The following is a 57,671-nucleotide window of genomic DNA, read 5'->3' on the forward strand; positions in this document are numbered from 1 at the left end:
CGCAGAAAATCGCTCAGGAGAGCGGGCTGGCCTACTACGATGCCTTCGCGTTGGCGATGAACGACGTGCTGGACGAGGCCTGCCGTACGCTGGCCATCCCGAAACGTATTACCACTCTGGTGCGCGATATCTGGCAGCTTCAGCTGCGGATGTCCCGCCGTCAGGGTAAACGCGCGTGGAAGCTAATGGAGCATCCAAAATTCCGCGCCGCCTACGATCTGCTGGAGCTGCGCGCCGGCGCCGAAAACAGCAGCGAGCTGCAGCGTCTGACCAAATGGTGGGGCGAGTTCCAGGTCGCCGCGCCGCCGGATCAGAAAGATATGCTGGATGATTTAGGCGACGATCCGGCCCCGCGCCGCCGCCACCGTCGTCCGCGCAAACGCGCGCCGCGCCGCGAAGGTAGCGCATGACGCTCGTCTATATCGCGATTGGCAGCAATCTGGCCTCTCCGCTGGAGCAGGTCAACGCTGCCGTTAACGCGCTGGCGGACATACCCGAAAGCCGGGTAATAAGGGTTTCCTCTTTCTACCGCACGCCGCCCCTGGGGCCGCAGGATCAACCTGACTACCTCAACGCCGCCGTCGCGCTGGAAACCGCGCTGGCCGCAGAAGAGCTGCTCAACCACACCCAGCGTATTGAACTGCATCAGGGCCGCACGCGTAAAGCCGAACGCTGGGGACCGCGCACGCTGGACCTCGACATCATGCTGTTCGGCGATGAAGTGATTAATAGCCCGCGCCTGACCGTACCGCACTACGATATGAAAAACCGCGGTTTTATGCTGTGGCCGCTGTTTGAAATCGCCCCCGACCTGCGTTTCCCCGACGGTCCGGCATTACCGGCTGTTCTGGCAAATCTCGGCGCGGAAAAACCCGCTCTCTGGTAATAACCCTTCGTTTTTAACAATTACGGCGATCGTGGTAATCGGTTGCCTAAAACCATTGCCCCCCTGAATGCTGCTGTTAGAATGCCGGTTAATATGACTTTCATCATCAGGAAACGTTATGAAACCGACCACTATCGCCCTGCTGCAGAAATGTAAACAGGAGAAGAAACGCTTCGCCACTATCACCGCCTACGACTACAGCTTTGCAAAGCTGTTCGCCGATGAGGGTATTAACGTGATGCTGGTCGGCGATTCGCTGGGCATGACGGTGCAGGGCCACGATTCCACCCTGCCGGTGACCGTTGAAGACATCGCCTATCACACGCGTGCGGTACGCCGCGGCGCGCCGAACTGTTTGCTGCTCGCTGACCTGCCGTTTATGGCTTACGCCACGCCGGAACAAACCTTTGAGAACGCCGCCATCGTCATGCGCGCGGGAGCCAACATGGTCAAAATCGAGGGCGGTGCCTGGCTGGCGGATACCGTGAAAATGCTTGCCGAGCGTGCGGTACCGGTGTGCGGGCACCTCGGTCTGACCCCGCAGTCGGTGAACGTCTTCGGCGGGTATAAAATTCAGGGCCGCGGCGATGCCGGGCAAGTTCTGCTGGATGATGCGCTGGCGCTGGAAGCGGCGGGCGCGCAGCTGCTGGTGCTGGAGTGCGTACCGGTTGAGCTGGCGAAACGCGTCACCGAGGCGTTAACCATCCCGGTGATTGGTATCGGCGCGGGCAACGTTACTGACGGACAAATCCTCGTCATGCATGACGCTTTCGGTATTACCGGCGGCCATATTCCAAAATTCGCCAAAAATTTCCTGAGCACAGCGGGCGACATGCGCGCCGCGGTACGGCAATATGTTGCCGAAGTGGAGTCCGGCGTCTATCCGGGCGAAGAACACAGTTTCCATTAAGGAGTGTTGTTGTGCTGATTATTGAAACCCTGCCGCTGCTGCGCCAGCATATCCGCCGTTTACGCCAGGAGGGCAAGCGCATTGCGCTGGTTCCCACCATGGGCAACCTGCACGATGGCCATATGAAGCTGGTTGATACCGCCAAAGCCAGCGCAGATGTGGTGGTGGCCAGTATCTTCGTCAACCCAATGCAGTTTGACCGCGCTGAGGATCTGGCGCGCTATCCGCGCACCCTGCAGGACGATTGCGAAAAGCTGAACAAACGGAAGGTCGATTTGGTCTTCGCGCCTGCCGCGGCGGAAATCTACCCGCAGGGTACCGAAAGCCAGACCTACGTCGATGTCCCGGGGCTGTCGACGATGCTTGAGGGCGCCAGCCGTCCAGGCCACTTCCGCGGCGTTTCCACTATCGTTAGCAAACTGTTCAACCTGATCCAACCGGACGTCGCCTGCTTCGGCGAAAAAGACTTCCAGCAGCTGGCGCTGATCCGCAAAATGGTCGCGGATATGGGCTACGACATCGAGATTATCGGCGTACCGATTATGCGCGCGAAAGATGGGCTGGCGCTGAGTTCGCGCAACGGCTATCTCAGCGCAGAGCAGCGCAAAATCGCTCCAGGGCTATATAAGGTGATGAATCGCGCGGCGGAGAAACTGGCGGCCGGCGAGCGCAACCTTGATGAGTTGATCGCGATTGCCGGGCAGGAGCTGAACGAACAAGGCTTCCGCGCCGATGATATCCAGATCCGCGACGCCGATACGCTGCTCGATTTGACCGAAAGCAGCCAGCGCGCGGTGATCCTGATGGCGGCGTGGCTCGGCGAAGCGCGTTTGATCGACAACCAGATAGTGGCGCTCACTCGGTAGACACGGGTTAAAAATCGGGCAATACTGCCAGGAATTTCCTCAAGGCGGACGTCACGCCCGCTTTGTTATCGTTAAGCTTTAAAGGTAGACGTTATGATTCGTAATATGCTGCAGGGCAAACTCCACCGCGTTAAAGTCACGCAGGCCGACCTGCACTATGAAGGCTCCTGCGCTATTGATCAGGATTTCCTGGATGCGTCCGGCATCCTGGAAAACGAGGCTATTCATATCTGGAACGTGACCAACGGTAATCGTTTCTCCACCTACGCTATCGCCGCGGAGCGCGGTTCGCGAATTATCTCCGTTAACGGCGCGGCGGCGCATTGTGCCAGCGTCGGTGATATTCTGATTATCGCCAGCTTCGTTATGATGCCTGACGAAGAAGCCCGCGCCTGGCAGCCGAAAGTGGCCTATTTTGAAGGCGAGAATGAAATGAAGCGCCAGGCAAAAGCCATTCCGGTACAGGTTGCCTGATCTACCCCTGCGGCTGGTTGCTTATCAGCCGCGACATGGTTTCCAGCGAATCCGTTCTTAATATATACAGCCTCTTCAATAAGAACGGATTATCCCCCGGTTTTACCTTTCCTCTTACCGTCGTCACTGCCAGATGAAAACCAGCGTCATTCGCCGCCTGAACCGCCGTGGCGTTATAGCCGCCAAACGGGTAAGAGAGATACTGTACGTGCGGATTAAACTGCGCCAGCGCCCGCCGCGAATGCTCAAAATCAAACAGAATATTGTGATAGCTGCGGCTGAGTAGAATTGGATGACGTTCGGCATCAACCCGATGCAGAAAATGGGTATGCGACTGCACGTCAAAAACGTCCTGAATCTGTTTTAGCTCGGAAACACTCATAAACTGCAGCGATTTTGGCGCCCATTTCTGCGGATGGCGCTTAATGCGCGACGAGATAATAAAAGCCGTAGCGTGAAAGCCATACTGCTTGAGAATCGGGTAGGCATAGCGGTTGACCGACTTCAGCCCGTCGTCAAAGGTGATCACCACCGAGCGCGCCGGAAGGTTCACTTTATTACGCAGATAGCCCTCAAGCTGATACATACTCAGCGTGGTATAGCCCTGGTCGCGTAGCCAGGTCATCTGATTGCTGAAGGCGCGAACGGAAGTCGTTGTTGAGGTATGGCGAAAGCGGGTATTTTCTTCATCACGAAGAATATGGTGATAGGTAAGGATGGGGATGCCGTTATCTTCCTGGGCATCAAGGCTGCTCACCCACGCCAGCCGGTTGCCGATGCGAATCTGAAACCAGGTTTGATTCAACCGATCTTTGAGCTTGCTGATAATCGGGTAACGCAAATTACTCGCCAGGGTGCCAAATGGCGCGCTGCCAACGGCGGGGGCATCATATACTGGCGTATCTTTCCAGGTCATGAGGTTTTGGTTGCTCAGGGATTTATGCAGATCGCCCAGGCTGTCCTCAACTCGCTGCTTACCCTGTACCGGCTCCAGGTGGCCTTTATCTATAAAGCCGGTCGCAAAGCCAAAATTAAACTCATAGTAATCCGCCGCCGTCGGTACTACCGCCAGTATTTGTCCTGCCCGTACGTTGCCGACGCTCACTACCTGATTGCCCACCTGCGCCCAGATATCGGCATCTTCGGTCGTCTGCATATAACGTGCCGGGACACCCTGCTGGCTTAACAGACTGGCGGAGGCGCCGAGCGTCGTGAACAGGAGGAGTAAAGCAAGAATTCGGGCAAACATGCGCATCGAACCGGTAGACAAGAACTGCCGTCATTGTAACAAAAGCATCATCAATACCAATGCTTAATTCCCGTACGGCTCATGCAGTAGTCGAAAAGGCGGATTTTTTTGCTGTTGATGCCAGAGGCTGCTCACCGCCGGGCCTCCAGCGCTGACAATGGCGTGTCGGAAAGCTTCGCTGCTCAGGTTCTGGCGCAGCAAATACATACTTTCCAGTAATGAATAGTCGATCCCGGAAATCACTTCACAGTGGGTGTGCTTATGGCTCATCAGCGCCGCCACGCGATAAGGCGCCGCGCCGGTTTTATCGGTCAGAAAAATAACCCCTTCTCCGCCATCCGTCTCGTGCAGCGCGTCGCACATCATGCGGCTCAGCATATTGCTGCTGAGATTACGCCAGTAGTTAACCGCCCGACACTGCGTCAGCGGCCCAAACTTTTTCTCCAGACGATCCAGCATCTCCTGCGCCAGTTCGTCATGACAGGTAATCACCCAACCTAACATCGCCTACCTCCTTAGCAGGCAAACAATTTAGCAAGGGAAGCGATAAATATCGGTGATGGCAATCAAAATTGTTTGCTGGCGCTTCGCTTAACTGCGCAGCGAAGCGCCATGAACGGCTAAATTAGCTGCGCAGCCCGCGCCCGCGCTGGATCAGATACCAACACAAAATATAAAATGCGACGATAAACACCACCAGCACGCCGAAGGTGGTGGCCAGCGGAACATCGTTAATCCCGAGGAAGCCGTAGCGGAAGCCGCTGATCATATAGACAATCGGGTTCAGATGCGACAGGCCTTGCCAGAACGGCGGCAGCAGGGTCAGCGAATAAAAAACCCCGCCGAGGTAGGTCAGCGGCGTCAGCACGAAGGTCGGAATGAGGCTGATATCATCAAAGGTTTTGGCAAACACCGCGTTCAGCAGACCGGCCAGTGAAAATAACACGGCGGTCAGCACCAGGGTCAGGGCGACAAATACCCACGAGTGAACCTGGAACGGTACGAAAAACAGCGAAATCGCCGTCACCAGAATCCCGACGCACAGACCGCGGGCAACGCCGCCGCCCACATAGCCGGCGATCACCACATGGGTGGGGACCGGCGCGACCAGCAGTTCTTCAATATTGCGCTGAAATTTCGCGCTGAAGAATGATGAAGCGACGTTGGCGTAAGCGTTGGTGATCACCGCCATCATAATCAGCCCCGGCACGATAAACTGCATATAGGTAAAACCGTGCATTTCACCGATGCGCGAGCCAATCAGGTTACCGAAAATGACAAAGTAAAGGGTCATCGTTATGACCGGCGGCACCAGCGTCTGGATCCAGATACGCATAAAGCGATGGATCTCTTTGGTCCAGATGCTTTTCAGCGCGACCCAATAAAGCTGCATCATGCCGATTCTCCTTTCCGATCGTGTACCAGCGTGACAAACAGCTCTTCCAGACGGTTAGCTTTGTTACGCATACTTAATACCTGTATTCCCTGCGCGCTCAATTGCGTAAATACGCTGTTAATCCCCTGCTCGCGCAGCACCTCAACCTCCAGCGTCGACGTATCAACCAGACGATACTGATAGCCTTCCAGTACCGGTAACGGGCTTTTGGGAGCCAGATCGAGAATAAAGGTTTCTGATTTCAGCTTGGAAAGCAACGCCTTCATCGACGTGTTTTCCACCAGCTCGCCGTTCTGAATAATACCGATATTGCGACACAGCATTTCGGCTTCTTCCAGATAGTGGGTCGTCAGGATGATCGTGGTGCCTTTATCATTCAGATCTTTCAGGAATCCCCACATCGAACGACGCAGCTCAATATCCACTCCCGCCGTTGGCTCATCGAGAATCAGCAGCTTCGGTTCATGCATCAACGCACGGGCAATCATCAGGCGGCGCTTCATGCCGCCGGAGAGCATCCGCGCGCGTTCGTTGCGCTTTTCCCAAAGATCGAGCTGTTTGAGGTACTTTTCGCTACGGGCGATGGCTTCTTTGCGCTCAACGCCGTAGTAGCCCGCCTGGTGAATGACAATCTGCTGTACGGTTTCAAAGGGGTTAAAGTTGAACTCCTGCGGCACCAGGCCGAGCTGGCGTTTGGCGTTAACCACATCCTTTTGCAGGTCATAGCCAAACACGTTGACCTCACCGGAGGTTTTGTTCACCAGCGAACTGATAATGCCGATAGTGGTGGATTTTCCCGCGCCGTTCGGCCCCAGGAGCGCGTAAAAATCGCCCGCTTCTACCTGAAGATCGATTCCGCGCAGCGCCTGAACCCCGCCGGGGTAGGTTTTTTTGAGCTGTTTTAGTTCCAGAGCAATGGTCATTAAATGTCTCTTCTCGTGTCGTGACACGCGATGGGTTGTTTTAAAAAATGTGAGGTTAACCTATATTAGCGCAACGCACTTACTTGGTTACAGGCCCGTAAACATCCATGAACGATATAGATACACTCATCAGCAACAATGCACTATGGTCAAAAATGCTGGTGGAGGAAGACCCCGGTTTCTTTGAGAAACTGGCACAGGCGCAAAAGCCGCGCTTTCTGTGGATTGGATGTTCCGATAGCCGCGTTCCCGCTGAACGTTTGACCGGCCTGGAACCTGGCGAGCTGTTTGTACACCGTAACGTCGCCAACCTGGTGATTCATACCGATCTGAACTGTCTTTCCGTGGTGCAATACGCGGTCGACGTACTGGAAGTCGAACACATCATTATCTGTGGCCACTACGGCTGCGGCGGCGTGCAGGCGGCGATTGAAAATACCGAGCTAGGCCTTATCGACAACTGGCTGCTGCATATTCGCGATATCTGGTTTAAGCACAGCTCGCTGCTGGGAGAAATGCCCGAAGAGCGCCGCCTTGATACGCTGTGTGAATTGAATGTGATGGAGCAGGTTTACAACCTTGGCCATTCAACGATTATGCAGTCGGCGTGGAAGCGTGGACAGAAAGTGACGATTCACGGCTGGGCCTACGGTATTCACGACGGCATGTTACGCGATCTGGACGTGACCGCCGTCAGCCGCGAAACGCTGGAACAGCGCTATCGCCATGGAATTTCCAACCTTAAAAGCAAGCACGTCAATCACAAGTAATTCACGCGCCCCTCTTAATATCCCGGATAAGCCGGGATAGAAACTCCGCGTTACTCGTCCAGCAGCGTCACTTTGCCGATATATGGCAGGTGGCGATAGCGCTGAGCATAGTCGATGCCGTATCCCACCACGAACTCGTCCGGGATCGCAAAACCAACAAACTCAACCGGCACCTTCACTTCGCGGCGGCTTGGCTTATCGAGCAGTGTACAAATCGCCAGCGATTTCGGTTCACGCAGGCTGAGGATTTCGCGTACTTTTGACAGCGTGTTGCCAGAGTCGATGATGTCTTCCACGATCAGCACATCTTTACCGCGGATATCCTCATCCAGGTCTTTGAGGATTTTGACGTCACGGGTGGTAGACATGCCGCTACCGTAGCTGGAGGCGGTCATAAAATCGACTTCATGCGGTACCTGAACTTCACGGCACAGGTCGGCCATAAACATAAACGAGCCACGCAACAGCCCCACCAGCACCATTTCGCTGCCGCTATCTTTGTAGTGCTCGTTGATTTGGCGACCGAGCTCAGCAATACGGGCTTTGATCTCGGTTTCCGGGATCATCACTTCTACAGTATGTTTCATAAAACTAACCATTTGATTCTTAATGTAAATCATCAACTCCGCTGCGATTGCACCGACGTTGACCGGCAAGCCACGCAGTATACCAGCAAAAAGAAATATACGATGCAGTGATTAATAAAGCCCATTTTGTGATTCCGATCACACTTGTTAAATCCTATAATTAATTGCAGTTAAAAAATTAACAAACAAACGAGTGTCCTTCTATGGCAGAAACAAAATCTCAACAATCACGGTTACTCGTGACGCTGACAGCTCTTTTTGCAGCGTTCTGTGGCCTATATCTTTTAGCAGGCGGGGCCTGGCTGGTCGCTCTTGGCGGCTCATGGTACTACCCTGTCGCAGGTCTGGTGATGCTGGCCGTCACCGTCATGCTGTTTCGCGGTAAGCGTTCTGCGCTTTGGCTATACGCCGCACTGCTGCTCGCCACCATGATCTGGGGCGTATGGGAAGTTGGCTTCGACTTCTGGGCGCTGACTCCGCGTAGCGACATCCTGGTCTTCTTCGGCATCTGGCTTATTCTACCGTTTGTCTGGCGCCGCCTGCCGATTCCCTCCTCTGGCGCCGTTGCCGGGCTGGTTGTCGCCCTGCTGATTAGCGGCGGCATCCTGACCTGGGCTGGCTTCAACGACCCGCAGGAAGTTAACGGTACGCTGAGCGCTGATGCAACGCCAGCAGCGCCAATTTCCGAGATGGCCGATGGCGACTGGTCGGCGTATGGCCGCAACCAGGAAGGCCAGCGCTACTCGCCGCTGAAGCAGATTAACGCCGATAACGTGAAGAACCTGAAAGAGGCATGGGTATTCCGTACGGGCGATCTCAAGCAACCTAACGATCCGGGTGAAATCACCAATGAAGTCACGCCGATTAAAGTTGGCGACACGCTCTATCTGTGTACTGCCCACCAGCGCTTGTTCGCGCTTGATGCGGCCACCGGTAAAGAAAAGTGGCATTTTGATCCGCAGCTCAACGCGGACCCGTCTTTCCAGCATGTGACCTGCCGCGGCGTTTCATATCATGAAGCCAAAGCGGATAACGCGCCGGCGGAAGTGGTTGCCGACTGCCCGCGCCGCATTATTCTTCCGGTCAACGATGGCCGCCTGTTCGCCATCAATGCCGAAACCGGTAAGCTGTGTGAGTCCTTCGCCAATAAAGGCATTCTCAACCTGCAAACCAATATGCCTGTCACCACGCCGGGCATGTATGAACCCACTTCACCGCCGATTATTACCGATAAGACAATCGTCATCGCCGGCGCCGTGACCGATAACTTCTCCACCCGCGAGCCGTCAGGCGTTATTCGCGGCTTTGATGTGAACACCGGTAAACTGCTGTGGGCCTTTGATCCGGGCGCGAAAGATCCCAACGCAATTCCTGATGATGAACATCATTTCACTCTGAATTCACCAAACTCCTGGGCACCAGCGGCCTATGACGCGAAGCTGGATCTGGTCTACCTGCCTATGGGCGTGACCACGCCGGATATCTGGGGCGGCAACCGTACGCCTGAACAAGAGCGCTATGCCAGCTCCATCGTGGCGCTAAACGCCACGACCGGTAAACTGGCGTGGAGCTACCAGACCGTTCATCACGATCTGTGGGATATGGATATGCCGTCTCAGCCGACGCTGGCGGACATTGACGTGAACGGCAAAACCGTGCCGGTGATTTACGCTCCGGCAAAAACCGGTAATATTTTTGTCCTCGATCGCCGTAACGGCGAGCTGGTCGTCCCGGCGCCGGAAAAACCGGTTCCGCAAGGGGCGGCGAAAGGTGACTACGTCGCGAAAACCCAGCCGTTCTCCGACCTGAGCTTCCGACCGAAGAAAGACCTGACCGGCGCGGATATGTGGGGCGCCACCATGTTCGACCAGCTGGTGTGCCGCGTTATCTTCCATCAGCTGCGCTATGAAGGGATTTTCACCCCACCGTCAGAACAAGGTACGCTGGTCTTCCCGGGTAACCTGGGGATGTTCGAATGGGGCGGTATCTCCGTCGATCCGAACCGCCAGGTGGCGATTGCTAACCCAATGGCGCTGCCGTTTGTATCAAAACTGATCCCTCGCGGACCGGGTAATCCGATGGAGCAGCCAAAAGACGCCAAAGGTTCCGGTACCGAAGCCGGTATTCAGCCGCAGTACGGCGTCCCTTACGGCGTCACGCTCAACCCGTTCCTGTCACCGTTTGGTCTGCCCTGCAAACAGCCAGCATGGGGCTATATCTCCGCGCTGGATCTGAAAACCAACGAAGTGGTGTGGAAAAAACGTATCGGTACGCCGCAGGATAGCCTGCCGTTCCCGATGCCGGTTAAGCTCCCGTTCACCATGGGTATGCCGATGCTGGGCGGCCCAATTTCGACGGCCGGCAATGTGCTGTTTATCGGCGCGACCGCGGATAACTACCTGCGCGCTTACAATATGAGCAACGGCGAGAAGTTATGGCAGGCACGTCTGCCGGCAGGCGGTCAGGCGACGCCGATGACCTATGAAGTGAATGGCAAGCAGTACGTTGTCATCTCTGCGGGCGGTCACGGTTCATTTGGCACGAAGATGGGCGACTATATCGTCGCTTATGCTTTACCGGACGACGCGAAGTAAACAAAGAAGGCCCGGTTTCCGGGCCTTTTCTCTATGGCACATCTCTCTCTTTTCGAGCGAAGCGAGCCCGCTTAGACGGCCTACACCGTAAATCCAAGCATCATCCCCGTATCTTCATGCTCCAGCAGATGGCAGTGCGCCATATAGGCATGCTCTTTCGGCGCATCGTGGTCAAATTTCACCAGCACTTCACTCACATCGCCTTCCACCCTGACGGTATCTTTCCAGCCGCTCCGGTGGGGTGCCGGCGCTTTACCGTTTTCGGACAAAATACGGAACTGAGTACCGTGAATATGGAAAGGATGCAGCATCATGTCGCCTTTGCCGGAAATCACCCACCGCTCATATTGCCCTTTCGCCGCCGCAAACAGGGGAACATTCATATCAAAGGCTTTACCGTTGATCCGGTTTGCATTATGGAAATCAAAACTTTGATGACCGTGCTTCATCTGCGCCATGCCGCCATGATTCATGTTTCCGTGATTCATATTCCCCATATCGCCATGATTCATCATCATGCCATGGTCCATACCGGACATCGCCTGGTCGCCATATTTTTGCATCAGCGCCTGCATGCCCATCATATCGAGCATCGGATCCATAGAGAGCTGCAGAGTACGTTGAGTAAGCCCCTGAAGAGAGGGCAGCGCTGGCATAGCGGCCAGAACATCCGGCAGCTTACCCGAAGCCTGGATAGTCAGTGGCTGCACGCGTAACACCGGCTGCGGCCGATCAAACGGAGCAACCGCCATCCCCATCTGGTTAACCGGGAGTGTAATTACATCAAAGGGTTTTCCGTCAGTGGTATCCACCAGCACTTCGAAACGCTCCCCCATCAACACCGGCAGCTCGTTGACTTTCACCGGCTCAGCCAGCAGACCACCATCGCTTGCCACCACGTACATGGGCCGCTTATCGCTGGTGGCGAAATTCAAAGAACGCGCATTACAACCGTTAAGCAGACGCAACCTTAGCCAGCCGCGAGGCGCGGCATGTTCCGGGTAGAGTGCCCCGTTAGTCAGCAGCGTATCGCCAAACCAGCCAACGGCTGCGCTCATAATATCGAGCTGATAATCAATCTCTCCCGCTGAGGTGAACTTTTTATCCTGCACAATCACCGGAACATCATCAATTCCCCACTGCTTTGGCAAGAGCAGCTTTTCGCTTTCCGCATCAGAAATCAATACCAGCCCCGCCAGCCCCATCGCGACCTGCCTGCCAGTTTTGCCATGTTGATGAGGATGGAACCAACAGGTCGCCGCCCGCTGCGTTGGGGTAAAGCTCACCGTGCGGGAGCCTCCGGCGGCAATCACGCCCTGGGGACCGCCGTCAACGGCGCCAGGAACCTCGAGACCGTGCCAGTGTACGGTGGTCTCCTCCGCCAGCCGGTTATGAATATCGATGGTTGCCTGCTCACCCTGCTTAAGCTGTAGGGCCGGGCCCAGCAGATTACCGTTATAGCCCCAGGTGGTCGCAAGATGAGAGCCGAACTGCGTTTTTCCGGCCTGGATGATTAACGAGATGCGATTGCGCGCGTCGGCGGTAAGTAGCTCCGGTACAGGCAAAGATGGACGACTGGCGGCGAAAACCGAGCGGCTCCATAGCGGCAATGCGCTGGCTACGCTGACCGCAGCGGTTAGTTTAAGAAACTCACGACGTTGCATTTTCACATCCTTTTTATTCTGCTGGTGAATAATTGAGCTTAAACCCTCCCCTAACAGGAAGGTCAAGCAGAAGAGTAAGAATAAAGCTCGGCGCAGTGTAACGAAGTATGCTAACGTTGTTTGTCCGTGATTCAATGGTAGAAAAAATGAAGACGCTTTTCAGAACAATAGTGCTTGGCAGCCTGCTCACTCTCTCCGCCAATAGCTATGCATTAAGCGAGTCCGAAGCGGAGGATATGGCTGATTTAACGGCAGTATTCGTCTTCCTGAAGAACGACTGCGGTTATCAAAATCTGCCTAACACGCAGATTCGCCGCGCCCTGGTCTTTTTTGCTCAGCAGAACCAGTGGGATTTAAGCAATTACGACAGCTTCAATATGAAAGCGCTGGGTGAAGATAGCTACCGGGACCTCAGCGGAATCAAAATCCCCACCACCAAAAAATGTAAAGCGCTGGCGCGTGACTCACTAAGCCTGCTTGCTTACGTGAAATAATCCCCCTGATTTCAACAAATCGGTAGCCGTGAGAATACGGCTATGATGCGCCGTAATAATAGTGGTTCAATTAACTGCGCGCTTTAATTTATATCTCAATTCATAGAATTCAATGATAATTCAAACTTAATTCATTAAGCACTTGATTCATTAATAAAACAAATATAAAAAATAGATTTCCAAAAACAAAACTCTAATATTGCAATCTTCTTTTTTGCACACTATTATCGCCCGATAACACTCCTTTTTTATCAATGGAATGAAACCTTGAACATATCCTTATTTACACGCATAGCGCCTGTGGCTGTCATTTTATTAGTCGGCTGTAATTCAATACAGTCCAGGCAATCCGCCAGATTAATGAAACCATTATCTGATACGACATTAAGCCAACAACAAACGGAACAGCAGAGAGTCGCCGATGAGCAAGCGCGTCTGGACTCCTGCCGCAAGGCTCTTGAATCTCTGAAAGAAGTGAATCCAAAGCAGGCAGACAAACTCGGTAATGAGTTCACCGCCCTCCTGAGTGCTGCAACCCAATATAATTCTGTTCGCAGTAAAGTGGCTGAACCGACAAAACAGGGGATCGATTCGATGTACCAGTTCAAATCAATCAAGCTATGCGCTGATATTGAAAAGGCACTGATAGATAGTCTTGTTAAACGTGGTGAAAATGTTCAGCTATGAACGGAAAAATAGCTAAAAACTTCAATTCGGTATCGCTGGCAGCAGTGTTTGTGCTGGCGCTATCGCCGAACGCCTATGCGGAAAAAGATGCGCTGATAAGCGTCACAGCGAGTTCAAGCAGTGACGCTTCAGGCCCTGCATTTTTAAATTACGCTAAAGAGCAGCAGGCGCAAGAAAGTCGCGAGCCAGTAAAGCCCGTTGAGGAAAAAAACAATAATACAAAAACCACCAATAAAAAAAGCGTTCAGAATACTAATGATATTTCCCGTCAGGCTGCAATAATTTCTCAAAAAGATAAACTTATCCGCCAGCTTCGACAGCAGCTGGAAGCTAAACCCGCAACGATTAATGCCGCAGCAGATAGCCAAAAAGAGCTGACGGATAAAATTCAGCTGCTTGAGAAAAAATTAGCAACTGCTGTAGCCGAAAAACAACGATTAATAGAAAAAGAGCTAACGACCGCAGCTGAAATAAAACAGGAGGTGGGCCAACGTAATGCCTCCGAAGATAAAATTCTGCAGCAAGAAAAAAAGCTGGTATTAGTAGAATCCGCAAAACAAAAAGTTGAGCTGCAGCTGACTGAGGCAACCGCTGAAAAGCAGACGCTGATAAAGAAACTCGCCGCAGCGGAAGCGGAAAAGCAAGATACGGCCTCTAAGCTCACGGCTGCGGCATCAGACAAACAAGCGCTCATGAGCAAGCTCGCTGCTGCTGAGTTATCTCAACAGCAAATGCTCGCAAAATTCACTGCGGCTGACGCCGTCAGGCAGACGCTACAAACGAAGCTAGAAGCGTCTGAAACAGATCATAAAGCCGTGATAGCGAAGCTCGCCGCCTATGAAACGGAACAAAAGGATTTAACGGCAAAACTGGCGGCTGCGGGGGTAGAAAAACAGGCGCTCACCGCTAAACTCGATTCCTTTATCATCAGCAAGCAGCAGTCATCCCTTCAGGGGGATGCCGCCGATAAAGACAAAGCCCTACTGCAGGCCAGCGCAGATGAAATTACCCGGCTAAAGACCATGCTTGCTGATGCCGAAGCTAAAAAACCAGCGGCTATCGACCTTGCCAAAGAGTCCCTGCAGCAGGCTTACGCTATCGGCGTATCGATGGGTGATGAAGTGCTACAGCTCTTATCCACCCGGGATTCCCAGGGTGTAAAAATGAGCAAAGATACCGTACTGCAGGGTATCCAGGATTCTTTTTCCGGAAATATCGCCCTTGATGAGAAAGCGCGCAATAAAGCTTTGTTCGATGTGTCTAAAGAAGTCTTTCAGAACCTGAAGAAGATCGAACAGCAAACGCTTAGCGAAGGAAAGAAATATCAGCAAAAGTTCGCGAAGCAAAAAGGGGTGGTATTGAAAGATGGCGTTTACAGCCGCATAGATTATGCCGGTAAGGGCAAGATTCTCGATAGCGATATCGTTACCGTCACCATCAAAGAAACGCTTATCGACGGAACAGTCATTAACGATATGGAAGCGGAGGGTAAAGTGTGGTCTCAATCCCTGAAATCTTATCCTCCCCTGTTCCTTGGCCCTATAAAACGGCTGGGAAATCACGGGGCTATTACGGTCGTGATCCCTCCCGAACTGGCCTACGGCAGCAAGGGCAAGCCGCCTAAAATCCCGCCGGGAGCGACCATGGTATATTCGCTCAGAATCGTTGACGCCACAGCAGCAGAACCGCAGGCTAAAAAACCCTGATCCTTGCGCCTTTCGCCGGGGGAGGCGTTCCCAATTTTCTTACCACGCCTCATTTGCTGAAATATCCGCCGTGCATCATCTTCTATAGTTGGCTATGATGTTGCGCTCATTTTAATGGGTGTAACAGATGTTAACAAAGGAGGATCTGCCCGTGGCCGATAGCAATCTGTGGCATGAAACGCTGCACGACCATTTTGGTCAGTATTTCAGCGTTGATAACGTTCTGTATCATGAGAAAACCGATCACCAGGATTTAATCATTTTCGAAAATGCGGCGTTTGGTCGCGTGATGGCGCTGGACGGGGTGGTACAAACCACCGAGCGTGATGAGTTTATCTACCATGAAATGATGACCCATGTTCCGCTAATGGCCCACGGTCAGGCGAAACATGTGTTAATTATCGGCGGCGGCGATGGTGCCATGCTGCGCGAAGTCTCTCGCCACGGTAATGTCGAAAGCATCACCATGGTAGAAATTGACGCTGGCGTGGTTTCGTTCTGTCGTCAATATCTGCCTAATCATAACGCTGGCGCGTACGACGACCCGCGTTTTACGTTGGTCATTGACGATGGCGTCAATTTTGTTAACCAAACGGCGCAAACGTTTGACGTCATTATCTCCGATTGCACCGATCCTATCGGTCCCGGCGAGAGCCTGTTCACTTCCGCATTTTATGAAGGCTGTAAACGCTGCCTCAATCCTGGTGGGATTTTCGTCGCTCAGAACGGCGTCAGCTTCCTGCAGCAGGATGAGGCCGTCGATAGCCATCGTAAACTCAGTCACTACTTTAGCGATGTGAGCTTCTATCAGGCGGCGATTCCAACCTATTTTGGCGGCATCATGACCTTCGCATGGGCCACGGACAACGAAGCCCTTCGCCACCTTTCCAGCGAAATCATCCAGGCCCGCTTTCATAAATCGAACCTGAAGTGCCGTTATTACAATCCGGCAATTCACGCGGCGGCATTTGCTTTACCGCAATATTTACTGGATGCGCTATCCACTGTTAAGTAAGGGGGTGATCTAAATTGAAAAAATTGAAGCTGCACGGCTTTAACAATCTGACCAAAAGCCTGAGTTTTTGCATCTATGATATCTGCTACGCGAAAACGGCAGAGGAGCGCGATGGCTACATCGCCTATATTGACGAGCTCTATAACGCCAACCGCCTGACAGAAATTTTGTCCGAGACCTGTTCAATTATCGGCGCTAATATTCTCAACATTGCGCGTCAGGATTATGAGCCACAAGGGGCCAGCGTGACGATCCTGGTCAGCGAAGAGCCTATCGATCCGCAGCTTATCGATCAGACAGAACACCCGGGCCCGCTACCGGAAACCGTTGTGGCGCATCTCGATAAAAGCCATATCTGCGTTCATACCTATCCTGAAAGCCATCCTGAAGGCGGGCTGTGCACCTTCCGCGCCGATATTGAAGTCTCAACCTGCGGGGTCATTTCACCGCTGAAAGCCCTGAATTATCTGATTCACCAGCTAGAATCCGATATTGTCACCATTGATTATCGCGTTCGCGGTTTTACCCGTGATGTGAACGGCATGAAGCACTTCATCGATCATGAAATTAACTCCATTCAGAACTTCATGTCCGAGGATATTAAGTCTTTGTATGACATGGTGGACGTGAACGTTTACCAGGAGAATATTTTCCATACCAAGATGCTGCTTAAGGAATTCGACCTCAAGCACTACATGTTTCACACCAGGCCGGAAGATTTAACCGAAGAAGAGCGCAGGGTCATCACCGACCGGCTGTGGAAAGAGATGCGTGAAATTTACTACGCAAGAAATATACCGGCGGTGTAACGCCCGGCGGAGCACGGAGGCTCCGCCAGACTTAGCGCTGCTGCATAAACTCACGATAGGCGGCAACGACCTGTAAAAAATCTTCAATACCGCACAGCGAGAGGCTTTCTTCGTCGTAGTAGCTCATTCCTTCTTCTATCTCATCGCCAGAAAAATCCAGCTGATTGGCGCGGATCATCACTTCTTCCCCATCCAGCCATAATGTGTATTCATGACCGGCACGCTGCCAGGAACGTTCGCTACCTTTGACGGTGCGCGCGGCCTGCTCAACTTCATCAAGCAGGGTAAGGTTATCTTTAACCTCTTCGTTGAACCAGTGGCCGATAGCCTCATGATCCATCGACATTCGCACCTTGACCACTCCGGTAATATCGCGCAGAAATTCGTAATCCATAGTCTTTTCCTCTGCAAGGGCAGTGCGTCACCGCTGCACTGTACCCATAGCGTCATTATCGCAGCAGTAAGGGAGAAAAAAAGCGTCGCGGACGGAGGGATTGGAAATAAAAATGCCCGGTGATGCAATGTTCACCGGGCATTGAAGGGATTATGTACAACGCTGACTTATTGCGTTATACCGCGGTCTGGAAAATCACCCCATCAGCCTTCTCAGTATACTGACCCAGCTGGTCGAAGTTCAGATAGCGGTAGGTATCCGCCGCAGTTTTATCCACCTGAGCAACGTAGGTCTGGTACTCTTCCGGCGTCGGCAGCTTACCAATAAGCGCGGCGACTGCCGCCAGCTCCGCAGAGGCCAGGAAGACGTTAGCGCCGGTACCTAAACGGTTCGGGAAGTTACGGGTTGAGGTAGAAACCACCGTCGCACCGTCAGCAACACGAGCCTGGTTACCCATGCACAGGGAGCAGCCAGGGATTTCAATACGCGCGCCGCTCTTACCAAACACGCTGTAGTAACCCTCTTCAGTCAGCTGCGCGGCATCCATGCGGGTTGGCGGCGCCACCCACAGACGGGTCGGCAGCTGGCCTTTGTGGTTGTCCAGCAGCTTACCAGCCGCGCGGAAGTGGCCGATGTTGGTCATGCAGGAACCGATAAACACTTCATCGATCTTCTCACCCTGCACGTCGGACAGCAGACGCGCATCGTCCGGATCGTTCGGCGCGCAGAGGATTGGCTCTTTGATATCGGCCAGATCGATATCGATCACCGCCGCATATTCTGCATCCGCATCGCCTTCCAGCAGCTGCGGATCCGCCAACCATTTTTCCATGCCCTGAACGCGACGTTCCAGCGTACGGCGGTCGCCGTAACCTTCCGCGATCATCCACTTCAGCAGGACGATGTTGGAGGTCAGATACTCAACGATCGGCTCTTTGTTCAGCTTGATCGTGCAGCCTGCAGCCGAGCGCTCTGCGGAGGCATCGGTCAATTCAAACGCCTGCTCAACTTTCAGATCCGGCAGACCTTCGATCTCCAGAATGCGGCCAGAGAAGATGTTTTTCTTACCTTTCTTCTCAACGGTCAGCAGGCCCTGTTTGATCGCATACAGCGGGATGGCGTGCACCAGATCGCGCAGGGTGATGCCTGGCTGCATTTTGCCTTTAAAGCGCACCAGCACCGACTCCGGCATATCCAGCGGCATGACGCCGGTCGCGGCGGCAAACGCCACCAGGCCAGAACCAGCCGGGAAAGAGATGCCAATAGGGAAACGGGTATGCGAATCACCACCGGTACCGACGGTATCCGGCAGCAGCATACGGTTCAGCCAGGAGTGGATAACACCATCGCCAGGACGCAGCGATACGCCGCCGCGGTTCATAATAAAGTCCGGCAGCGTGTGGTGCGTGGTGACGTCCACCGGCTTAGGATAAGCGGCGGTATGGCAGAAGGACTGCATCACCAGGTCGGAAGAGAAGCCCAGGCACGCCAGGTCTTTCAGCTCGTCACGGGTCATCGGACCGGTGGTGTCCTGAGAGCCTACGGAGGTCATCTTCGGTTCGCAATAAGCGCCCGGACGAACTCCGGCCACGCCGCAGGCGCGACCCACCATTTTCTGCGCCAGAGAGTATCCGCGGCTGCTTTCCGCCACGTCTTTCGCCTGACGGAATACGTCGCTGTGCGGCAGGCCAAGCGCTTCACGCGCTTTGGTGGTCAGGCCACGACCGATGATTAGCGGGATACGGCCACCGGCGCGCACTTCGTCGATCAGTACGTCGGTTTTCAGCTCGAAGGTCGCGAGCAGTTCGCCGGTTTCGTGGTTACGTACTTCACCTTTAAATGGATAAACGTCGATCACGTCGCCCATGTTCAGGTTGTTTACGTCCACTTCAATCGGCAGCGCGCCGGCATCTTCCATGGTATTAAAGAAGATAGGCGCAATTTTGCCGCCGAGAACCAGACCGCCGCCGCGTTTGTTCGGCACGTTCGGAATATCGTCGCCCATAAACCACAGCACCGAGTTGGTGGCGGATTTACGCGATGAACCGGTACCCACGACATCGCCGACGTACGCCAGCGGGAAACCTTTTTGCTGCAGTGCTTCAATTTGTTTAATCGGGCCGACGGCGCCAGGCTGATCCGGGTCGATGCCTTCACGGGCGTTTTTCAGCATTGCCAGCGCGTGCAGCGGAATGTCCGGGCGGGACCAGGCGTCAGGGGCCGGAGACAGGTCATCGGTGTTGGTTTCGCCGGTGACTTTAAAAACGGTCACGGTGATTTTGTCAGCCAACTGAGGACGGCTCAGGAACCACTCAGCATCAGCCCAGGATTGCATCACCTGTTTGGCATATTCATTGCCCGCTTTGGCTTTCTCTTCTACATCGTAGAAGTTGTCGAACATCAGCAAAGTGTGGGACAGCGCTTTCGCGGCAATCGGCGCCAGTTTTGCGTCGTCCAGCGCGTCAATCAGGGGATGAATGTTGTAACCGCCCTGCATGGTGCCCAGCAGTTCGACAGCTTTTTCACGGGTAACCAGTGGAGAAGTTGCTTCGCCTTTGGCGATCGCGGCAAGGAATCCGGCTTTAACATAGGCGGCTTCGTCGACGCCCGGCGGTACGCGGTTAATTAACAGGTCTAACAGGAATTCTTCTTCACCCGCTGGCGGGTTTTTCAGCAGTTCTACCAGCGCGGCCATTTGGGTTGCATCTAAGGGTTTCGGTACAATCCCCTCGGCGGCACGCTCAGCTACGTGCTTACGGTATTCTTCTAGCACGACGGTTCTCCTCGCTCTCATTGTAAAATGCGGTAGGCGATTCTCTTCACGCTCCTGTGAGACAGCAGTTTGTAGGGTAAATGCCCGATACCGCGTCGGCAGCATAGCAGGATTTTGGCGGGGTGTTAATCTGTTTACAAAAAAGCAACATTAAAAATTAGCTGAATCGTTAAGGGCAGAATATTGCAGGTTTTCTGTCAATTTAGCGGTATATAAAATTAATTCTGTTACACATAATTGTCCAAAAACCCAACTAAAATCAAAAACGCAAATTCGCGCTCTTTATACTCAGGCAATCCCCCGCTTTTCGACAATACTCTGTCAAAACGGGCCAATCTATGTGCCGGGAGTCCTTATGACGCTGCCTTTCAAACCCCATCTGCTCGCGCTGCTCTGTAGCGCCGGGCTATTAGCCGCCGCAGGTACGCTCTATGTCAAAAGCCGGGAGCCGCAAACGGTTCCAGAGCCCCCCGCCGTTGCGCAGACGGCGCAGGCAACCGCCGCCGCTCAGCCGGTTACCGCAACCTATACCCCCGCGCAGATAGACCAGTGGGTCGCGCCAATCGCGCTCTATCCGGACAACCTGTTGTCACAGGTGCTGATGGCTGCGACCTATCCGAGTAACGTCGTTCAGGCGGTGCAGTGGTCGCAGGATAATCCTGCAATGAAGGGGGATGCGGCGGTACAAGCGGTGGCAAGCCAGCCCTGGGATCCCAGCGTAAAATCGCTGGTCGCCTTCCCTTCCCTGCTCGCGTTAATGGGAGAAAATGCGCCGTGGGTAGAAAACCTGGGTAACGCATTTCTCGCCCAGCCGCAGGACGTCATGGATTCGGTGCAGCGCTTACGCGCCATCGCCCAGCAGACCGGAACGCTGAAATCCACGCCGCAGCAGAAAGTCATCACCGCCACAAACGCTGCGGCCCCGGCAACGTCGACGACCAGTACCTCCCGCAGCAGCAGCGCCGTGACATCCTCCGCCCCCGCCCAAGTGATTAAAATCGAATCCACCGATCCGAACGTGGTGTACGTGCCGGCCTATAACCCTTCTGTTGTTTACGGCGCCTGGCCTAACACGGCCTACCCGCCGGTCTACCTGCCGCCGCCCCCGGGTGAACAGTTCACCAATAGCTTCGTCAAAGGTTTTGGCTATAGCCTCGGCGTCGCCACCACCTACGCCCTGTTCAGCAGCATCGACTGGGATGATGACGATCACCATCATGACGATGACGATTACCACCACGATGATGATCATCACGGCGGCTACTCGCACAACGGCGATAATATCAATATCAACGTCAATAATTTCAACCATATTACCGGGCAGAATCTGCCGGGAAATCACGTTAACTGGCAACATAATCCGGCCTATCGCGGCAATATTCCGTACCCGAACAACAACATTGCGCAGCATTACCATCAGACCAATGTTCCCGGCGGGCTTAGCACTACCCAACATCAACCCGTCGATCGTAACGCGCAGCGTCAGGCAGCCATGACTCAGCTACAGCAGCATACCGGGCCTGCGGCTACGGCGGATAACTCGCTTGCTCACGCGCCGTCCCGAGATGCCCAGCGCCAGGCCGCATCGCAGCAGCTGCATCAGGTAACCCAGCGTAATAACTATCGCGGCTATGACGCCACGCCGGCGGTGACACATAACGCCGTACAACAGCAGCATCGGGAAGCGGTAAAATCGCAAATTCAGCATCCAACAGCGCAGCAGCAACAGCGCCGTGAACAGGTCCGGGCCGCAACGCCCGAACAACGTCAGCAGAAGTTGAATAACCTGCACGCCAATGCCCTGAGCGGTAACGATATCCGTTCGCCTTCCTGGCAGTCGCAGCAGGAGCGTGGCCTGCAGAGCCGTCATATCTCAGGTTTAAGCAGCGAGCAGCGCAGCGCGGCCAGAGAACATCTTTCGGAACATCATGAACTGCGCCGCCGCTGAGGATAATCAGATGAAAAAATTATTAACAATGACTCTGCTGGCCCTGACCCTGGCACCCGCTATATCGTTGGCTCAACAGCAGTTTACCTCTCCGGAACTGGCCGCCAGCGCGCTGGTCGAGGCGATCGGCAAGCATGATGAATCAGCGCTCAACGGGCTGCTCGGCGATAGCTGGCAGCAGTTTTTACCGCCGGATGGCATTGCCCCTGACGCCGTCGATCGCTTTCAACGTGACTGGAAAGTGAGTCATCGTATCGTTCAGCAACAGGATAGCGCCTGGCTGGAGGTGGGTCAGGAAGCATGGCGGCTACCGATCCCCATAATTCAGGATAAGAGCGGCTGGCGTTTTGACATGGCCGCTGCTGAAGATGAGATCCTGACTCGCGCCATTGGCCGCAATGAGCTGTCAGCCATTCAGGCAATGCATGCTTACGTTGATGCCCAGCAAGATTTCTATCGGTTAAACCACACCTGGGCGCAGAAGATTATCAGCAGTGATGGCAAGAAAGATGGCCTCTACTGGCCAACCGCTCCCGGTGAAGCGCCCAGCCCGTTAGGACCGGCATTTAGTCCCATAGAACCCGGCGAGGGCTATCACGGCTACCGTTTCCGCATAATTAAAGACGGCGAGAATCAGGGTGTCGCCCTGCTGGCATGGCCGGTTGAATGGGGAAAAACCGGTATCATGAGCTTTATGGTTGACCAAAATGATGAGGTTTATCAGGCTAATTTAGGTGATGAAACGCAGAGCAAGGCGCTGGCGATTTCTCAGTTTTCGCCTGATTCCGGCTGGCAGGCCATCCATCAATAGTAAAATGCCCGGCGCGCGATGGCGCTGCCGGGCAATATCACTACATTGGCTTAGCCCTGATGGGGCATCAGAGACGGGTAGCCGGCAAAAGCCGGTTTAGTGCTGGTCAACGCCGCTTCATCAGCGCTGATGCTACCGGAGTTCGCCGCCCATACGCCTTCGCTGGTCTTCGTTATTTGCTGATGTTGCCTATTCAAATCCTGGCCCATAGCGGCAATATGGGTGCTTTCGGTACCGCCGCTGTTATCAGCCCAGGGAATCGCGGCATCCGCCGCGCAGGCCATACCAGAGGCCAACGTTGCCGCCAGCAGAGTGGTGGTTAAAAGTCTTTTCATCGCATACCTCACGCATAGTTAACTACCTATAAGTTTATATGGTTATTATTTTTTGAGAATTAATAAGGTATGCACTTTTATTAACGGCGACACAGTTCTAAACATCAACTATAAAAAAAGCGGCTCACTGAGCCGCTTTTTGATTTTGCCTGAAAGAAAAACTTACTTTTTCTTCGCTTTCGCGTTCGGCAGGTCGGTGATGCTACCTTCGAAGACTTCTGCCGCCAGGCCAACGGACTCGTGCAGAGTCGGGTGAGCGTGGATGGTCAGCGCGATATCTTCAGCGTCACAGCCCATTTCGATCGCCAGACCGATTTCGCCCAGCAGCTCGCCGCCGTTGGTGCCGACAATCGCTCCGCCGATAACGCGGTGAGATTCTTTGTCGAAAATCAGTTTGGTCATACCGTCAGCGCAGTCGGAAGCGATAGCACGGCCAGAAGCAGCCCACGGGAAGGTGGCGGTTTCGTAGCTGATGCCTTTCTCTTTCGCTTCTTTCTCCGTCAGGCCAACCCATGCAACTTCCGGCTCGGTATAGGCGATGGACGGGATAACTTTCGGGTCGAAGTAGTGCTTCATGCCGGCGATAACTTCGGCTGCAACGTGGCCTTCGTGAACGCCTTTGTGCGCCAGCATCGGCTGACCGACGATATCGCCGATAGCAAAGATGTGCGGCACGTTGGTACGCAGTTGTTTGTCAACGCGGATAAAACCACGCTCGTCAACTTCAACGCCTGCTTTACCGGCATCAAGGTTTTTACCGTTCGGCACGCGACCGATAGCCACCAGCACGGCGTCATAGCGCTGCGCTTCAGCCGGGGCTTTTTTGCCTTCCATGGAAACGTAGATACCGTCTTCTTTCGCTTCAACGGCGGTCACTTTGGTTTCCAGCATCAGGTTAAATTTCTTACTGATGCGCTTGGTGAAGACTTTCACCACGTCTTTATCTGCTGCCGGGATAACCTGGTCGAACATTTCAACCACGTCAATCTCTGAACCCAGCGCATGGTATACGGTACCCATTTCCAGACCGATGATCCCGCCGCCCATAACCAGCAGGCGTTTTGGTACGGTTTTCAGCTCCAGCGCATCGGTGGAGTCCCATACGCGCGGATCTTCATGCGGAATGAACGGCAGTTCGATCGGACGGGAGCCCGCCGCGATGATAGCGTTGTCGAAGTTGATCACGGTTTTGCCGTTTTCGCCTTCCACTTCCAGGGTGTTAGCGCCGGTAAATTTACCCAGACCGTTAACCACCTTCACTTTACGCCCTTTGGCCATGCCAGCCAGACCACCGGTCAGCTGAGTGATGACTTTTTCTTTCCAGGTGCGAATCTTGTCAATGTCGGTTTTCGGCTCACCGAAAACGATGCCGTGTTCGGCCAGCGCTTTCGCTTCTTCGATAACTTTAGCAACGTGCAGCAGTGCTTTAGAAGGGATACAGCCGACGTTCAGGCAAACACCGCCGAGGGTGCTGTAACGTTCTACGATGACGGTTTCCAGACCTAAATCAGCGCAACGGAAGGCAGCAGAATAACCTGCGGGGCCTGCCCCAAGTACCACGACCTGAGTTTTGATTTCAGTACTCATCATGACCTCTGTTATTTGTATCCGGCGGGTCTGACGCTATTGTTTTTACGCCCATGTCCACCGGGACGTTCTATCCGCAAGCATTTTACAAAATTGTTAACAATTTTGAAACAACAAACGGCAAACGATTTTGTCCTTTATTGCTGGTAACTTCAAAACGCAGAAGAGATTACCAGAAAAAAGCCGGCCGTCAGGCCGGCTTTTTGCTTACATCACCAGGCGGCGAATGTCGCTCAGCATATTGTTGATGATGGTGATAAAGCGCGCACCATCAGCACCGTCTATCACGCGGTGGTCGAAGGACAGAGAGATCGGCATCATCAGACGCGGCACGAACTCTTTGCCATTCCATACTGGCTCCATCGCGGACTTGGACACGCCGAGGATAGCCACTTCCGGCGCGTTCACAATCGGTGCGAAGTGGGTGGTACCCAGGCCGCCGATGCTGGAGATAGTGAAGCAACCACCCTGCATTTCGCCAGCGGTCAGCTTACCATCACGCGCTTTCTTGGAAATCACGGTCAGTTCACGAGACAGCTCGGTAATGCTCTTCTTGTTCACGTCTTTAAAGACCGGAACAACCAGACCATTCGGGGTATCAACCGCCACGCCGATATTGATGTATTTCTTCAGCGTCAGACGCTGTGCATCTTCAGACAGGGAGCTGTTGAAGCGCGGCATCTGCTCAAGCGCCGCGGCAACGGCTTTCATGATGAAGACCACCGGAGTGAATTTCACGTCCAGCTTACGCTTCTCAGCTTCGGCGTTCTGCTGTTTACGGAACGCTTCCAGATCGGTGATATCGGTTTTGTCGAAGTGCGTAACGTGCGGGATCATCACCCAGTTACGGCTCAGGTTAGCGCCAGAGATCTTCTGGATGCGGCCCAGTTCAACTTCTTCCACTTCACCAAACTTGCTGAAGTCCACTTTCGGCCACGGCAGCATGCCCGGGATACCGCCACCGGTAGCAGCAGGCGCGGCTTCAGCGCGTTTAACCGCTTCTTTCACGTAGGCCTGAACGTCTTCGCGCAGGATACGGCCTTTACGACCGGAACCTTTCACTTTCGCCAGGTTGACGCCGAACTCGCGCGCCAGACGACGAATCAGCGGCGTTGCGTGAACGTAAGCGTCGTTTTCAGCAAACTCAGATTTGCCTTCCGCTTTTGCAGCAGGCGCTGCGGCAGGCTTAGCCGCCTGAGCCGGTGCTGCAGCAGGAGCCGGAGCGGCGGCGGCCGGAGCCGCGGCAGGCGCAGCGCCTTCCACTTCGAAGACCATAATCAGGGAGCCAGTGGAGACTTTGTCGCCGGTGCTGATTTTGATCTCTTTCACAGTACCCGCGAATGGCGCAGGCACTTCCATGGAAGCTTTGTCGCCTTCAACGGTGATCAGTGACTGTTCAGCGGCGATTTTATCGCCCACTTTCACCATCACTTCAGTCACTTCAACTTCATCGCCGCCGATATCCGGTACGTGAACTTCTTTAGCGCCTGAAGCTGCCGGTGCAGCAGCAGCCGGAGCGGCTTCCGCTTTTGCCGGTGCCGCGGCAGGCGCAGCGCCTGCCACTTCAAAGATCATGATCAGGGATCCAGTGGACACTTTGTCACCGGTGTTGATCTTGATCTCTTTCACGGTGCCGGCGAACGGCGCCGGAACTTCCATAGAAGCCTTGTCGCCTTCTACGGTGATCAGGGATTGTTCAGCGGCGATGGTGTCGCCCACTTTCACCATGATTTCCGTGACTTCAACTTCATCACTGCCGATATCCGGTACGTGAACTTCTTTCGCGCTGGCGGCTGCCGGTGCTGCGGCGGCCGGAGCGGCTTCTTTCTTCTCTTCCTGCGCAGGTGCAGCGGCTGCTGCACCATCGGCGGAATCGAAAATCATGATCAGTTTACCGGTCTCGGTTTTGTCGCCGACAGAGACTTTGATCTCTTTAACGACGCCAGCCTGCGGAGACGGGACTTCCATAGAGGCTTTGTCGCCTTCTACGGTGATCAGCGACTGTTCAGCTTCAACTTTGTCGCCCACTTTGACCAGAATCTCGGTGATTTCAACTTCATCAGCCCCGATGTCCGGTACTTTGATTTCGATAGCCATTATTCTTTTACCTCTTACGCCAGACGCGGGTTAACTTTATCTGCATCGATGTTGAATTTAGTGATGGCTTCCGCAACCACTTTCTTATCGATTTCGCCACGTTTAGCCAGTTCGCCCAGCGCTGCTACCACCACGTAGGAAGCGTCAACTTCGAAGTGGTGACGCAGGTTTTCACGGCTGTCAGAGCGACCGAAGCCGTCGGTACCCAGTACGCGGTAATCATCGGCCGGTACGTAAGTACGAACCTGCTCAGCGAACAGTTTCATATAGTCAGTCGATGCGACTGCCGGAGCATCATTCATCACCTGAGCGATGTACGGAACGCGCGGCGTTTCCAGCGGATGCAGCATGTTCCAGCGTTCACAATCCTGGCCATCGCGCGCCAGTTCGGTGAAGGAGGTGACGCTATAAACGTCAGAACCTACGCCGTAGTCGTTGGCCAGGATCTGCGCTGCTTCACGAACGTGACGCAGGATAGAACCGGAGCCCAGCAGCTGAACTTTACCTTTACTACCTTCAACGGTTTCGAGTTTGTAGATACCTTTACGGATACCTTCCTCGGCACCTGCTGGCATGGCCGGCATGTGGTAGTTTTCGTTCAGCGTGGTGATGTAGTAGTAAACGTTCTCTTGTTTCTCACCGTACATACGCTCCAGACCATCGTGCATGATGACCGCAACTTCGTATGCATAAGACGGATCGTAAGAGATACAGTTCGGGATAGTCAGAGACTGAATATGGCTGTGGCCATCTTCGTGCTGCAGACCTTCGCCGTTCAGCGTCGTACGACCGGAAGTACCACCGATCAGGAAGCCGCGAGCCTGCTGGTCACCAGCCTGCCAGCACAGATCGCCGATACGCTGGAACCCGAACATAGAGTAGTAGATGTAGAACGGGATCATCGGCAGGTTGTTGGTGCTGTAGGAGGTCGCAGCAGCCAGCCAGGATGCGCCAGCACCCAGTTCGTTGATACCTTCCTGCAGAATCTGGCCTTTCTCGTCTTCTTTGTAGTATGCAACCTGCTCACGGTCCTGCGGGGTGTACTGCTGGCCGTTCGGGCTGTAGATACCAATCTGACGGAACAGACCTTCCATACCAAAGGTACGCGCTTCATCGGCGATGATCGGCACGAGGCGGTCTTTGATGGATTTGTTCTTCAGCATCACGTTCAGGGCACGAACGAACGCGATAGTGGTAGAGATCTCTTTATTCTGCTCTTCCAGCAGCGGCCCGAAATCTTCCAGAGTCGGCAGCTCCAGCTTCTCATCGAAGTTCGGCTGACGGCTCGGCAGATAGCCGTGCAGTTTCTGACGCTGGGCGTGCAGATAGGTGTGCTCTTCGGAACCTTCCGGGAAGGTCACGTACGGCAGTTTTTCGATATCCGCATCGGCAACCGGCACATTGAAACGATCGCGGACGTAGCGAACGCCGTCCATGTTCATCTTCTTAACCTGGTGGGCGATGTTTTTACCTTCAGCAGTGTCACCCATGCCGTAACCTTTAATGGTATGGGCGAGAATGACGGTAGCTTTGCCTTTGGTTTCCTGCGCTTTTTTCAGTGCAGCATAGACTTTCTTCGGATCGTGGCCGCCGCGGTTCAGGGCCCAGATCTGCTCGTCAGTCCAGTCGGCGACCAGCGCTGCGGTTTCCGGATATTTACCGAAGAAGTGCTCACGCACGTAGGCGCCGTCTTTGGATTTGAAGGTCTGGTAGTCACCGTCAACGGTCTCTTCCATCAGCTGGATCAGTTTACCGCTGGTATCTTTACGCAGCAGCTCATCCCAGCGACCGCCCCAGATAACCTTAATGACGTTCCAGCCAGCACCACCGAAGATGCCTTCCAGTTCGTTAATGATCTTGCCATTACCGGTAACCGGGCCGTCAAGACGCTGCAGGTTACAGTTGATAACGAAGACCAGGTTGTCCAGCTTCTCACGAGTCGCGATGGTGATCGCGCCTTTGGATTCCGGCTCGTCCATCTCACCGTCGCCCAGGAAGGCGTAAACGGTTTGTTTGGAGGTATCTTTCAGACCACGGTGTTCCAGATATTTCAGGAACTTAGCCTGATAAATCGCGCCGATTGGGCCCAGGCCCATAGAAACGGTCGGGAACTGCCAGAATTCCGGCATCAGTTTCGGGTGCGGGTAAGAGGACAGACCTTTACCGTGAACTTCCTGACGGAAGTTGTTCATCTGCTCTTCAGTCAGACGACCTTCCAGGAAAGCACGCGCGTAGACGCCCGGAGAGATGTGGCCCTGGAAGTAAACCAGGTCGCCGCCGTCCTGCTCGTTGCGTGCGCGGAAGAAGTGGTTAAAGCACACTTCGTAGAAGGTTGCGGAAGACTGGAAGGAAGCCATGTGGCCGCCCAGTTCGAGATCTTTTTTCGATGCGCGCAGAACGGTCATAATCGCGTTCCAGCGGATCGCAGAACGGATACGACGTTCCAGATCCAGATTCCCCGGGTATTCCGGCTCATCTTCAACGGCAATAGTGTTTACGTAACCGCCGGTCGATGCGCCAGCAGCCACTTTCACCCCGCCTTTGCGGGCTTCAGAAAGGAGTTGGTCAATAAGATACTGAGCGCGCTCAACACCTTCTTCACGGATGACCGATTCGATCGCCTGTAGCCAGTCGCGAGTTTCGATCGGATCCACGTCATTTGGTAAACGTTCTGACATGGGGGGTATTCCTTATCTATCTAATCGTTGATTAATCTGGAACCTGTCCCATTGCGCTCTTTGTTCTTCATACTTCTGGCTGTCTCTTTGTTGGCTTCGCTTCCTCATCCCAGTCACATAGTTCACTATGCTCCCGGGGATTCGCGCGCTTGCCGCCGCGATACACCCAAAATTATTTTGAACAACTAAAAGTGCAATAAGACAGGTTCTGCGTTTAGTTGCCGCGCTCTAAAAATGGCGCTTAAGAACCGGAGTTCTCATCTTTTCGTTGCTGTAAACGACGCAGTGAGCGTTCACGACGGCTCTGCTCACGGCTACGATCCAGCAAAATTTCCTCAATGAACGCCAGGTGACGATGCGACGCTTCACGCGCCTGCTCCGGTTCCCCGGCGATTATCGCCTCAAAAATGCGAGTACGATGATTGCTGACCTGCGGGAGCATCTCCCGACGGGCGTACAACAATTCAAAATTCTGGCGAACGTTCTGGGCCAGCATCGGCTCCATACAGCGTAGTAGATGGAGCAACACCACATTGTGCGCCGCTTCGGTGACGGCAATTTGATACTGGACGACGGCATCGGATTCGGCGTCAAGATCGCCGGACTGCTGAGCCCGCTCAATGGCCTGATGCAACTCGCGAATACGTTCGCGATCTTCATCGTTGCTGCGCAGCGCCGCGTAATAAGCCGCGATGCCTTCAAGCGCGTGACGGGTTTCCAGCAGATCGAATTGGGATTCAGGGTGGTCGGACAGTAGCTCTACCAGCGGGTCGCTGAAGCTCTGCCACAGGCGGCTTTGCACAAACGTTCCGCCCCCCTGGCGACGAAGCAACAAGCCCTTAGCTTCGAGGCGTTGAATAGCCTCACGGAGCGAGGGACGGGAAACGTCGAACTGTTTTGCCAGTTCACGTTCTGGCGGGAGTTTTTCACCGGGGCGCAACGTCCCCTCAAGGATTAAAAACTCCAGCTGCTGCTCTATCACATCGGATAGTTTTGGTTGGCGGATCTTGCTGTAGGCCATATTCCCTGTCTCTGCCATTAGCCCGGAGTCAATTGGTCTTACCAATTCATAGTTCGTATCGCTAAAGTAACAAAGTATTCACCTTCTGTCCATACAGGTTTTGATTGAAATCATTAAACCCGGCACGTTTTAACAACCTTACAGAAATAACATTTCAAAAATGTAACCTTGCACAAATGTTGTGTTTACTCACAAAGAGGTAGCGTTAACGTAATAGAAACGAAAAATTACGCTATCTGAACCGATTCAACTCACCAATTGGTGAATATTAATTCAATGAAAGCGAATAAGTAGCAAATAATAGACAGGTGCGGAATATTGAGGTGTGATTTACAAATGGTTTCTTTTTGCTCGCATCGTCATCATCCCTTCATAAAGCAGGTGCATTCAGCGGCGCTTATCACTATTCTCCATGATACGAAAGGCCTTTTCATGAATTCCCCCTCCGCCTTGCGTAAAGAAATAAGTACATCAACGGAATTTGATAATTACACAAACACAACAATATGTGCGTTGCATCATTCGGGGCAGAACGGAGCGCAGGCTCAGTGAAATTTCGCTGACTATGCTATCAGGCAGGGACGGACAGCGAAGAAGTCACCTGAAGGATGACGCGGACAAACATAATAACCATAACCACACACGAGGTTTCATGATGGAAGGTCAACAGCATGGCGATCGGCTAAAGCGCGGCCTTAAAAACCGCCATATTCAGCTTATTGCGCTGGGAGGCGCTATCGGTACCGGTTTGTTTCTCGGTAGCGCATCCGTCATCCAAAACGCGGGTCCCGGTATCATTCTGGGCTACGCAATTGCCGGTTTTATTGCCTTCCTGATTATGCGTCAGCTGGGCGAGATGGTCGTTGAAGAACCGGTGGCCGGTTCATTTAGTCATTTTGCCTACAAATACTGGGGCGGCTTTGCAGGTTTCGCTTCCGGCTGGAACTACTGGGTGCTTTACGTGCTGGTCGCGATGGCCGAGCTGACCGCGGTCGGGAAATACGTCCAGTTCTGGTGGCCGGAAATTCCCACCTGGGTTTCTGCGGCCATTTTCTTTATCGCCATCAACGCGATCAACCTGACTAACGTCAAAGTGTTTGGCGAGATGGAGTTCTGGTTCGCGATCATCAAAGTCGTCGCCGTCGTGGCGATGATCCTGTTCGGCGGCTGGCTGCTGTTTAGCGGCAACGGCGGCCCGCAGGCCACCGTACGCAACCTGTGGGAGCAAGGCGGATTCCTGCCGCACGGCTTCACCGGGCTGGTGATGATGATGGCGATTATTATGTTCTCGTTCGGCGGTCTGGAGCTGGTGGGTATTACCGCCGCAGAAGCGGATAACCCGGAGCAAAGCATTCCAAAAGCCACTAACCAGGTTATCTACCGTATTCTGATTTTCTATGTGGGCTCGCTGGCCGTTCTGCTCTCTCTGCTGCCGTGGAGCCGCGTGACCGCCGATACCAGTCCGTTTGTCCTGATTTTCCATGAGCTGGGCGATACCTTTGTCGCTAACGCCCTGAATATCGTGGTCCTGACCGCGGCGCTGTCGGTGTATAACAGCTGCGTTTACTGCAACAGCCGGATGCTGTTCGGCCTGGCCCAGCAGGGTAACGCGCCAAAAGCGCTAATGAGCGTTGATAAACGCGGCGTACCGGTTAACACTATCCTCGTCTCCGCTGTGGTCACCGCGCTGTGCGTCCTGATAAACTACTTCGCGCCGGAATCCGCGTTTGGTCTGCTGATGGCGCTGGTAGTTTCCGCCCTGGTGATCAACTGGGCGATGATCAGCCTGGCGCACATCAAATTCCGTCGCGCTAAGCAGCAGCAGGGCGTGGTTACCCGCTTCCCGGCGCTGCTGTATCCGCTGGGTAACTGGATTTGCCTGCTGTTCATGGCGGGAGTACTGGTGATCATGCTGATGACCCCTGGCATGGCGATTTCTGTCTACCTTATCCCGGTGTGGATTGCCGTTCTCGGCGTCGGCTACCTGTTTAAACAGAAAACCGCCAGCGCCATTAAAGCGTAATCCTGCATCTCTACAACCTGTGTCCGCCCGCCGTTGGCGGACACAGTGCATTGTTACCTGCTTCACATTTTATCCCTGACAACCGATTTATCCATATCGTTAACCCTATCCTGCAACGCATTAGTCCATTACCCGGCTAATAATTCTCTCCATACCGCCACGGGGAGATCGCTGCGATGAATGGCAATAAGCTTTCAGTTAAAGAAAAAATAGGCTACGGGATGGGTGACGCCGGATGCAACATCATATTCGGCGCCATCATGTTGTTTGTTAACTATTTTTATACGGATATTTTTGGTCTCGCGCCGGCGCTGGTAGGCGTATTGCTGCTCTCCGTACGCGTTATTGATGCAGTTACCGATCCGATTATGGGGGCTATGGCCGACCGTACCCGCAGTAAATACGGGCGCTTTCGTCCATGGCTGCTGTGGATTGCTTTCCCGTATGCGCTATTCAGCGTGCTGATGTTTACCACGCCGGAGTGGACGTACAATAGCAAGGTTATCTATGCTTTCGTCACCTACTTCCTGCTCTCGCTGACCTATACCGCGATTAACATCCCCTACTGCTCATTAGGTAGCGTGATTACGAATGACCCGCAGGAACGCGTGGCCTGCCAGTCCTATCGCTTCGTGATGGTCGGTATTGCCACACTCCTGCTCTCCCTTACGCTACTGCCGATGGCGGACTGGTTCGGTGGTGAGGATAAAGCCAAAGGCTACCAGATGGCGATGACCGTGCTGGCGTTTATCGGTATGTGCATGTTCCTTTTCTGCTTTGCCACCGTCCGTGAACGCGTAAAACCCGCTGTCCAGACCAACGACGAGCTGAAAAAAGATCTAAAAGACGTCTGGAAAAACGACCAGTGGGTTCGCATCCTGCTGTTAACGCTTTGCAACGTCTGTCCGGGCTTTATTCGCATGGCCGCCACCATGTACTACGTCACCTGGGTTATGCAACAAAGCACCCACTTCGCGACGCTGTTTATCAGCCTTGGCGTGGTCGGGATGATGATCGGTAGTATGCTGGCAAAAGTTCTGACCGACCGCTGGTGTAAACTGCAGATGTTTTTCTGGACCAATATCGTACTGGCCGTTTTCTCCTGCGCGTTCTATTTCTTCGACCCGCACGCCACCATGATGATCATGGCGCTCTACTTCCTGCTGAATGTTCTGCATCAGATCCCCTCACCGCTGCACTGGTCGCTAATGGCCGACGTTGACGACTACGGTGAATGGAAGACCGGCAAACGCATCACCGGCATCAGCTTCTCCGGCAACCTGTTCTTCCTGAAGGTCGGTCTGGCTATCGCCGGGGCGATGGTTGGCTTTCTCCTCTCCTGGTACGGTTACGATGCCGGCGCGAAACAGCAAAGCGCATCCGCGATTAACGGTATCGTACTGCTATTCAGCGTTATCCCCGGCGTCGGCTATCTGATTACCGCGGGAGTGGTGCGTATGCTGAAGGTTAACCGTGAATTTATGAGGCAAATTCAGTCTGACCTCGAGAAGCGCCGGGTCAACTATAGCGAGCTCAATGACTATCAGGAACTGAAAACCGGCGAACATGTAAGGAAAGCGTAATGAAAAACTGGCCAAACCCATTTATTGAACAACGCGCGGACCCGTATATTCTGCGCCATCAGGATAGCTACTACTTTATTGCTTCGGTGCCGGAGTACGACCGTCTGGAAATCCGCCGCTCCGCAACTCTTGAAGGCCTGCGCGACGTGCAGCCGGTGGTCGTCTGGCGTAAACCGGACAGCGGCCCGATGAGTCAGCTCATATGGGCGCCGGAGCTGCATGAGATTGACGAAAAATGGTACATCTACTTTGCGGCGACCCACACGCACGACATGGATGAACTGGGGATGTTCCAGCACCGTATGTTTGCGCTTGAATGCGCGGACAGCGATCCGTTAACCGGTAAATGGCAGGTAAAAGGCCAGGTAAAAACGCCGTTTGACACCTTTGCCCTGGATGCCACCACTTTCCGTCATCAGGGCAAACAGTGGTACCTGTGGGCGCAAAAAGACCCTGACATTAAAGGCAACACCAACCTCTATCTGGCTGAGCTGGAAAACCCGTGGACGCTAAAAGGCAAGCCGGTGATGTTGAGCAAACCCGAGTTCGACTGGGAGTGTCGCGGTTTCATGGTGAACGAAGGCCCGGCGGTGCTTTTCCACGGCGACAAGCTGTTCGTTAGCTATTCCGCCAGCGCTACCGATGAAAACTACTGCATGGGCTTACTGTGGATAGACATTAACGCCGACCCGCTCCGGCCAGAAAACTGGCATAAAGCGCCGCAGCCGGTATTCCGCACCAGCTATGAGAATCGTCAGTATGGGCCCGGGCACAATAGCTTTACGCAGACGCCGGAAAGAGAAGATGTGCTGGTGTACCACGCGCGTAACTACACCGAAATAGAAGGCGACCCGCTGTACGATCCAAATCGTCATACGCGCCTGAAGCTCATTCGCTGGCAAGAAAACGGGATGCCTGATTTCGGCATCCCGGCAGCAGACACGTATTAAAAGTCCTGCCTGCCCGCCAACGGGCAGGCGCTTAAATCAGCGTACCGTAAATGGTCAGCAGCGCCATAATCACCACGACCACCAACGAGGTTTTCTTCGCCATGGAGACCGCCGCCTTCGGCGTAGCCACTTTATCCACGTGCGGCTCACGCGCCAGCGAATACTGCGCCAGACGCGTCAATACCTGATACTGAGAAGAGTGGCGGTCGCCCAGCGAGGCAAACCACGCCGGTAAGGCTTTTTCCCCGTGTCCAACCAAAGCGTACACCACGCCGACCAGGCGTACCGGAACCCAGTCAACCACGTGCAGAATGCCGTCGATACCCGACTGTAAGCGATGGCGCGGCGTCTGATAACGCGCCAGCCACGTTTGCCAGGCCCGCAGCGTACAGTAGGCGATCAGGGTTAACGGCCCCCACGGCCCGCCGACCACAAACCAGAACAGCGGAGCAAGATAATAGCGGTAGTTAATCCACAGCAGCGCATTTTGCAGCTCGCTCAGATACTCACGCTGGTCGCAGCCGGGCGGTACGCCGTGGATCAGGGTAAGTTCGCTGGCCATGGCGTCGCAGGCGCGGCTATCATCGCGCGCCGCGGCCTTCAGGTAGGCGTGATAGTGCAAGCGGACTTTACCTGCGCCTATGCACAGCAGGCCAAGCAGGATCCAGAACACCAGCAGCGGAACGTTAAACAGTTGCCCCTGCAGCAGGCGCTGAATAATAAACACAACCGCCGCAGCCGCTACCGTCATCAGTATGGTTGTCAGCAGGGAATAATGCTTTAACCGGCGAAACAGCACTTCCAGCCGATGATCGAGCTGCCAGTGCTCACCCAGCTTAAACAAGCGCTCGGCAATGAGGACTAACAGCGTAGTAAACAACGTCATGGCATCTCCTTATTCTGACGACGGGGTTAACAGAGCGCGAAATTTTACCCAGTCAAAAGCCGGGCCGGGATCCGTTTTACGCACTGGCGCAATATCGCTATGGCCGGTGATATTGTCAGCTATCGCCGGATAGAGCGGGATAAGCTGACGGGTAACGGCTGCCAGCTGCTGATACTGCGCGTCGGTATAAGCCAGCTCGTCGGTCCCTTCCAGCTCAATGCCTATCGAAAAATCGTTGCAGCGCTCGCGCCCGTGATAGCTTGAAACACCCGCGTGCCACGCGCGCTTGTCGAAAGGCACATACTGCACGATTTCGCCATCGCGGCGAATCAGACAATGCGCCGAAACGCGAAGATGGGCAATCTCGGCAAAGAAAGGATGGGCATGGGGATCGAGCGTACCGCTGAACAGGGCATCAATCCACGGGCCGCCAAATTCGCCGGGCGGTAGGCTTATATTGTGCACCACCAGCAAAGAGGGAGTTTCATTATCCGGACGGCTATCTTGATGCGGCGAAGGTACCCGACGCGCCTCGACCAGCCATCCCCCGTTCAACTGCATGTTGAGTCTCCTTTTACTAGCTTATGCATGGCGGCACCGCGCCCAACGAATCCCCTGCATCATACGCCCTCTCGCTCAGCGGACTAACGCCAAAAGCTGAAACCGCCGGCAAAATGAAGCGGATGTGGTACAAAAACGTTGTTCAGGTTAGCATGTTTCCCACTTCTGAATCTTATCTATCTGGAGCTTTATCATGACGCCTCGTCGCTACAATCCCGACCGCCGCCGTGACGCGCTGCTGGAGCGTATTAATCTTGATATTACCGATGCCGTCGCTCAATCCCTGCGGGAAGATTTAGGCGGCGAAGTGGATGCGAATAACGACATTAGCGCACAATTATTGCCTCAGGACGCGCACTCGCATGCGGTCGTGATCACCCGCGAAGATGGCGTATTTTGTGGTAAACGCTGGGTAGAAGAAGTCTTTATTCAGCTTGCGGGCGATGACGTTAACTTCACCTGGCATGTTGCCGATGGCGATGCAGTAAAAGCAAACCAGCCGTTGTTCGAGCTGGAAGGCCCTTCGCGTATTCTGCTCACCGGCGAGCGCACCGCACTCAATTTCGTGCAAACGTTGTCCGGGGTAGCGAGTGAAGTCCGCCGCTACGTTGATCTGTTGGTGGGTACCAAAACTCAGCTGCTCGATACGCGCAAAACGCTGCCGGGTCTGCGCACGGCGCTGAAGTACGCGGTCTTATGCGGCGGTGGGGCCAACCATCGTCTGGGCCTCTCCGATGCCTTTCTGATTAAAGAGAATCATATTATCGCTTCCGGCTCGGTACGGCAGGCGGTTGAAAAAGCGTTCTGGCTTCATCCTGATGTGCCGGTAGAAGTGGAAGTCGAAACTCTTGAAGAACTGGACGAAGCGCTAAAAGCCGGCGCCGACATCATTATGCTCGACAACTTCACTACCGACCTGATGCGCGAAGCGGTCAAACTTACCCAGGGTCAGGCGGCGCTGGAAGTCTCCGGCAACGTCACATTCGATACCATTCGTGAATTTGCCGAAACCGGCGTCGACTACATCTCCGTTGGCGCGTTGACGAAACACGTGCGCGCCCTCGACCTCTCTATGCGTTTCCGTTGATTGCCTTGCCCCGGTTTTCACTTTATGCCGGGGCTCACTTTTGCGAACTGACTCGCATGCCAATAATCCCTCCATGCAAGCGGCCCAAAAAGCCTGGAACCCTGCTTCCTTAGGCGAAATCTGCGGATCGTATCGCTGAAAAAATCCCGGCAAAGTGCTCCCGAAGATAACAAGGAGCAACTTATGGACAAACAACGTGGTTTTACCCTCATCGAACTCATGGTGGTCATCGGGATCATCGCCATTCTCAGCGCAATCGGCATTCCGGCGTATCAGAATTACCTGCGAAAAGCGGCGCTTACCGACATGCTACAAACCTTCGTCCCTTTCCGTACCGCCATTGAGCTATGCGCGCTGGAGCACGGCGGATTAACCCCCTGCGATGGCGGCAGCAACGGGATCCCCTCCCCCGCAACCACCCGCTACGTCTCCGCTATGACCGTAGCGACGGGCGTTGTCACGCTCACCGGCCAGGAAAGCCTCAATGGCCTGAGCGTCACCATGACGCCGTCCTGGGATAACGCTAACGGTATCACCGGCTGGCAGCGCGTTTGCAATATTACTGGCGATAGCGCACTTAAGCAGGCCTGTGAAGATGTGTTCCGTTTTAACTGAGAGGGCAGCAATGAAAACTGAACAATTGATCCCACTGTGCCAGCGCTACAAGGCATTGCTGCTCGATAGCGATGAAAACACCATTGCCATCGCCGTAGTCGATGCCCCTGCGCCGGAACTCATGGAAGCCCTGCGCTTCGCGACTCAGAAAAGGATTGATATCGAATGCTGGAACCAGGACCGGATGGACAAACGGCTGCAGACGCCGGGAATATCAACACTCACCCCACCTGTTGAAGCGTCGGCCAGCATCGTTGAACAGGTAAATAACCTTCTCGAACAAGCCCTGCGCCAGCGCGCATCCGATATTCATATCGAACCAGGCGACGATCGCCTGAGAATTCGCCTGCGGGTAGACGGCGTCCTCCATTCTCTTGCTCCGCTCGCCGCGGAACTCGCCGCCCCCATCACCGCCCGACTTAAGGTGCTCGGCAATCTGGATATCGCCGAACACCGGGTGCCGCAGGACGGTCAGTTCACCCTCACGCTCTCCGATCGCCCGGTCTCGTTTCGGATCGCCACGCTTCCCTGCCGCGGAGGGGAGAAAATCGTTCTGCGTTTACTACATCAGGTCGAACAAGCGCTGGACCTGGAGGCGCTGGGGCTCTCCACCCAGCAGCTTGCCGCCTTCCGTTCGGCGCTAAACCAACCCCAGGGCCTGATGCTGGTCACTGGTCCGACGGGGAGTGGGAAAACCGTCACTTTATACAGCGCGCTGCAGGCGCGGAACCGCGACGAAGTCAATATATGCAGCGTTGAAGATCCGCTGGAGATCCCCATTGTGGGGATGAATCAGACGCAGATTAACCCCCGGGCGGGTTTAACCTTTCACAGCGTACTGCGCGCCCTGCTCCGTCAGGATCCCGATATCGTAATGGTGGGAGAAATACGCGATGCGGAAACCGCTGAAATTGCGATAAAAGCAGCGCAGACCGGGCACCTGGTGCTCTCAACGCTGCACACCAATTCAACCAGTGAAACGCTGGTTCGTCTGCAGCAGATGGGCGTTGCGCGCTGGATGATCTCATCCGCGCTTTCGCTGGTGGTTGCTCAACGTCTGGTACGCAAGCTGTGCCCCCACTGCCGGCGGGAAACCGGCAGTTCGGCTGATGTTCCGCACAGCCTGTGGCCGCGGGCGCTTCCTCGCTGGCAGGCTCCGGGCTGTCAGCACTGCTATCACGGCTACTACGGTCGCCTGGCGCTCTTTGAGCTGCTACCCGTCAATACCGCGTTACGGCAGGCGATAACTCAGGGTCTTAGCGCCGGGGAGATCGAGTCCCTGGCACGGGAATCCGGAATGATGACGCTATTTGAGAGCGGTTGCCTGGCCGTCGAACGTGGGATGACCAGTCTGGAAGAAGTGGTACGCGTGTTGGGGATACCGCATGGCGACTAAACGACTGTGGCGCTGGCGCGGTATCACTCTCCAGGGCGCTCCCTGCCAGGGAACGCTCTGGCAGGATAATCGCCCCGAGGCATTGCAGGTTCTACAGCGACAACGAATTATCCCGCTGACGCTGCGCCGCTGTAGCGTGCAAAACGCCCTCTGGCATCCGCGCTACAGCGGTGAAATCATCCGCCAGTTGGCGGCCCTTCTTCAGGCCGGCCTCCCGCTGGCTGAGGGGCTGGAACTGCTGGCGCAGCAGCAGCCCAATGCGCAATGGCAAGCGTTACTGCAAACCCTGGCAGCAGATCTGGCGCAGGGCATTTCGCTTTCAGGCTCCCTGGAAAAATGGCCTGAAGCGTTCCCCCCGTTATATCTGGCCATGATCCGCACCGGTGAGCTTACCGGTAAACTGGAGCTATGCTGCGCCGAGCTGGCCCAGCAGCAGCGAGAACAGCTGCTTCTCACCGAGAAAGTGAAAAAAGCGCTGCGCTACCCGCTGATTATTTTGACTCTGGCGCTGCTGGTGGTCATGGGAATGCTGTGCTTCGTCTTACCGGAGTTTGCCGCTATATATCAAACTTTCAACACCCCGCTGCCGTGGTTGACCCGCGCGGTAATGAGCGTCGGCGAGGGGCTAACTCGCTTTTGGCCATTACTCGCGGCGCTGGTAATTTTACCTGCGATACTCAACCGGCTGATTTGCCAGCGGCCAGGCTGGCTGCTGTATCGTCAGAAGCTGCTCCATACGCTGCCGGTGTTTGGCAAACTGCTATGCGGCCAGCGGCTTAGCCAGATTTTTACCGTACTCGCATTGACGCAAAGCGCCGGTATCAGCTTTCTGCAAGGGCTGCAAAGCGTAGAGGAAACGCTGAATTGTCCGCTGTGGCGACAGAGACTCCGCCAGGTTTGCCGGCAAATTACCCACGGCGATCCCATCTGGCAGGCGCTCGCCAACAGCGGAGGATTTACGCCGCTGTGTCTACAGCTGATTCGTACCGGTGAAGCTTCGGGTTCGCTGGATACTATGCTGGCCAATCTGGCTCGTCACCATAGCGAGCAGACGCATCAGCAGGCAGATAATCTGGCCACCTTACTGGAGCCGATGATGCTGGTTGTAACAGGAACGATTGTCGGCGTGCTGGTGGTGGCGATGTATTTACCCATTTTTCATCTGGGCGACGCCATTAGCGGAATGGGGGGATAACGCTGGCGCAAACGCGCCAGCGAGCGGCATTACAGACTGTTGAACACGCGGTTCTCTTGTTCCTGTACGCGAATAAAAGTCGTACGTTTAGTCAGTTCTTTCAGGCGTGAAGCACCAACGTAGGTGCATGCGGAGCGCAGGCCGCCAAGAATATCGCGTGCGGTGTTTTCAACCGGGCCGCGCAGCGGCAGCTTAACGGTTTTGCCTTCCGCCGCACGGTACTGGGCTACGCCGCCAACGTGACGGGTCATCGCCGACTCGGAGCTCATGCCGTAGAACAGCATGAATTTTTCACCGTTCTCTTCAACTACGGTACCGCCGCTCTCTTCGTGCCCGGCCAGCATACCGCCAAGCATCACAAAATCTGCGCCGCCGCCGAATGCTTTAGCCACATCCCCGGGCATAGTACATCCGCCGTCGCTGATAATCTGCCCGCCCAGGCCGTGCGCCGCGTCGGCACATTCAATCACGGCGGAAAGTTGCGGATAGCCGACACCGGTTTTCACGCGGGTTGTACATACGGAACCCGGGCCGATGCCAACCTTCACGATATCGGCGCCCGAAAGAACCAGCTCTTCACACATTTCGCCGGTAACAACGTTACCTGCAATGATGGTTTTCTGCGGCCAGGCTTCACGCGCTTTCGCGACAAACTGCACGAAGTGCTCGGAATAGCCATTCGCCACGTCAATGCATACGAAGCTAAGCTGCGGGTTCTGGATCAGAATCTGTTTGGTTTTTTCGAAATCCGCGTCGGAGGTCCCAGTAGAGACCATGACGTGCTGCACGACATCTGCCGATACGCTCTGAACAAACGCCTGCCATTGTTCAACGCTGTAATGCTTATGTACCGCAGTCAGAACGCCGAACGAAGCCAGAGCTTTAGCCATAGCAAACGTGCCAACGGTGTCCATATTAGCAGCAATAATCGGCACGCCAGTCCAGGCCAGGCCAGGCCAGAGTGTTTGAAAGTGAATTCACGTTCCAGCTGTACGTCAGAACGGCTTTTGAGGGTAGAACGTTTCGGGCGGATAAGAACGTCTTTAAAACCAAGCTTCAAATCTTCTTCAATACGCATGTGCGAATTCCTGGGGTTAATTGCATTATTGTGAGAGCACAACTCCAGTGACGCTATCATACGCACGAATCATGGCCGCGCAAGACTGCGATTTTCACTTTTTTTACGCTACAATCGTATAAATTTACCTGGTGAATAGCCAAAAGCGAATTTGCGATATCCCATCGCTGGCGTATCATTTTTAACCATTTGATTTACATGCACAAAAAAACCAGAATAGGTGGTGACAGCGCTTTATTGGTTGATATCAGACCGATAAACCAACTGTCGCAGTGGCGTCGTCGCGTCGTAAATAACGGCGCTATTATTGAAAAATGTGCATGTAGTCAGTTTCAGGATTGAGGTGTATGGCATACACGGTAGCGTTAACAGGCGGCATCGGCAGTGGTAAAAGTACTGTAGCCGATGCATTCTCACACCTCGGGGTTAACGTTATTGATGCTGACATAATCGCGCGCCAGGTAGTAGAGCCCGGCACTCCGGGGCTAAGCGCGATTGTTCAACGCTTCGGTCCGCAGATACTCAATGAAGATGGCACCCTCAACCGTCGTGCTCTGCGTGAGCAGATTTTCGCTCATGCAGAGGATAAGAGCTGGCTAAACGCGCTGCTGCATCCACAAATTCAGCAGGAAACGCGTCGCCAGATGCAGCTTGCCACCTCATCTTATATTCTCTGGGTTGTACCTTTATTGGTCGAAAACCGTTTGTCCGCTAAAGCCGATCGCGTCCTTGTTGTTGATGTACCTAAAGAGACGCAGATAGAGCGCACGATGCTTCGCGATCGGGTCAGCCGACAACATGCGGAACATATTCTTGCCGCTCAGGCCACGCGCGAGCAGCGCCTTGCCGTTGCGGATGATGTTATTGAAAATATGGGTTCACCTGGTGCCATCGCATCAGCTGTCGCCCGCCTGCATGCAAAGTATCAACAGCTGGCAACGCAGGCCGCCTCACAGGAAAAACCGTAATGTCTACCCCTGTTCTATTTGAACATCCGCTTAATGAAAAAATGCGTACCTGGCTGCGTATTGAGTTTTTGCTCCAGCAGCTGGCCGTACATCCCGCCATTACCAGCCATGCTGATGCGCTGCATTTTTTCCGCAATATCGGCGACCTTTTAGATGTTTTTGAACGCGGTGAAGTGCGTACCGATCTGATGAAAGAGCTGGATCGCCAGCAGAGGAAGCTGCAATCCTGGGCGGAAGTCCCTGGGGTTGATCAGGATCGTATCAACGAACTCCGTCAGCAGCTGAAGCAATCAGGCAGTACGTTAATGTCGGCGCCACGTATCGGCCAGTACCTGCGAGAGGATCGCCTGATCGCCCTGGTACGCCAACGCCTGAGCATCCCGGGCGGCTGCTGTAGCTTCGATCTTCCGACGCTGCACATCTGGCTGCATATGCCGCAGGAATACCGTGATGAGCAGGTCGGTAAGTGGCTGGCCAGCCTGGAACCGTTGACGCAATCGCTGATGCTCATTCTCGATCTCATCCGTAACTCGGCCCCCTTCCGTAAGCAGACCAGCCTGAACGGTTTTTATCAGGACAACGGCGAAGATGCCGATCTGCTGCGTCTGCGTTTGGATCTTGCCAGCCAGCTCTACCCCCAAATATCAGGCCACAAGAGCCGCTTTGCCATCCGCTTTATGCCGCTGGACAGCGAACATGGCATCGTGCCGGAGCGTTTTGATTTTGAACTGGCCTGCTGTTAAGGAGTCATTATGTCAGAAGAGATAACCGTCAACTGCCCAACCTGCGGCAAAATTGTGGTCTGGAATGAGCAAAGCCCGTATCGCCCGTTCTGCTCCAAGCGCTGTCAGCTTATCGATTTAGGCGAATGGGCAGCGGAAGAGAAACGTATCCCGAGCAGTAGCGATCTATCAGATAGCGACGGCTGGAGCGAAGAAAAAGAGTAACGGATTTCGGGCGGGCATGTGCAGGCCCGCCCTGATTTGCCGGATGCAGACGCACCCTACCCGATCTGAGAACATTGAATTAACTTCGTAATGACGGGTTCGTTTGCCGGCGGAAAATCCTCTGCAACAAGCACGCTCTGCGCAATCCAGCGACCCGGTTGCCCTTCTTTACCCCACGGCTCGCCATCCCAGCTTTCCACCAGCCAGAACCACAGCGTGATATGACGATCGGGAAACTGATACTCCAGCTTATCAAACAGACGGGAAGCACGTACCGTAATGCCGACCTCTTCCTGCAATTCGCGAACTAAGGCCTGCTCTGACGACTCTCCTGCTTCGATTTTTCCACCAGGGAATTCAAGTTTATTCGCCATATGCGCGTCGGCAGCGCGCTGCGTTATAAAAATTTCCCCTTGCGAATTACGGATAATACCCACTGAAATTTGCAGCGTTTTCATTGACTTTGTTCCATAAAAAAGGCGCAGATATCTGCGCCCTGGTATTCAAGATTGTAAAAGCTTAGCTCAGGCGACCGTGGCACTGCTTATATTTTTTGCCGGAGCCGCACGGACACGGATCGTTACGACCCACTTTACGCTCGCCGGTTTGTTCAGCCAACGCCTCCGCGGCAGCGGTATCATCGTCCTGGTGGCTCAACTGCTGCATCTGCGCCAGACGCTCAGCTTCTTCACGACGCTGCTGCTCCATCGCTTCCACCTCTTCCGGCATCCGCACCTGAACCTTACTCAGCGTACTGATCACTTCATACTTCAGGGATTCCAGCATTGAAGCGAACATGGAGAAAGATTCACGCTTATATTCTTGCTTCGGATCTTTTTGCGCATAGCCGCGCAGATGGATGCCCTGACGCAGATAGTCCATCGCCGCCAGGTGCTCTTTCCACAGGGAGTCCAGCGTTTGCAGCATGACGCCTTTTTCAAAGTGACGCATCATCTCAGCGCCAACCACTTCTTCCTTACGCTGATAGGTTTCAATGGCGTTCTGCAGAATGCGCTCACGCAGCGTTTCTTCATGAAGCTCCGGCTCTTTATCCAGCCACTCTTTGAGCGGAAGATCGAGGTCGAAATCATTTTTCAGACGCTCCTGCAGGCCTTCAATATCCCACATCTCTTCCAGCGACTGCGGAGGAATATGGGCATCGATGGTCGCTTTAAATACGTCTTCACGAATGCTATTAATCGTCTCGCTCACGTCGGTCACGTCGAGCAGCTCATTACGCTGGGTGTAAATAGCGCGACGCTGGTCGTTGGCCACATCGTCATATTCCAGCAGCTGCTTACGGATATCGAAGTTGCGGCTCTCGACTTTACGCTGCGCGTTGGCAATCGCTTTGGTCACCCACGGATGTTCGATAGCCTCACCCGGCTTCATACCCAGTTTACGCATCATGCCGGACACGCGGTCAGACGCGAAGATACGCATCAGGGCATCTTCCATCGACAGATAGAAACGGGAAGAACCGGCGTCCCCCTGACGGCCTGAACGACCGCGGAGCTGGTTATCAATACGGCGAGATTCATGGCGTTCGGTACCGATGATATGCAGACCGCCCGCAGCCAGTACCGCATCGTGACGAACCTGCCAGTCGGCTTTGATCTGCGCAATCTGTTCCGGAGTCGGGTCTTCCAACTGGGCGACCTCGGCCTGCCAGCTACCGCCGAGCATAATGTCGGTACCACGTCCGGCCATGTTGGTCGCAATGGTCACCGCAGATGGATAGCCCGCCTGAGCGACGATATCCGCTTCACTGGCGTGGAATTTCGCGTTCAGCACGTTGTGCTTGATACCCGCCTTCGTCAATTCATTAGAGACCACTTCTGATTTTTCGATAGAAATGGTCCCCACCAGCACCGGTTGGCCCGCGGCGGTACGCTGCTTGATATCTTCGATAATGGCCTGGATTTTTTCCGCTTCAGTCATATAAACCAGGTCCGCCATGTCTTTACGAATCATCGGGCGGTTGGTCGGGACCACAACGGTATCCAGCTTGTAGATCGAACTAAATTCAAACGCTTCGGTATCGGCAGTACCGGTCATCCCCGCCAGCTTCTCGTACAGGCGGAAATAGTTCTGGAAGGTAATTGAAGCCAGCGTCTGGTTTTCGTTTTGAATATCAACGCCTTCTTTTGCTTCAACGGCCTGGTGCAGACCATCGGACCAGCGACGCCCCTGCATCGTACGACCGGTATGTTCGTCGACGATAATCACTTCGCCATCTTTAACGATGTAATCAACATCGCGGGTGAACAGCACGTGCGCGCGCAGCGCGGCAGTCACATGGTGCATCAGCATGATATTAGTCGGTGAGTACAGCGACTCGCCTTCTTCCATAATACCTTCATTTACCAGCAGCTCTTCAATCAGCACCAGACCCCGTTCGGTCAGGTTTACCTGACGCGCTTTCTCATCGACGGAGAAGTGTCCTTCGCCGGTAAAGGTCTCAGAGTCTTCTTTATCCTGACGTACCAGGTGCGGAATGATCTTGTTCACTTTCTTATACATTTCCGAGCTGTCTTCAGCCGGGCCGGAAATAATAAGCGGAGTACGCGCTTCATCGATCAGAATGGAGTCGACTTCATCCACCAGCGCATAGTGCAGTTTGCGCTGCACGCGCTCTTCAGGACTGAAGGCCATATTGTCGCGCAGATAGTCAAAGCCGTATTCGTTGTTGGTACCGTAAGTAATATCGGCTGCGTAGGCTTCACGCTTGGCCGGCGCAGGCAGGCCGGACATGTTAATGCCAACGGTCATACCCAGGAATTCAAACAGCGGGCGGTTGTTCTCGGCATCACGCTGCGCCAGATAGTCGTTAACGGTCACCACGTGAACACCTTTACCGGTCAGCGCATTCAGATAGGCAGGCAGCGTTGCGGTCAGCGTTTTACCTTCACCGGTACGCATTTCTGCAATACAGCGGTCGTTGAGAACCATGCCGCCGAGCAGCTGAACGTCAAAGTGACGCATACCGAAGACACGCTTACTGGCTTCACGCACGACGGCAAAGGCTTCCGGGATCAGACTCTCCAGGGCTTCACCTTTTTCCAGGCGAGCGCGGAACTCAGCAGTTTTCCCTTTCAGTTCGTCGTCGGACAGTTTTTCCATGGACGGTTCCATGGCGTTGATCACGTTGACGGCTTTGCGCATACGACGCAGCGTACGGTCGTTACGGCTACCGAATACTTTCGTTAATAATTTGATTAGCATAATAAAATCTCAAACGCCCCGCGGTGCGGAGTCAAAAAAATAGAATGGTCCGTTTTTGGTTTAGCTGAGGCGTTGAGGCCCGGCGCGAATGCCGGTAACCTGGCTAATCCAGGTACAGACGCGAAACGCGCGGTGGGAAAAAGAGGGGGTGTATGCCGCCAGGTGAACAATGGCAGGAGGAGTACTATCCTGCGTCAACAGCGCGCTAAGCGTGTCGAGAAGAGCCAGATGCTGCGCCTGAAGCGGTGAAGACTCTTCCGCTACCGGCAGCGCCTGCGGCGCCATCGCAAAAGAGAGATGGCGAATAACCGTACGAATGGCGTGCTGATGCCAGTAATCAACGGTGAAATTGGGTCGACGGCTAGAAGTTTCCAGCAGCGCAAGCTGGGAAAAATTGACTTTCGCAGGATGATGATTGCTGGACGTCGTTTTTGCGGGCGACGCGGTCTCATGCTCATGACCATTGCTAAGCGCAGGCAGGCCAAGGCTAGCCGCGACCATCCCCAACAGGAGATGCGGCCAGAAATACCGTCTGCCAAACTGTCGCCAGCGCGTCAGCAATCCACTCAATTACGTTACCTTTTGTTGGTAGCAACCCTAAGAAATATTTTGCGTTCAAATACTAACATTAATACGTCGTCACGGCAGCAGGAATGAAGTCTCAGGCGGGGTAAAAACGTTTAAAAAAGGAACGAACGCGTAAAAAATGCAGTTAAAAATCAAAGCAGGGCGCAGCGGGAATATAAAAAAGAAAACGACTGGCTCCCTGGCCGGAGAGAGTACCAGGTTACCAGTCGAATTTACTATCGGGTCTGACTTATGCCAGAACCAGCGTTGGAGCGCGGAACGCCAGCGGCATTTCTGCGTCGTCCTCGAAGGTCACATACTCCCAGGCTTCCTGTTTTGCCAGAACAGCCTGCAGCAATTTGTTATTCAGCGCGTGACCGGATTTGTACGCCGTAAATGCACCGATAATATTGTGACCACACATAAAGAGGTCGCCAATGGCATCCAGCATTTTGTGACGGACAAACTCATCTTCAAAGCGCAGACCGTCTTCGTTCAGTACGCGATAATCGTCAACAACGATGGCACAATCGAAGCTGCCGCCCAGGCACAGGCCGCGGGACTGCAGATATTCGATATCACGCATGAAACCGAAGGTACGCGCGCGGCTAATCTGGCGCATAAACGCATCAGCCGAGAAGTTCATTGCGTAGCGCTGGCTACTGGAATCAATCGCCGGATGGTTAAAATCAATGGTGAAGTCCAGTGAAAAACCATTGTACGGTTTGAATTCAGCCCATTTATCGCCATCTTCAACGCGAACCGTCTCTTTAATACGCACAAATTTCTTAGCGCAGTTCAGTTCATCGATGCCGGCATCCAGCAACAGATAAACGAACGGAGCCGCACTACCGTCCATAATCGGAACTTCCGGCGCATCGACTTCAATAATAATGTTGTCGATACCCAAGCCAGCCAATGCAGCATTGAGGTGCTCGACCGTCGATATCCGCACGTCATGCTCGTTGACCAGGCAAGTACAGAGCATGGTATCACGCACAGATTTGGCATCAGCCGGAAAATCAACCGGTGGATTCAAGTCGGTGCGACGATAGATGACCCCGGTATTTGCCGGCGCAGGGCGTAACGTTAGGGTGACTTTCTTGCCGGTATGCAAACCGACGCCAGTCGCCTGAACGATACGTTTAAGAGTCCTTTGTTTGATCATCGTATAATCTCGCCAAGTTACCTATCCAACCGAAGTGTACTACACATTCGGCAGGCCAGTTTAGCACAAAGAGCGCAGATGCCCAACTTCCAGCCAATTCTTAATCGGCTTGCTTACGCAGGAAGGCTGGGATATCCAGATAATCCGGCTCTTTCGCCGCCTGCGGCGTATTGTCGTTGACCACTTTTGCGGCCGGTTTCTGCTCTTGAGTCAATGGAGACATACCGTGCTGCTGGTAACGATCCATCACTGGCTGCTGCACCTGTTTGTTAGTCACCAGAGTAATTTCTGGACGTTTGTCCATACCGATACCGGTGGCAACAACGGTTACGCGCAGTTCGTCGTTCATATCCGGGTCCAGAGAAGTACCGATAACCACGGTGGCGTTATCCGAAGCAAATGCGCGGATAGTATTACCCACAGTCTCGAACTCATCCAGACGCAGGTCGAAGCCCGCGGTGATGTTGACCAGAACGCCACGCGCACCGGACAGATCGATATCTTCCAGCAGCGGAGAAGAAATCGCCATTTCAGCCGCTTCTTCCGCACGGTCTTCACCGCTCGCCACGCCGGAACCCATCATGGCGTAGCCCATTTCAGACATCACGGTACGCACGTCCGCAAAGTCGACGTTCATCAGGCCAGGTCGGGTGATCAGTTCAGCGATACCCTGCACCGCGCCTTTCAGCACGTCGTTTGCAGCGCCGAAGGCGTCGAGCAGAGAAATGCCGCGACCCAGTACTTTCAGCAGTTTGTCGTTCGGGATGGTGATCAGCGAGTCAACGTGCTTGGATAGCTCGGTGATACCCTGCTCAGCGAACGCCATACGTTTCTTGCCTTCAAAATTGAAAGGCTTAGTCACAACGGCAACGGTCAGGATACCTAAATCTTTTGCGACTTCAGCAACCACTGGCGCAGCACCGGTTCCGGTACCGCCGCCCATGCCGGCTGCGATAAACACCATGTCGGCGCCGTCAAGAGCGGCACGCAGCGCTTCACGGTCTTCATCCGCTGCGTTACGGCCGACTTCCGGGTTTGCGCCTGCGCCCAGGCCTTTAGTAATACCGCTACCGATCTGGATAGTCTGGCCAACAGCCGTTTTGCGCAGAGCCTGCGCGTCGGTGTTCACCGCGAAAAACTCAACACCCTCAATGCGCTCGCGCACCATGTGCTCAACGGCGTTACCGCCGCCGCCACCGACGCCGATGACTTTAATCACCGCGTCGTTGGTCAGTTCCATAGGTTCAAACATAATTTCTCTCTCCGTTGTGCCTGTCGCCTGAGATCGCTAATTTTCTGCGTTCTCTTAAAAAATTAAAACTCTTTTCGCAACCAACTGTTGAGTCGTTTGATCCACGACCCGACCGTTACGCGTTTTTCCACTTCTGCTTCACCACTGAGATGAGATTCCTTCCCGTAGTGCAGCAGCCCAACCGCCGTCGAGTAATACGGCTCCTGGGCATAATCCGTTAATCCGGTAATGTTCAGCGGCGCGCCAATCCTCACCTGCGTATGGAATACGCGCTGCGCGCAGGCGGCAAGTCCTTCAATTTGCGCCGCGCCGCCGGTTAATACAATGCCTGCCGCCAGGTGGTGCTTCACACCTTGCTGACGCAGCTGTTCCTGCAGTTGCAGAATCTCTTCATTAACCAGGTTGAGCAATTCGGTATAACGTGGCTCAATCACCTCTGCCAGCGTCTGACGCTGCAGGCTGCGAGGTGGACGCCCACCCACGCTGGGTACTTCTACATTTTCGTCTTTACCAACGATGGAGCCCAGCGCACAGCCGTGACGCACTTTAATGGCTTCCGCGTCGCTCGGCGGCGTACCGAAAGCGTAGGCAATATCGCTGGTCACCACGTTGCCCGCGTACGGGATCACTTTGGTATGACGCAGCGCGCCGCCGGTATATACCGCTATATCCATTGTACCACCGCCGATGTCCACCACGCAGACACCCAGTTCACGTTCGTCTTCCGTTAATACGGAATAGCTGGCGGCTAAACCGGCGAAAATGAGCTGGTCAACTTTCAGACCGCAACGTTCCACCGCTTTGACAATATTTTTCGCCATATCGTTATGGCAGGTAATCAAATGCACTTTCGCCTGCATACGTACGCCAGACAATCCGACGGGGTTTTTGATCCCCTCCTGGTAATCGATAGCGTACTCCTGCGGGATAACGTGCAGAACGCGATGTTCGTCGCGCACGCGAACCGATTTCGCGGTATGTACCACGTTTTCAACGTCGTCCTGCGTCACTTCTTCTTCTGAAATCGGCACCATGCCGATTTCATTTTGACAGCTGATATGTTTGCCTGAAAGCGCCAGATAGACTGACGAGATCTGGCAATCCGCCATCAGTTCGGCCTGGTCAATGGCGCGCTGTACGCATTTCACCACGGATTCCAGGTCGTTCACTCCGCCTTTATCCATACCACGCGATGGGCAACTGCCCACGCCAATGATATTAATCATACCGTCGGGCAGAACTTCCCCTACTAAAGCGGCAACCTTAGCGGTGCCAATCTCCAGTCCAACTACCAGTTTTCTGTCCGTCGCCTTGATCATTGTTGTTCTGCCTGTGCCTGATTCTGTTGTTGTTGAGCTTCCTCTACGGGAGCCGGTACCCAACCGACTGCCGCTCCCGAGTCATAACGCAAATCAACGTAGCTTATCCGTTTGCCGTCGGTCTGCGCCTGCTGCTGAAGAACCGGGTAGAGTTCCATAAAGCGCTGAAGCCGTTTCATGGTGTCACCCCGGCCAAGGTTGAGCTTAATATCGTTATTCAGCGTCAACTGCCAGGAACGACGCGCGGTCATTGCCGCCACTTTCAACGTGAACTTATCCTTTGCCAGCACCTGCCCCATGTCGCGATAGCCCTGAAGAACTTCGTTCTCGCTGCCTTCCGGGCCGTACAACATCGGTAAATTCTGTTTACTGGTGCGATCTGACGGCACGCTGAAAGAATTTCCGTCCACGTCTACCATATGCTGATCATTCCAGCGCGCAATCGGCACATATTCAACCAGATGAATCTTCAATTCGTCCGGCCACTGCTTTCTGACGCTCGCCTGCTTAATCCAGGGCAGACGTTCAATCTGGCTTTGAATTATATTGACGTCCTGCGTCATAAAGGTGCCCGGCGACCCTAATGCCAGAATCGCCTGACGGATATCATCGTTGCGCGTGTAGTGACGCTCACCGGTGACCACCATCTTTGACAGCGGTAATCGCTGTGCATCTTCCATCCAGCCCAGAACCATCCATCCGCTGACCAGCACGGTACAGAGCACCGCCAGCAGGAAGAAAATACCTGCCAGACGAGAGCCATTACTTCGACGCGAAGAAGTTTCTTCTTCCTCTTCGTGGTTCCGCGTATTCAGCGCAGCCTGCGACATATCACCCCGCCAGGTCCAGAATTCGTACAACAAGCTGCGAGAAGCTCATCCCGGCCTGACGCGCCGCCATTGGCACCAGGCTATGGCTGGTCATGCCAGGAGAGGTGTTTGCTTCCAGCAGATAAAACTGGCCATCGCTGTCCAGCATCACATCAATTCGTCCCCAGCCGTAACAGCCAAGAGTATCCCAGGCTTTTTGCACCAGAGCCTGAATTTCTGACTCGCGCGCGGGATCTTCAAAACCTGGGCAGAAATATTGCGTTTCATCAGAGAGATACTTTGCTTCATAATCATAGAAGGTTCCAGCCGCCTGGATACGTATTGACGGTAAAATTTCTTCTCCGACGATAGCGACGGTAAATTCCGGCCCACTGAGCCATTTTTCGATTAGAACTTCGTCATCGTGCTGAAAAGCCAGCGTCAATGCATCTTGCAATGCGCAACTTTCGCTGACTTTAGACATACCGACACTTGAGCCTTCCCGACTCGGTTTAATAATCAACGGCAGTCCGAGGGCGGCGATTTGCTGTTCTAACTCAGCAGAAAGTCCTGCGCTGAACTGTTTACGCGTGAGCGCAACCCATGGCGCAACTGGCAGCCCAGCCCCCTGCCACAGCAATTTGCTGCGCAGTTTATCCATTGAGATAGCCGAAGCCATTACGCCACTGCCGGTATAGGGCAGGTGAATCAGCTCCAGCAGCCCCTGCAATGTTCCATCTTCACCGCCACGACCATGCAGGGCAATAAACGCTTTCTGAAACCCCATATTTTTCAATTGGGTAATATCCACGTCGCGCGGGTCTACCGGGTGTGCATCGACCCCGGCTTCACGCAGGCCAGCGAGCACCGCCGAACCTGAATTGAGAGAGACTTCACGTTCAGCGGAGGTTCCGCCAAAGAGGACCGCGATTTTATCAGCCATGGCGCTCCTCCTGCGATTTTTGCGGCTGCAATTTGATTTCCGCCAGGTGACGGGCGATTTTACCGATATTTCCCGCCCCCTGAACCAGCACCAGATCGTTGCCGGTCAACACTGAAGCCAGCATCTCTGCCGCCTGCGCCGGGTCGGAAACCAGAATTGGGTCAACTTTACCGCGACCGCGGATCGTACGGCACAGCGAGCGGCTGTCGGCGCCAGGAATAGCGGCTTCCCCCGCGGAATAAACGTCCAGCATCAGCAGCGCGTCAACCTGGGTCAGTACGTTGGCGAAATCATCGTACAGATCGCGCGTACGGGTAAAACGGTGTGGCTGAAACAGCATCACCAGGTTTTTATCCGGCCAGCCCGCCCGCGCTGCTTTAATGGTGGCATCCACTTCCGTAGGATGATGACCATAATCATCGATTAGCATCGCGGTGCCGCTTTTACCGTTAACCTCAGCTAACGGGTATTCGCCAAGGAAATCAAAGCGACGGCCGGTGCCCTGGAAGCTTTCCAGTGCGCGCAGGATAGCAGCATCATCAATGCCCTCTTCCGTCGCAACGGCCACCGCCGCCGCCGCGTTCAGCGCATTGTGGCGACCCGGAGCGTTCAGTGTCACCTGAATGACTTCTTTATCCTGGCGAACCAGACGGAAATGGCCCTGAGCGCCGAGCTGGCGATAATCTTCAACGCGAACATCGGCATCATCGCTAAATCCGTAAGTGGTTATCTGGCGACCAACGCGCGGCAACAGTTCACGGATAACAGGATCGTCCACGCACATCACCGCACGACCATAGAACGGCAGATTGTGCAGGAAGTTAATAAACGTCTGCTTCAGGTTTTCGAAGTCGCCATGGTAGGTATCCATATGATCGGCTTCGATATTGGTCACGATAGCAACCATCGGCTGTAAATGCAGGAACGAAGCGTCGCTTTCATCCGCTTCGGCAATCAGGTAGCGGCTGTGGCCAAGACGGGCGTGGACGCCAGCGGCTTTCACCAGACCGCCGTTAACGAAGGTTGGATCAAGTCCCGCTTCAGCATAAATGCTCGATACCATCGCCGTAGTCGTGGTTTTTCCGTGCGTGCCGGCAATGGCAATGCCGTGACGAAAACGCATCAGCTCCGCCAGCATTTCGGCGCGACGAATAACCGGAATACGTGCTTCGTGGGCAGCGACAATCTCCGGGTTATCCGCAGAAATTGCGCTGGAAACGACGACAACGCTCGCATCGCGCACGTTCTCAGGGCGATGGTTGAAATAAATCGTAGCGCCAAGCTGAGCCAGCTGCTGAGTCACCGGATTCGGCGCCAGGTCGGAGCCGCTAATCTGATAACCTTCGTTGGCCAGAACTTCGGCAATACCGCCCATGCCGGCACCGCCAATGCCAACAAAGTGAATGTGCCGGACGCGACGCATCTCGGGCACTATGGAACGCAGTTTTGCCAGATCTTGTGTATTCATTCTTTACGCCATCAACTTCTTTATTCGGACGGTGATTATCACCGCGATTAGCGCGCCAGTGCTGCGGCGCTCACTTCTTCAGCTACCCGTTCGGTCGCATCCGGAATCGAGGCTCTACGCGCTCGCTCCGCCATATCCAGCAGCGTTACGCGATCCCAACTTGCCAGGGTCTGCGCGACGGCCTCCACGGTGAACTGCGGCTGCTCAAGGATCTTCGCTGCCCCGGCCTTCTCCAGCGGCAGCGCATTCCAGTACTGCTGACGATCTTTGTGCTGAAAAGGCACAAACAGCGCGGGTAAACCAGCGGCGGCAATTTCGCTCACCGTCAGCGCACCGGAACGACACACAACAACATCGGCCCAGGCATATGCCGCCGCCATGTCGTCGATAAATTCGGTAACTTTATGCTGCGGCTGCCCGGCATCGGAGTAGGCCTGCTGCACGGTTTCCTGACCGCCTTTACCGCTCTGGTGCCAGATGGTGACAGAAACACCGAGCTTCGCCGCCACCTGCGGCATCGTCTGATTGAGCACGCGCGCGCCCTGCGAACCGCCCACGACCAATACGCGAATCGGTCCCTGACGTCCGACTAAGCGCTGCTCCGGCAGCGGCAGCGCCAGCACATCGGTGCGAACCGGGTTGCCCACAACATCGGCATGCGGGAAAGCGCCGGGGAACGCCTGCATCACTTTTTTAGCGATTTTCGCCAGCCATTTATTCGTCAGGCCGGCAATCCCGTTCTGCTCATGCAGAACAACGGGGATCCCCAGCGACCATGCCGCCAGACCGCCGGGGCCGGAAACGTATCCGCCCATACCCAGAACCACGTCCGGCTGAAAACGCCGCATAATCGCCCGCGCCTGACGCCAGGCGTTGAAAATGCGCACCGGCACCAGCAGTTGCGCCTTAAGGCCCTTGCCGCGCAGGCCGGAAATCTGAATGAAATCAATTTCAATGCCGTTCTTCGGCACTAAATCCGCTTCCATACGATCCGCGGTGCCCAGCCAGCGAACCTGCCAGCCCTGGTCCATTAAATGGTGCGCAACCGCCAGTCCCGGGAACACATGTCCGCCGGTACCGCCCGCCATCACCATTAACCGCTTTTCCTGACCGCTCATCGAACACCCCGTGTAAACGCCTGGGCTTTTTCCAGGCGCGTTTCATAATCAATTCGTAACAGCAACATGATGGCCGTCGACATAATCAGCAAGCTCGATCCGCCGTAGCTGATCAGCGGCAGCGTCAGGCCTTTAGTTGGCAGCATACCCGCCGCCGCGCCGACGTTTACCAACGCCTGAAAGCTAAACCAAATCCCAATGGCGCAGGCCAGAAATCCGGAGAAACGATGGTCAATCTCCAGCGCCTTACGGCCAATGGACATGGCGCGAAAAGCGACGAAGAATACCATTAAAAGAGCGAGTACCACACCGATATAACCGAGCTCTTCGCCGATAATGGCGAAGATGAAATCGGTATGCGCCTCCGGCAAATACTCCAGTTTCTGCACCGAATTGCCCAGGCCTTGCCCCCACATTTCGCCGCGACCAAAGGCCATCAGCGACTGGGTCAACTGATAGCCGCTGCCAAACGGATCTTCCCACGGGTTCCAGAAAGAGGTTACGCGGCGAATACGATACGGCTCGGCGAGAATCAGCAGTACGACCGCCGAGATCCCCATACCGATAATGGCGATGAACTGCCACAGCTTGGCCCCTGCCAGAAACAGCATGGCCAGGGTGGTCACAAACAGCACGACGACGGTCCCGAGGTCAGGCTGCGCCAGCAGTAAAATCGCCAGTACGAAAATCACGCCCATCGGCTTCAGGAAGCCGCGCAGGTTGTTACGCACTTCGTCGCCTTTACGCACCAGGTAGTTGGCGATGTAGCAGAACAGCGACAGCTTGGTGAACTCCGCAGGCTGGATACGCAGCGGTCCCAGCGCAATCCAGCGCGATGCGCCGTTGACCGAGCTGCCAACCACCAGAACGATCAGCAGCATGACGATAGAGGCGATCAGCATCGCGGTACTATGGCGTTGCCAGAACTCCATCGGCAGGCGCAGTGTCACCATCGCCAGCCCGAGAGCCAACAGGATGTATAAACCATCGCGTTTGGCAAACAGAAACGGGTCGTTAGCCAGACGCTGACCTACCGGCATCGACGCCGAGGTCACCATAATGAAGCCGATCGCGGCCAGGCCAAAGGTCAGCCACAGCAGCATCCGGTCATACATCACCAGGCTATCGGTATCTTTTTGCCGCGAGCCCATCACCCAGCCTTTCAGCGCGGCGAACAGCCATGCGAAAATAAACATTCCCGGCAGACGCGGCAGTCTCAGCCGTGGCATTTTCAGGCGCGGGAGTGATAAACGCATCAACCTAACTCCTTCGCCAGGCGAGCAAATACGTCGCCGCGTTGTTCAAAGTTTTTAAACTGATCGAGGCTGGCGCACGCTGGAGATAGCAGAACCATATCGCCCGGGACAACCTGCGGCGCAATCTGGCGCATCGCCTGCTCCATGGTTTCCGTTTGCACAGCGACATCCGGGCGAAGGGCAGCCAGCTGCGCGCCGTCGCGGCCAAAGCAGTACAGGCGGACGTTGTCGCCGGTCAGGTAACGGCTTAACGGCGTGAAATCAGCCGATTTACCATCGCCGCCCAGCAGCAGATACAGCGTTCCGTCAAGGTGCAGCCCATTGAGCGCCGCTTCGGTACTACCGACATTCGTCGCTTTAGAATCATTGATCCAGCGCACGCCGTTGTGCTCCAGCACCTGCTGGAAACGATGCGCCAGGCCGGTAAATGTAGTCAGCGCTTTCAAGCTGCTGGCGCGCGGCAAACTAGCGGCATCAGCCAGGGCCAACGCAGCCAGGGCGTTACTGTAGTTGTGCTGGCCGCTAATCTTCATCTCTTTGACGTTGAGCACTTTCTCGCCTTTGACGCGCAGCCAGGTTTCCC

The 57,671-nt window shown here is 54.4% G+C and carries 51 protein-coding genes and 1 pseudogene (2 of these 52 running past the window's edge); 24 read left to right on the forward strand and 28 right to left on the reverse strand.

Going from position 1 to position 57,671, the window contains the following annotated elements:
* The 5 genes from pcnB to panD all read left to right on the forward strand — a co-directional run.
* On the forward strand, positions 1 to 410 hold the final stretch of the coding sequence (gene pcnB, locus EGY08_RS10095) for a polynucleotide adenylyltransferase PcnB (protein ID WP_075208596.1). 988 nt of this gene lie to the left of the window's left edge; 410 of the gene's 1,398 nt are visible here — the last part of the coding sequence; its start codon lies off the left edge, out of view; it ends in the stop codon at positions 408 to 410.
* Positions 407 to 886, forward strand: coding sequence for a 2-amino-4-hydroxy-6-hydroxymethyldihydropteridine diphosphokinase (folK, locus tag EGY08_RS10100; RefSeq protein WP_123828460.1), 480 nt, complete (start codon positions 407 to 409; stop codon positions 884 to 886). Before pcnB ends, folK begins: the two co-directional genes overlap by 4 nt.
* Positions 887 to 1,004: 118 nt before the next feature.
* Positions 1,005 to 1,796 (forward strand): 3-methyl-2-oxobutanoate hydroxymethyltransferase, encoded by a 792-nt coding sequence (gene panB, locus EGY08_RS10105; protein ID WP_004098680.1) that lies wholly within the window; start codon positions 1,005 to 1,007, stop codon positions 1,794 to 1,796.
* An 11-nt stretch (positions 1,797 to 1,807) separates the two neighbouring features.
* Positions 1,808 to 2,662: a pantoate--beta-alanine ligase gene (gene panC, locus EGY08_RS10110; protein WP_004129047.1), complete on the forward strand. Its 855-nt coding sequence runs from the start codon at positions 1,808 to 1,810 to the stop codon at positions 2,660 to 2,662.
* A gap of 93 nt (positions 2,663 to 2,755) precedes the next feature.
* The gene (gene panD / locus EGY08_RS10115) at positions 2,756 to 3,136 is read left to right on the forward strand and encodes an aspartate 1-decarboxylase (protein WP_004129045.1); all 381 of its coding nucleotides are present in this window, start codon (positions 2,756 to 2,758) and stop codon (positions 3,134 to 3,136) included.
* A 1-nt stretch (position 3,137) separates the two neighbouring features.
* On the opposite strand, the gene EGY08_RS10120 is transcribed toward panD, so the two are convergent.
* The 4 genes from EGY08_RS10120 to EGY08_RS10135 all read right to left on the reverse strand — a co-directional run bounded on the left by EGY08_RS10120 (position 3,138) and on the right by EGY08_RS10135 (position 6,704).
* Positions 3,138 to 4,391 carry a polysaccharide deacetylase family protein gene (locus EGY08_RS10120; RefSeq protein ID WP_004129044.1) on the reverse strand — a complete coding sequence of 418 codons (1,254 nt, stop codon included), beginning with the start codon at positions 4,389 to 4,391 and terminating at the stop codon, positions 3,138 to 3,140.
* Between the two features lie 57 nt (positions 4,392 to 4,448).
* Positions 4,449 to 4,889 (reverse strand): PTS sugar transporter subunit IIA, encoded by a 441-nt coding sequence (locus EGY08_RS10125; RefSeq protein ID WP_049114769.1) that lies wholly within the window; start codon positions 4,887 to 4,889, stop codon positions 4,449 to 4,451.
* Positions 4,890 to 5,010: 121 nt separating this feature from the next.
* Positions 5,011 to 5,781 (reverse strand): ABC transporter permease, encoded by a 771-nt coding sequence (locus tag EGY08_RS10130; RefSeq protein ID WP_004129040.1) that lies wholly within the window; start codon positions 5,779 to 5,781, stop codon positions 5,011 to 5,013.
* Positions 5,778 to 6,704: an ABC transporter ATP-binding protein gene (locus EGY08_RS10135; RefSeq protein WP_004872112.1), complete on the reverse strand. Its 927-nt coding sequence runs from the start codon at positions 6,702 to 6,704 to the stop codon at positions 5,778 to 5,780. The genes EGY08_RS10130 and EGY08_RS10135 overlap by 4 nt, the downstream gene beginning before the upstream one ends.
* 107 nt (positions 6,705 to 6,811) lie before the next feature.
* Between EGY08_RS10135 and can the strand changes: the two genes are divergently transcribed.
* Positions 6,812 to 7,474, forward strand: coding sequence for a carbonate dehydratase (gene can, locus EGY08_RS10140; protein ID WP_004129036.1), 663 nt, complete (start codon positions 6,812 to 6,814; stop codon positions 7,472 to 7,474).
* A gap of 50 nt (positions 7,475 to 7,524) precedes the next feature.
* Here can and hpt read toward each other — a convergent pair whose 3' ends face one another.
* A complete protein-coding gene (gene hpt, locus EGY08_RS10145) occupies positions 7,525 to 8,061 on the reverse strand; it encodes a hypoxanthine phosphoribosyltransferase (RefSeq protein WP_014227950.1) in 537 nt (178 codons plus the stop codon).
* 203 nt (positions 8,062 to 8,264) lie between these two features.
* Here hpt and EGY08_RS10150 point away from each other — a divergent pair, with 203 nt between their 5' ends.
* Positions 8,265 to 10,655, forward strand: coding sequence for a glucose/quinate/shikimate family membrane-bound PQQ-dependent dehydrogenase (locus EGY08_RS10150; RefSeq protein ID WP_123828461.1), 2,391 nt, complete (start codon positions 8,265 to 8,267; stop codon positions 10,653 to 10,655).
* A gap of 80 nt (positions 10,656 to 10,735) precedes the next feature.
* Here the strand turns inward: EGY08_RS10150 and cueO are convergent, their stop codons facing one another.
* Complete coding sequence (gene cueO, locus EGY08_RS10155; protein ID WP_004129032.1) at positions 10,736 to 12,319, reverse strand: multicopper oxidase CueO; 1,584 nt, start codon at positions 12,317 to 12,319, stop codon at positions 10,736 to 10,738.
* A gap of 146 nt (positions 12,320 to 12,465) precedes the next feature.
* Between cueO and EGY08_RS10160 the strand changes: the two genes are divergently transcribed.
* The 5 genes from EGY08_RS10160 to speD all read left to right on the forward strand — a co-directional run bounded on the left by EGY08_RS10160 (position 12,466) and on the right by speD (position 17,030).
* Positions 12,466 to 12,813, forward strand: a complete 348-nt coding sequence (locus EGY08_RS10160; protein ID WP_004872121.1) for a YacC family pilotin-like protein — start codon at positions 12,466 to 12,468, stop codon at positions 12,811 to 12,813.
* Positions 12,814 to 13,080: 267 nt separating this feature from the next.
* A complete protein-coding gene (locus tag EGY08_RS10165; protein ID WP_032742041.1) occupies positions 13,081 to 13,500 on the forward strand; it encodes a hypothetical protein in 420 nt (139 codons plus the stop codon).
* Positions 13,497 to 15,206, forward strand: coding sequence for an FKBP-type peptidyl-prolyl cis-trans isomerase N-terminal domain-containing protein (locus EGY08_RS10170; RefSeq protein ID WP_004129029.1), 1,710 nt, complete (start codon positions 13,497 to 13,499; stop codon positions 15,204 to 15,206). The genes EGY08_RS10165 and EGY08_RS10170 overlap by 4 nt, the downstream gene beginning before the upstream one ends.
* Positions 15,207 to 15,357: 151 nt before the next feature.
* Complete coding sequence (gene speE, locus EGY08_RS10175; RefSeq protein WP_123828462.1) at positions 15,358 to 16,221, forward strand: polyamine aminopropyltransferase; 864 nt, start codon at positions 15,358 to 15,360, stop codon at positions 16,219 to 16,221.
* Between the two features lie 14 nt (positions 16,222 to 16,235).
* On the forward strand, positions 16,236 to 17,030 hold the full coding sequence (gene speD / locus EGY08_RS10180) for an adenosylmethionine decarboxylase (protein WP_004108061.1): 795 nt from the start codon (positions 16,236 to 16,238) through the stop codon (positions 17,028 to 17,030).
* Positions 17,031 to 17,061: 31 nt separating this feature from the next.
* Here speD and yacL read toward each other — a convergent pair whose 3' ends face one another.
* Together yacL and acnB are read right to left on the reverse strand one after the other, a co-directional pair.
* A complete protein-coding gene (yacL, locus tag EGY08_RS10185) occupies positions 17,062 to 17,424 on the reverse strand; it encodes a protein YacL (RefSeq protein ID WP_004129024.1) in 363 nt (120 codons plus the stop codon).
* A gap of 175 nt (positions 17,425 to 17,599) precedes the next feature.
* Positions 17,600 to 20,197 (reverse strand): bifunctional aconitate hydratase 2/2-methylisocitrate dehydratase, encoded by a 2,598-nt coding sequence (gene acnB / locus EGY08_RS10190; RefSeq protein ID WP_004129020.1) that lies wholly within the window; start codon positions 20,195 to 20,197, stop codon positions 17,600 to 17,602.
* A gap of 355 nt (positions 20,198 to 20,552) precedes the next feature.
* Here acnB and EGY08_RS10195 point away from each other — a divergent pair, with 355 nt between their 5' ends.
* Together EGY08_RS10195 and EGY08_RS10200 are read left to right on the forward strand one after the other, a co-directional pair.
* Positions 20,553 to 22,145 (forward strand): DUF3300 domain-containing protein, encoded by a 1,593-nt coding sequence (locus EGY08_RS10195; RefSeq protein WP_123828463.1) that lies wholly within the window; start codon positions 20,553 to 20,555, stop codon positions 22,143 to 22,145.
* 10 nt (positions 22,146 to 22,155) lie between these two features.
* Entirely contained in the window at positions 22,156 to 22,956 is an 801-nt protein-coding gene (locus EGY08_RS10200) for a DUF2950 family protein (protein WP_049114776.1), read from the forward strand.
* Positions 22,957 to 23,006: 50 nt separating this feature from the next.
* Here the strand turns inward: EGY08_RS10200 and EGY08_RS10205 are convergent, their stop codons facing one another.
* The 5 genes from EGY08_RS10205 to pdhR form a co-directional block, all read right to left on the reverse strand.
* Positions 23,007 to 23,291 carry a hypothetical protein gene (locus EGY08_RS10205; protein WP_049114774.1) on the reverse strand — a complete coding sequence of 95 codons (285 nt, stop codon included), beginning with the start codon at positions 23,289 to 23,291 and terminating at the stop codon, positions 23,007 to 23,009.
* Positions 23,292 to 23,453: 162 nt separating this feature from the next.
* Positions 23,454 to 24,878, reverse strand: a complete 1,425-nt coding sequence (gene lpdA, locus EGY08_RS10210; RefSeq protein WP_004098637.1) for a dihydrolipoyl dehydrogenase — start codon at positions 24,876 to 24,878, stop codon at positions 23,454 to 23,456.
* A 207-nt stretch (positions 24,879 to 25,085) separates the two neighbouring features.
* On the reverse strand, positions 25,086 to 26,975 hold the full coding sequence (gene aceF, locus EGY08_RS10215; RefSeq protein WP_123828464.1) for a pyruvate dehydrogenase complex dihydrolipoyllysine-residue acetyltransferase: 1,890 nt from the start codon (positions 26,973 to 26,975) through the stop codon (positions 25,086 to 25,088).
* Positions 26,976 to 26,989: 14 nt separating this feature from the next.
* Positions 26,990 to 29,653 (reverse strand): pyruvate dehydrogenase (acetyl-transferring), homodimeric type, encoded by a 2,664-nt coding sequence (gene aceE, locus EGY08_RS10220; protein ID WP_004129009.1) that lies wholly within the window; start codon positions 29,651 to 29,653, stop codon positions 26,990 to 26,992.
* A 241-nt stretch (positions 29,654 to 29,894) separates the two neighbouring features.
* Positions 29,895 to 30,674, reverse strand: a complete 780-nt coding sequence (gene pdhR / locus EGY08_RS10225; protein ID WP_004098632.1) for a pyruvate dehydrogenase complex transcriptional repressor PdhR — start codon at positions 30,672 to 30,674, stop codon at positions 29,895 to 29,897.
* A gap of 652 nt (positions 30,675 to 31,326) precedes the next feature.
* On the opposite strand from pdhR, the gene aroP reads away from it, so the two are divergent.
* The 3 genes from aroP to EGY08_RS10245 all read left to right on the forward strand — a co-directional run bounded on the left by aroP (position 31,327) and on the right by EGY08_RS10245 (position 35,230).
* Positions 31,327 to 32,697: an aromatic amino acid transporter AroP gene (aroP, locus tag EGY08_RS10235; protein ID WP_087828456.1), complete on the forward strand. Its 1,371-nt coding sequence runs from the start codon at positions 31,327 to 31,329 to the stop codon at positions 32,695 to 32,697.
* Positions 32,698 to 32,873: 176 nt separating this feature from the next.
* The gene (locus EGY08_RS10240) at positions 32,874 to 34,280 is read left to right on the forward strand and encodes a glycoside-pentoside-hexuronide (GPH):cation symporter (RefSeq protein ID WP_123828465.1); all 1,407 of its coding nucleotides are present in this window, start codon (positions 32,874 to 32,876) and stop codon (positions 34,278 to 34,280) included.
* Positions 34,280 to 35,230 carry a family 43 glycosylhydrolase gene (locus EGY08_RS10245; RefSeq protein WP_123828466.1) on the forward strand — a complete coding sequence of 317 codons (951 nt, stop codon included), beginning with the start codon at positions 34,280 to 34,282 and terminating at the stop codon, positions 35,228 to 35,230. The genes EGY08_RS10240 and EGY08_RS10245 overlap by 1 nt, the downstream gene beginning before the upstream one ends.
* Positions 35,231 to 35,261: 31 nt before the next feature.
* Here the strand turns inward: EGY08_RS10245 and ampE are convergent, their stop codons facing one another.
* Positions 35,262 to 36,116 carry a beta-lactamase regulator AmpE gene (gene ampE, locus EGY08_RS10250; protein ID WP_049113902.1) on the reverse strand — a complete coding sequence of 285 codons (855 nt, stop codon included), beginning with the start codon at positions 36,114 to 36,116 and terminating at the stop codon, positions 35,262 to 35,264.
* Positions 36,117 to 36,125: 9 nt separating this feature from the next.
* The gene (gene ampD / locus EGY08_RS10255) at positions 36,126 to 36,677 is read right to left on the reverse strand and encodes a 1,6-anhydro-N-acetylmuramyl-L-alanine amidase AmpD (RefSeq protein ID WP_004128986.1); all 552 of its coding nucleotides are present in this window, start codon (positions 36,675 to 36,677) and stop codon (positions 36,126 to 36,128) included.
* Positions 36,678 to 36,870: 193 nt separating this feature from the next.
* On the opposite strand from ampD, the gene nadC reads away from it, so the two are divergent.
* The 4 genes from nadC to hofC all read left to right on the forward strand — a co-directional run bounded on the left by nadC (position 36,871) and on the right by hofC (position 40,970).
* Entirely contained in the window at positions 36,871 to 37,764 is an 894-nt protein-coding gene (gene nadC, locus EGY08_RS10260; protein ID WP_004128984.1) for a carboxylating nicotinate-nucleotide diphosphorylase, read from the forward strand.
* Positions 37,765 to 37,947: 183 nt separating this feature from the next.
* Positions 37,948 to 38,379, forward strand: coding sequence for a prepilin peptidase-dependent pilin (ppdD, locus tag EGY08_RS10265; RefSeq protein WP_004128982.1), 432 nt, complete (start codon positions 37,948 to 37,950; stop codon positions 38,377 to 38,379).
* 10 nt (positions 38,380 to 38,389) lie between these two features.
* Positions 38,390 to 39,775: a type II secretion system protein GspE gene (gene gspE / locus EGY08_RS10270; protein ID WP_123828467.1), complete on the forward strand. Its 1,386-nt coding sequence runs from the start codon at positions 38,390 to 38,392 to the stop codon at positions 39,773 to 39,775.
* Positions 39,765 to 40,970, forward strand: coding sequence for a protein transport protein HofC (hofC, locus tag EGY08_RS10275; RefSeq protein ID WP_004128978.1), 1,206 nt, complete (start codon positions 39,765 to 39,767; stop codon positions 40,968 to 40,970). Before gspE ends, hofC begins: the two co-directional genes overlap by 11 nt.
* Before the next feature lie 29 nt (positions 40,971 to 40,999).
* Here the strand turns inward: hofC and EGY08_RS10280 are convergent.
* A pseudogene (locus tag EGY08_RS10280) lies at positions 41,000 to 42,048 on the reverse strand (GMP reductase).
* A gap of 347 nt (positions 42,049 to 42,395) precedes the next feature.
* On the opposite strand from EGY08_RS10280, the gene coaE reads away from it, so the two are divergent.
* The 3 genes from coaE to yacG are packed head-to-tail and all read left to right on the forward strand — an operon-like array spanning position 42,396 to position 43,963.
* On the forward strand, positions 42,396 to 43,016 hold the full coding sequence (gene coaE, locus EGY08_RS10285; protein WP_004128974.1) for a dephospho-CoA kinase: 621 nt from the start codon (positions 42,396 to 42,398) through the stop codon (positions 43,014 to 43,016).
* Positions 43,016 to 43,759 carry a cell division protein ZapD gene (zapD, locus tag EGY08_RS10290; protein WP_004128972.1) on the forward strand — a complete coding sequence of 248 codons (744 nt, stop codon included), beginning with the start codon at positions 43,016 to 43,018 and terminating at the stop codon, positions 43,757 to 43,759. Before coaE ends, zapD begins: the two co-directional genes overlap by 1 nt.
* A 9-nt stretch (positions 43,760 to 43,768) precedes the next feature.
* A complete protein-coding gene (gene yacG / locus EGY08_RS10295; protein WP_004128970.1) occupies positions 43,769 to 43,963 on the forward strand; it encodes a DNA gyrase inhibitor YacG in 195 nt (64 codons plus the stop codon).
* Between the two features lie 56 nt (positions 43,964 to 44,019).
* Here yacG and mutT read toward each other — a convergent pair whose 3' ends face one another.
* From mutT to murD, 12 genes are all read right to left on the reverse strand, one after another.
* Positions 44,020 to 44,421, reverse strand: a complete 402-nt coding sequence (gene mutT / locus EGY08_RS10300) for an 8-oxo-dGTP diphosphatase MutT (RefSeq protein ID WP_004128968.1) — start codon at positions 44,419 to 44,421, stop codon at positions 44,020 to 44,022.
* A gap of 61 nt (positions 44,422 to 44,482) precedes the next feature.
* On the reverse strand, positions 44,483 to 47,188 hold the full coding sequence (secA, locus tag EGY08_RS10305) for a preprotein translocase subunit SecA (RefSeq protein ID WP_004128966.1): 2,706 nt from the start codon (positions 47,186 to 47,188) through the stop codon (positions 44,483 to 44,485).
* A 60-nt stretch (positions 47,189 to 47,248) separates the two neighbouring features.
* On the reverse strand, positions 47,249 to 47,758 hold the full coding sequence (gene secM, locus EGY08_RS10310) for a secA translation cis-regulator SecM (protein ID WP_177447618.1): 510 nt from the start codon (positions 47,756 to 47,758) through the stop codon (positions 47,249 to 47,251).
* Positions 47,759 to 48,005: 247 nt separating this feature from the next.
* A complete protein-coding gene (lpxC, locus tag EGY08_RS10315) occupies positions 48,006 to 48,923 on the reverse strand; it encodes a UDP-3-O-acyl-N-acetylglucosamine deacetylase (protein ID WP_004098599.1) in 918 nt (305 codons plus the stop codon).
* A gap of 100 nt (positions 48,924 to 49,023) precedes the next feature.
* Complete coding sequence (gene ftsZ, locus EGY08_RS10320) at positions 49,024 to 50,175, reverse strand: cell division protein FtsZ (RefSeq protein WP_004098597.1); 1,152 nt, start codon at positions 50,173 to 50,175, stop codon at positions 49,024 to 49,026.
* Between the two features lie 62 nt (positions 50,176 to 50,237).
* Entirely contained in the window at positions 50,238 to 51,494 is a 1,257-nt protein-coding gene (ftsA, locus tag EGY08_RS10325; protein WP_004098594.1) for a cell division protein FtsA, read from the reverse strand.
* Positions 51,491 to 52,324, reverse strand: a complete 834-nt coding sequence (ftsQ, locus tag EGY08_RS10330; protein WP_004128960.1) for a cell division protein FtsQ — start codon at positions 52,322 to 52,324, stop codon at positions 51,491 to 51,493. Before ftsQ ends, ftsA begins: the two co-directional genes overlap by 4 nt.
* 1 nt (position 52,325) lies before the next feature.
* A complete protein-coding gene (locus tag EGY08_RS10335) occupies positions 52,326 to 53,246 on the reverse strand; it encodes a D-alanine--D-alanine ligase (protein WP_004128959.1) in 921 nt (306 codons plus the stop codon).
* Positions 53,239 to 54,714, reverse strand: coding sequence for a UDP-N-acetylmuramate--L-alanine ligase (gene murC / locus EGY08_RS10340; protein ID WP_004128955.1), 1,476 nt, complete (start codon positions 54,712 to 54,714; stop codon positions 53,239 to 53,241). The genes EGY08_RS10335 and murC overlap by 8 nt, the downstream gene beginning before the upstream one ends.
* A 47-nt stretch (positions 54,715 to 54,761) precedes the next feature.
* Positions 54,762 to 55,832, reverse strand: coding sequence for an undecaprenyldiphospho-muramoylpentapeptide beta-N-acetylglucosaminyltransferase (gene murG / locus EGY08_RS10345; RefSeq protein ID WP_123828468.1), 1,071 nt, complete (start codon positions 55,830 to 55,832; stop codon positions 54,762 to 54,764).
* The gene (ftsW, locus tag EGY08_RS10350; RefSeq protein WP_004128950.1) at positions 55,829 to 57,088 is read right to left on the reverse strand and encodes a cell division protein FtsW; all 1,260 of its coding nucleotides are present in this window, start codon (positions 57,086 to 57,088) and stop codon (positions 55,829 to 55,831) included. The genes murG and ftsW overlap by 4 nt, the downstream gene beginning before the upstream one ends.
* A protein-coding gene (gene murD, locus EGY08_RS10355; RefSeq protein ID WP_004128946.1) for a UDP-N-acetylmuramoyl-L-alanine--D-glutamate ligase crosses the window boundary here: on the reverse strand, positions 57,088 to 57,671 show its 3' portion. It continues 733 nt past the right edge of the window; only the last 584 of its 1,317 coding nucleotides appear in the window; its start codon lies beyond the right edge, outside the window — the gene reads right to left on this strand; the stop codon is at positions 57,088 to 57,090. The genes ftsW and murD overlap by 1 nt, the downstream gene beginning before the upstream one ends.

Origin of the sequence: Klebsiella sp. FDAARGOS_511, from assembly GCF_003812845.1 — a bacterium.
GTDB lineage: Bacteria > Pseudomonadota > Gammaproteobacteria > Enterobacterales > Enterobacteriaceae > Klebsiella > Klebsiella grimontii.

Coding starts and splice junctions, on each gene's coding strand:
- pdhR (WP_004098632.1), bottom strand. CDS start 30,674: ATGGCCTACAGCAAGATCCGCCAACCAAAACTATCCGATGTGATAGAG.
- cueO (WP_004129032.1), bottom strand. CDS start 12,319: ATGCAACGTCGTGAGTTTCTTAAACTAACCGCTGCGGTCAGCGTAGCC.
- panB (WP_004098680.1), top strand. CDS start 1,005: ATGAAACCGACCACTATCGCCCTGCTGCAGAAATGTAAACAGGAGAAG.
- yacG (WP_004128970.1), top strand. CDS start 43,769: ATGTCAGAAGAGATAACCGTCAACTGCCCAACCTGCGGCAAAATTGTG.
- EGY08_RS10130 (WP_004129040.1), bottom strand. CDS start 5,781: ATGATGCAGCTTTATTGGGTCGCGCTGAAAAGCATCTGGACCAAAGAG.
- hpt (WP_014227950.1), bottom strand. CDS start 8,061: ATGAAACATACTGTAGAAGTGATGATCCCGGAAACCGAGATCAAAGCC.
- murC (WP_004128955.1), bottom strand. CDS start 54,714: ATGAATACACAAGATCTGGCAAAACTGCGTTCCATAGTGCCCGAGATG.
- EGY08_RS10335 (WP_004128959.1), bottom strand. CDS start 53,246: ATGGCTGATAAAATCGCGGTCCTCTTTGGCGGAACCTCCGCTGAACGT.
- EGY08_RS10200 (WP_049114776.1), top strand. CDS start 22,156: ATGAAAAAATTATTAACAATGACTCTGCTGGCCCTGACCCTGGCACCC.
- aceE (WP_004129009.1), bottom strand. CDS start 29,653: ATGTCAGAACGTTTACCAAATGACGTGGATCCGATCGAAACTCGCGAC.
- EGY08_RS10195 (WP_123828463.1), top strand. CDS start 20,553: ATGACGCTGCCTTTCAAACCCCATCTGCTCGCGCTGCTCTGTAGCGCC.
- folK (WP_123828460.1), top strand. CDS start 407: ATGACGCTCGTCTATATCGCGATTGGCAGCAATCTGGCCTCTCCGCTG.
- coaE (WP_004128974.1), top strand. CDS start 42,396: ATGGCATACACGGTAGCGTTAACAGGCGGCATCGGCAGTGGTAAAAGT.
- ftsQ (WP_004128960.1), bottom strand. CDS start 52,324: ATGTCGCAGGCTGCGCTGAATACGCGGAACCACGAAGAGGAAGAAGAA.
- gspE (WP_123828467.1), top strand. CDS start 38,390: ATGAAAACTGAACAATTGATCCCACTGTGCCAGCGCTACAAGGCATTG.
- EGY08_RS10240 (WP_123828465.1), top strand. CDS start 32,874: ATGAATGGCAATAAGCTTTCAGTTAAAGAAAAAATAGGCTACGGGATG.
- EGY08_RS10160 (WP_004872121.1), top strand. CDS start 12,466: ATGAAGACGCTTTTCAGAACAATAGTGCTTGGCAGCCTGCTCACTCTC.
- hofC (WP_004128978.1), top strand. CDS start 39,765: ATGGCGACTAAACGACTGTGGCGCTGGCGCGGTATCACTCTCCAGGGC.
- yacL (WP_004129024.1), bottom strand. CDS start 17,424: ATGGATTACGAATTTCTGCGCGATATTACCGGAGTGGTCAAGGTGCGA.
- ftsZ (WP_004098597.1), bottom strand. CDS start 50,175: ATGTTTGAACCTATGGAACTGACCAACGACGCGGTGATTAAAGTCATC.
- ftsA (WP_004098594.1), bottom strand. CDS start 51,494: ATGATCAAGGCGACGGACAGAAAACTGGTAGTTGGACTGGAGATTGGC.
- murG (WP_123828468.1), bottom strand. CDS start 55,832: ATGAGCGGTCAGGAAAAGCGGTTAATGGTGATGGCGGGCGGTACCGGC.
- can (WP_004129036.1), top strand. CDS start 6,812: ATGAACGATATAGATACACTCATCAGCAACAATGCACTATGGTCAAAA.
- EGY08_RS10245 (WP_123828466.1), top strand. CDS start 34,280: ATGAAAAACTGGCCAAACCCATTTATTGAACAACGCGCGGACCCGTAT.
- aceF (WP_123828464.1), bottom strand. CDS start 26,975: ATGGCTATCGAAATCAAAGTACCGGACATCGGGGCTGATGAAGTTGAA.
- lpxC (WP_004098599.1), bottom strand. CDS start 48,923: ATGATCAAACAAAGGACTCTTAAACGTATCGTTCAGGCGACTGGCGTC.
- EGY08_RS10135 (WP_004872112.1), bottom strand. CDS start 6,704: ATGACCATTGCTCTGGAACTAAAACAGCTCAAAAAAACCTACCCCGGC.
- aroP (WP_087828456.1), top strand. CDS start 31,327: ATGATGGAAGGTCAACAGCATGGCGATCGGCTAAAGCGCGGCCTTAAA.
- nadC (WP_004128984.1), top strand. CDS start 36,871: ATGACGCCTCGTCGCTACAATCCCGACCGCCGCCGTGACGCGCTGCTG.
- mutT (WP_004128968.1), bottom strand. CDS start 44,421: ATGAAAACGCTGCAAATTTCAGTGGGTATTATCCGTAATTCGCAAGGG.
- EGY08_RS10125 (WP_049114769.1), bottom strand. CDS start 4,889: ATGTTAGGTTGGGTGATTACCTGTCATGACGAACTGGCGCAGGAGATG.
- panD (WP_004129045.1), top strand. CDS start 2,756: ATGATTCGTAATATGCTGCAGGGCAAACTCCACCGCGTTAAAGTCACG.
- lpdA (WP_004098637.1), bottom strand. CDS start 24,878: ATGAGTACTGAAATCAAAACTCAGGTCGTGGTACTTGGGGCAGGCCCC.
- ampE (WP_049113902.1), bottom strand. CDS start 36,116: ATGACGTTGTTTACTACGCTGTTAGTCCTCATTGCCGAGCGCTTGTTT.
- secA (WP_004128966.1), bottom strand. CDS start 47,188: ATGCTAATCAAATTATTAACGAAAGTATTCGGTAGCCGTAACGACCGT.
- zapD (WP_004128972.1), top strand. CDS start 43,016: ATGTCTACCCCTGTTCTATTTGAACATCCGCTTAATGAAAAAATGCGT.
- ppdD (WP_004128982.1), top strand. CDS start 37,948: ATGGACAAACAACGTGGTTTTACCCTCATCGAACTCATGGTGGTCATC.
- EGY08_RS10150 (WP_123828461.1), top strand. CDS start 8,265: ATGGCAGAAACAAAATCTCAACAATCACGGTTACTCGTGACGCTGACA.
- EGY08_RS10205 (WP_049114774.1), bottom strand. CDS start 23,291: ATGAAAAGACTTTTAACCACCACTCTGCTGGCGGCAACGTTGGCCTCT.
- EGY08_RS10170 (WP_004129029.1), top strand. CDS start 13,497: ATGAACGGAAAAATAGCTAAAAACTTCAATTCGGTATCGCTGGCAGCA.
- ampD (WP_004128986.1), bottom strand. CDS start 36,677: ATGCAGTTGAACGGGGGATGGCTGGTCGAGGCGCGTCGGGTACCTTCG.
- ftsW (WP_004128950.1), bottom strand. CDS start 57,088: ATGCGTTTATCACTCCCGCGCCTGAAAATGCCACGGCTGAGACTGCCG.
- EGY08_RS10120 (WP_004129044.1), bottom strand. CDS start 4,391: ATGCGCATGTTTGCCCGAATTCTTGCTTTACTCCTCCTGTTCACGACG.